Source organism: Aquiflexum sp., assembly GCF_041751335.1.
In the GTDB taxonomy this organism is placed as follows: Bacteria; Bacteroidota; Bacteroidia; order Cytophagales; family Cyclobacteriaceae; genus Aquiflexum.
The window spans coordinates 1-57,671 of record NZ_JBGSXS010000034.1 but is presented as its reverse complement, the minus strand read 5'-3'; the positions used below and the strand labels follow the sequence as shown (position 1 = coordinate 57,671).

Here is a 57,671-nt window from a genome sequence, read left to right as displayed (position 1 = left end):
TTTCTGTGGTAGAGGTAGACAGCTTCCCTTATTGGAGCAAAGACAGAAGATGTATAAATATCATTGATCAACCAATATCGGTTTCTTCTATCATTTGGGTTGGAGCCCCATCCCGGCCTTTGGGTTTGTTGGGCATTGTTGACTATGGTATTGGCGATTTCAAAGTATGAATCTCCCCCTCTCAAAGCAAAACTATCATAGTCAAATCCCAACGAAATATAGGCATAGTAGGCTAGTAAAGAACTTATATTATTGAGAAAAGAAAATCTGTTGAACTCCAAAGGTTGAGAAAGAATAAATTCAAAAGACCAGTTGCGGTCTATGAAGTTCATGACGAGTGATTCATAATTGGTTCCAAATACCGGTCGGACAGTTTGGACCTGAACCGTCGCATTATAAAATCCAACTTGAGGCATGTCGCTGATGGTGATCAGCATGTTTCCTTTGATCCTTTCTGTGGGTTGGAATTGGTCACCTGTCCAAGACCTGCCATTTAGGAATTGCTCAAAATTGACTTTCATGTCTTCAAAAATGGCAGTTTCTTGGGTCCTTGCCCTGTCACTGTTGATGATGACCGTGAAATTCAATTCTTGGCTGAATCCTTGAATGAGGGTGAAAAAGAAAAAAAGGGTAATTAAGAATATCCGCATATTGAATTTTATCTTTAAAGATAACGATAATTCAGTAGTCAGATTTTAACAGGAAGATTTTTTATCCCTTCCAAGATCATTTCTGCTATTTGTTTTTTGGGGAGTACTTCAGAAACCACTGATATACCGTCAGCAAAAAAGAGACTTACTTTGTTGGTATCCAACTGAAAGCCGGCGCCAGTATCTTTCATTGAGTTGAGGACAATCAGGTCAAAATTCTTTCTTTCAAGTTTAGATTTGGCATGGAATTCTTCATTTTCCGTTTCAAGTGCAAAGCCGATATGGATTTGATGGGGAAGTTTTTCTTTACCTAATGAAAGGGCGATATCCACATTTTTAACCAAATCCAAGGTCATTCCTTCACCTTCTTTTTTAATTTTTTCAGTGGCGGCATTTCGTGGGGCATAATCTGCCACAGCAGCAGCGAATACACTGATGTCCATTTTAGGATGAAGATTGGCTGCAGCTTGATGCATGTCCTTTGCACTGCGTACCGGATAAATTCTGATATTAGGATTGTTGGGCTTTTTTGCACCAACTCCCAGAACAAGATGAACTTCAGCGCCTTCGGAAGCAAATGCATCTGCCAAAGCTGCACCCATTTTACCGGAGGAATGATTACTGATAAATCGTACTGGATCTAAGGCTTCCTGAGTAGGTCCGGACGTCAACAATACTTTCTTTCCTTTGAAGGCCTGTTTTTTTGAAAAATGGGAAATGACATGTTCAAGAATATGTTCAGGTTCCATCATTCTTCCCAGTCCCGAAAGACCACTTGCAAGCTCTCCTTCCTCTGCGTCGAGAATAATATTGCCGAATGAAAGGATGGTTTCAAGATTTTTTCTGACCGAGGGATGTTGGTACATGTCCAAATCCATGGCGGGTGCAACCATCACCGGGCATCGCGCCGAGAGGTATATGGCAGCCATGAGATTGTCGCAAATTCCATTTGCCAATTTGGATAAGGTATTTGCTGAAATTGGGGCAATCAAAAATAAATCAGCCCAGAGACCTAAATCAACGTGATTGGTCCAGACTCCTGTTTTGGCATCATAAAATTGATGATGTACCGGATTTTTGGAAAGTGTGGCTAAAGTTAGGGGCGTAATAAAATCAAGAGCGGAAGTACTCATGATAACCTGTACTTCCGCTCCTTCTTTGACCAATAAACGTGTGAGGCTTGCAGTTTTATATGCTGCAATACTACCCGTAATACCAAGTAAAATCCGTTTGCCCCTAAGTTGCATTATTCTCCTTCAGGTGTTGTGTCAGGATGTCTGTAATATAATTTTCCTTCCATAAATTCCTCCATTGCCAAATTTGTAGGCTTTGGCATTCTTTCATAGAATTTGGAGATTTCAATCTGCTCTTTATTTTCAAAAACCTCTTCAAGGTTATCTACAGTAGAAGCAAATTCAGAAAGTTTGTTGTTCAACTCTTCCTTCATGGTTGAAGATATCTGCTTTGCTCTTTGGGAGACAATGTGGATAGATTCATAAAGGTTGCCAGTTGGGTCGGAAACTTTATCCAAATCCCTTGTGATAATTGATGGATTAACTGCCATAATATGATTAGTTATTTTTAATTTCTGTTGTTAATTCTGTAGTAGCTTCAGGTTGATTTATTTTGGCTGCATCAGCATCTAATTTGGCTTTTGCCAATTGTTCCTCATATTCCTTTTTTACTTTTAGGTGAGCTACAAGTTCAGTTTGGGATTTTTTGATCAATGTTTCTATGCTTCCTAAATATTTACTTTCAGGATATCTTCTTTTAAACTGATCCGCATATTTGGACACATCATTAAGCCTTTCTTCCTTTTTGTCAAAGACACTTCGCTCACCATAAGCCAAGGTTACTTCCACTAATTTGAATCCCAATTCTTCATTGTGTTTACTATCAGGGTAATTTTTTGCAAAATTCTGGAAATTGATAATGCAAGCCCGATAAAATTCTCCTGGATATAATCCTTCTGTTAATTTCAGATAAAGCAAGGATTCCTGATAGGCTTTTTCTTCAAATCTTATCTGAAGGTCATCGATCATCGCAGTAGCCCTTTCGAAGGAATCTGATTCTGGAAATCTACTGATAAACAGTTGAATGGCATTTACTGCATCATGACTGCTTTTTTGATCAAGATTATAATCCGGTGCATCAAGATACAGTGAATAAGCATTCATAAATAATGCTTCTTCTGCAAGCGGACTTCTATTGTAAGTTTGGTAGAATGTATTGAAGTAACCCGCGGCTTCAATATACCTTTTCATTCTAAAATGACTATAGGCATAATTGAAATCTGCAAGTTCTGCTTTCTCACTACCTCTAATAACGGGAAGGACCTTGTCGTATAAAATTATTGCTTTGCTATATTCTCCGGCATTGTAATACGTATTGGCGGATTCGTAGAGTTCTTCCCAATTAGTGCTTTTCTCTAATTTATAGAATTGCCCACAAGAAGAAGTTGCCAATGAGAACAAAAGGAGAATTAATGGAGTAAGGTTTTTCATTATTTTTCGAGGCGCAAATATAAGGGAATATTCATACTAATCCAATTTATCGATATCCGTAGGGTCTGCTTACTTCTTGACAACGAGTTTTTTGGTAACTATATTTTTGTTGTCAACAAATAAGGTATAAAAATAAACACCTGGATGGAGGTCTGCCACGTTAATGACAAGACTTTTTGTGGCTGGGTCTAATCGGTATTCAGCCACTGGATTACCTATGAAGCTATTGATTGTGATTTTTGCTAATGCTTTTGGATTTTTGAATTCATAATCTATTTGGGCAATCCTATTACTAGGATTGGGATAAACACTGCCTAGTGAAATGTCCTTATGGTTGGTTTCTTCAACACTGGGATTGAATACTTCATATACGGCTTCAATGACAAAAACATCCCTGATATTTTCTGTATTGGTAAAATGAAGGTCAAAATTCCCCTTGGTCTCTGTAATACCTAAATCAAACTCCAAATACATATCTGTAAATATTTCCCCTGGGGCTAGCATTAACTGGATTTTTGCCATCTCCCTTTTCGGATCGAGGCATTTGTCAGCAATGCAAAGTTTTATGTTTTGTGAAGACCCGATATTTCCACGTAGGAATTTGAGACTGTAGCCAACAGGTTGGGTACTTAGATTTTGAATAATAAGAGATTTGCGCTGAGCGGTACCTATCTTTCCATTGAATTCAATATTTTCGGATAACACACGCACCTGTGCTTCCGAATATATCGGAAGGAGCATAAGGGTGAGTGCAAAAAGTACGAAAATTTTTTTCATGTAAATTTTTTTTCAATAGGCCGATAACTGTTTTGATGCAATTCATTCTTTTGTACGTATAAAAATACCAAATAGGTTTGAACTATTAACACATTCGCGGTTAAAATTTGTTAACCTTTATGAAATTTTTTTTATGTGTCTCCGTTGTTAGAGATTTTAATTTTACCGTATAGTTAATTATCCAAAGGTTACTCCCCTGATTTAAGTTTTTCCTTTATTAATTTTTGTATTTCTTCCTCTTTGGGGTAGGGCACTATAGCCTCTGGCTCATTAAAAAAATTAAATTGATTTTCTTCTCTTTTTCTGGGTGTTCTCCATGAAAAAATCACTTCCATACTCGGTTTTTCACTTTCTCTCCATTTAAACCCTTCCAATTCCCGCTCGTCATCTTCCAACATATGGGGAGGTTTGAAGGATCCTTCCGGTTTTACAAGCCAATTGGTTTTAACCAAGTTTCCATTGTCAAAAAACATAATGATGTTGGCACAGAGCATTTTGTTCATCCCTCGAAGTGTTGAATCACCTATGAGATCAAAATAGATGGATTCACCATTCCCCTGTATGTGAAGCTTACTCATTTTCTGTTCTTTAAAATAACCAGTCATTTTCCGGCCTTTCATTTGATTGAAATTTCCAATAGTGTCCCGGGTGATCGTAAAGGCTTTCTGATTGAGATATACCCGGTCAATTTCTTCATTGGCTATCAAAAACCTGATGCTGTCTGCTGAAATTTGACTTTTGTTATCCCAAAGGATCGGATCCTGATAAAGATGGATTGTGGAATCAGCATAAATGTAAGCCAAGGAATCTGAGCGTCCATGTAGGCTAGATTTAATCAAACGGACATTGTTAAAAGCCAACAAATGCCTTCCTTCTGCCTTTTCGCTGTCTTGGGAAATAAGTGTGTCGGCTATCATATACATGGTGTCTGCCTCAAAATATTTCTGGACCAACGCATTTCCGTATACAAGGCTGTATTTCCGGTCTTCCCAATATTTCCCCTCTTCACCAAATATCTCTATTTCCCTTTCTTTATTTAAAACACTGACATTGATTTTTCCTTCGTAATACTTTTGGTTTTCATCATAAAAAAGGGTTTCTGCATATACTTTACTGGTTTCAGTCTCAACATCTCCATCGTAAAACCTGAAAATCTTATTCTCTGTATCATAAAAGCTTCCTTTTTGTGCGTTAAGCTTGTCGCCTTCTTTTGAAATGATATTGGTGACACCTACCGTTTCTGATGTTTTGGGAACTGTCCTGTAGATCAAAAAGTTTGTTCTTAGAGTGTAGTCTGGGTTTACAAGAATCACGTCCTCTGTAAAAGTGATTTTCTCAATAGATGTTTCGTAAACTCCGTTTTTACTGGTAAGAACATTGGTACTGTCCACGACTTTGCCGTCGTTGAAATAATTTGCTATACCGGTTGTCCGATCATAATCCAGAAATTCTGTGTATAGCGTCGTTGATTCATTTTTAAAAACTACCTTATTTCTGAGTTTGGCGATCTTGGTATTTCCGTCATACTCAGCATACCTACTATTGGTAGTAATCGGATCATTTTGATCAACAATCCTTACGTTTCCATAGAGTATGGCTTTGTTTTCATTTCGGTAGAAATGAGCAGAATCACAATAAATTAGAGAATTTTGGTGCTTCATTCTCACATTATGGAGGAGTCTCTCAAAACCTCCGGCACCCTGAAGGAGGTCAGCCTGTTGGATTTCCAACGTATTCTGAGCTTGGGAGGCTTGTACAAAAAGCAGAAAAATAAGGGTGACTAGAAAATAGATGTTTTTGATCATTTGGTTTGAAATCGATCCCAAAATTAATCAAAAATGGTATTTTTGATTTATGAAAGACCTTTTTAAAATTCATATACGTTCGAAAAATCTTTTGGATTTAAATAAAACGTACCTTTTGGCAATTAGCGGGGGAATTGACAGCGTTTGTTTGGGGCACTTACTGCATGAATTGGGTATCAATTTTTCCTTGGGACATGTTAATTTTCAACTGAGAGGAAAGGAAAGTGATGGAGATGAAGCCTTCGTGAGAAATATTGCGGCCCAATGGAAGGTTCCCCTATTTGTGACCAAAACCAATAAAGAATTTTTGAAATCAACTGGAAAATCCACTCAGATGGCAGCAAGGGATTTTAGGTATAATTGGTTTGAGGAGGTGACCAAAGAAAACGGATACGAAGGTGTTTTGGTGGCACACCAATTTGAGGATCAGATAGAGACCATTTTTCTCAACCTATTGAGGGGGACGGGGATAGAAGGATTATATGGAATGGCGGAAAAAAGAGGGATAATAATCAGGCCCTTACTGCCTTTTTCAAGGTCTCAGATCAGGACATTTATGGAGGAAAACGGGTTTGCTTGGAGAAATGACAGCAGTAATGATACGAATGATTATAAAAGAAATCTATTGCGAAACCGAGTTTTGCCTACATTAAGTGAGGATTTTCCCAACGGTCTTCAGGTACTTGAAATGAGTTTTAAAAGATTGAAGGATACTGGAAAAGCTTTTTTTGATCTATTTGGATTGTGGAGAGATCAACATGTTCGTTTGGAAGGAGGATATCAATATCTCGAAATTGTCAGCATAAAGAATTTGTCAGGTAGGCAATCGATGTTGTATTATTGGTTACGGGATTTTGGCTTTTCATATTTTGATGTGGAGGATGTAATAAAATCAGTCGAAATTGGAGAACCGGGAAAAACATTTTATGCAGGGGACTATATGTTGAATTTGGACAGGGACTTTTTCATTCTTGGAAAAAATGATTTCGAATGGGAACCTTTAAAAGTAAAAATCTATGATATAGAATTGAACCTCAGATCAAAGAAGTTTGATATCCTGAAATTGGGGACTGATTTTGAAATTGAGAAATCTACGGAAAATGCCATGCTGGATTTTGAGAAACTTAAATTCCCACTAACTGTCAGAAAATGGGAACAAGGAGACAGGATGGTGCCATTGGGAATGGATAAAGATAAAAAAATCAGTGATTTATTAGTAGATTTGAAGGTGCCGATGATCAAAAAAAAGCAGGTGTTGGTTCTACTCTCAGGTGATGAGATAGCATGGTTGATAGGTTTCCGGATCGGGGATCATTTCAAATGCACCCCATCCACCAAAAAGGTTTTGTATTTTAAAAAAGTAACATCATGATTAATCCTTTTTCAAAGACATTTAGTTCATCAGACTTGGAGACTTTCCAATTCCTTTCACAAATCAGATTTTTTGAAAAACTAAAAAACTCTGAAATGGCGCGCTTTCTATCAGCTATCCATTACAGGAAATATGTTAAAGATGAGGTGATATTTTTCAGGGGTGATCCTAGCCATGCTTTCTACGTGGTCAAATCAGGTCTTGTTAACTTGACGCTGGATATTAAAGATGATTTTGAGGTAATAAAAGAAGTGAGAAAAATGGAAGCTTTTGGAGAGAACTCTTTGCTGGAGAATACCAAAAGGATTTATACAGCGGTGGTCTATTCAGAACAGTCAGAGTTACTTGTAATCCCTCATTTTGCTATTCATGAAATTTTTGATAATAATCCCAAAATCACGGCAAAGATGATGACTTCACTTGCCGAATTTTATAATGAAAACAATATAAGATTGTTTAAGTCTTACAAAAGTTCATTCGGTTTCTTTAATTTGGGAGAGATGTTTGACACTTCAACAAGATGATTTTTAAATAAATTATTTCTTTATCTATTTATCTATACCGATTAGCAAATACTTGGGGGCACTCAATGAAGTAATCACTGGGATTGCTTTATAAAACAGGCTTTGTTTAATAACTTAGCGCCACTTTGAAATCAAAATATAAAACTTAAAATAATCATATAATTATGACAAAAGTAACAGTAGTAGGTGCCGGAAATGTAGGTGCTACATGCGCAGATGTATTGGCTTACAGAGAGATTGCGGAAGAAATTGTATTGATTGATATCAAAGAAGGTATAGCCGAAGGTAAAGCTTTGGATATTTGGCAAAAAGCTCCAATCAATCAATACGATAGCAGGACAATTGGGAGTACTAATGATTACAGTAAAACCGCAAATTCAGATGTAGTAGTCATCACCTCAGGCTTGCCAAGGAAGCCAGGTATGACCCGTGACGATCTTATTGAGACCAATGCAGGTATCGTGAAGTCAGTTACAGAAAATGTGGTGAAACATTCACCAAATGCCATTATCATAGTAGTTTCAAACCCCCTAGATGTGATGACATATCAGGCTCATATCACTTCTAAGTTTTCAAGAACAAAAGTACTTGGAATGGCCGGAATACTTGATACAGCTAGATACAGAGCATTTATTGCAGAAGAACTTAATATTTCCTCCAAGGAAATCCAGGCAATCCTCATGGGTGGCCATGGTGATACCATGGTTCCACTACCTAGATATACCACTGTTGCCGGTATTCCGGTAACTGAACTGATAGATGCGGACAAACTGGATGCTATAATCGAAAGAACGAAGTTTGGTGGTGGGGAATTGGTGAAACTAATGGGTACTTCTGCATGGTATGCACCTGGTGCAGCGGCCGCACAAATGGTTGAATCCATTTTGAAAAACCAAAGAAGGGTATTCCCTGTTTGTATTAAGTTGGATGGCGAGTATGGAATTGATGATTGTTATCTTGGGGTCCCTGTGATATTAGGTAGAAATGGGGTTGAAAAAGTGTTGGAGCTTGATCTCAATTCAGCGGAAAAGGCATTAATGGAAGTTTCCAGAGGACATGTCAAAGAGGTGATGAGTGTATTGGATAAAATCTCCAGCAAGTAAAATTCTAAACGATTATAATCAAAATCCCGGTTTTATATCGGGATTTTTTGTTTTTTTGTCTATTCAGTTTTGATCCCACCCCGCCACTATCCCATTTGAAAGTGAAAAAAATTATAATTGCTCTTCTCATTTTGCTTGTATTCGGAATTGGGGGATTTTTTGCCTATAAAATTTTTTTCCAGGAAAAAACAAGGAATGCTCTTGAGTTGGTATCTGCGGATGCTGTTTTGGTTTTTGAAACTTACCAGGCAGTCATGGCTTGGAATCAAATGGTCACCCAACCGATTTGGGGCAAATTGTCAGGTATTCCAGCGCTTCAGCAGGCAGAGAATAGTCTTTTGGTTTTGGATAGTCTTGTAGGAAAGTCCGGAAATCTTGAGAGATACCTCAAGGGAAATCAGTTTTCGATTTCATTACATCCTGTTGGAAAAGAGGAATTCGATTTTTTGTTTATTCTCGCTTTGCCACCCGATGCAGATTTTGGATTGGTCAGCCAACTTGAAAAAAATTTGAAAGCGTCAGTTTCCATTTCCTCCAGGAATTATAGTAGTGTCCTTGTCAAGGAATATAGAGATAAGGAAAATGATAAGGAACTGACCTATGCAAGTGTAGGGAATCTGCAGATTTTAAGTTTTACTTCATTCTTGGTCGAAGATGCGATCAGACATTCCCAGAATGATGCTTTGGGCGGATTCAAAGAAAAGCATAAAGATCTGATCAAAGCTCTGCCCACACCTCATGATCTGGGTGTACTCAGACTTGGGAGCGATGGTTTGAGCAATTTTGTCAAAGTAGTTACCAGGGGACCCAATCATTCAGGTTTGGATGATTTTTTCCATAATAAGATTTCAGCAAATCTTGAACTGAAGTTTACCAAAAGTCAGATTTTACTGGAGGGATTGGCGATACTTGGAGAAAAACCCAACATAGGATTCTCAGTTAATCCTCAAGCCGCCATTACATCCTTCAAAGACTTTATTTCCAATAGAACGGCAGCTTATTTTCAATACCAGTTAGAGGATATTCATCAGATTTCCAATTTGCTGGAAACAGAATTTACATTCAAAAGCACAGTTATGGGTGAAATTGATAACTTACTCATAAATGAAGGATTTTTAGATAACCTAACTGGACATCTAGGTATGGTGTATTTGGAGAAATTGAATCAAGAACCGCAGGATAAATTGCTTTTTCTCAGGTCCAAAGATTCGCTTCGGCAAATAGATTTGTTGAAAAAATTCGCTTTTGGTTCTGAAATCGATGGGGCTGTATCCAGATTTACAGATAGTTATAGAGGAAAAGATATTCTAATTATTACTACCAAAGAATTTCCGGCGCATTTATTTAATGGAAATTTTTTAGGTTTCGACAATACCTATTTGGCATCGTTTGGAGATGTTCTTGTTTTGGGGAATAGCATCAAAGCAATAAAAATAGTCATCGATGATATCGGCAATGACAATGTATGGAGTAAGTCCCTGAAACATAAAAAGACCTTGGAAGATCTTTCATCCGGTTCTGCTTATAATTTTGTCCTGGATATCCCCCGTTTTTGGCCAAATATCCTTGACGCAAGCTCCCCAAATTGGAAATCTTTTTTTCAAAAATATTCCCCACAATTTCAAGCAATAGATAAAACGTATTTAAAACTGGCCAAATCTGATAATCAACTTACCGTCAGATTGGAATTGTCTTACAATCTCTCACAACCAAAACTAGACCAGCAAGTGATCTTGATGGAAAACTCCTCCGTCACTTTTGAGGATAAACTGATATTTGGACCACAAAGTATTCAGAATTTTAATGACAAAAGTCTTGAATTTGTAGTTCAGGATGAGCAAAACAGGATTCACCTGATCACAAATGAAGGGGATTTCGTGTTTTCTTATGAACTCGACGGCCCTGTGATTTCTGAAATATTCCAGTTCGATTATTATAAAAACAACAAACTCCAACTGCTTTTTGCCACAAAGAATTTTATCTATGCAATAGATAGGTTTGGGAATCTGCTTCCTGATTTCCCGATCAGATTTTCTCATGGTAGAATTTCTCATCTTAACTTATTGGACTATGACAATAGCCGGGATTACAGGTTCTTCATCAGCACGATGGAGGGAGATTTGTATTTGTCAGATCAATCAGGAAAAGTATTGGAGGGATGGGATGGAAAAAAAATCAACGCCCCACTTTCCGTTAAACCCACTCACCATAGGATTGCAGGAATAGGTGACAGAATGTTGGCTTTGGCTAATTCCGGGGAATTGTATCTTTTCAATAGAAAGGGGGATGCCGAACTGGGAAGTCCGATAAGGTTAGGAGAAAATCTGGCAACTGATTATGTTTTGTTGGAAAGAGGAAGTGCCAAAGAAACACGTTTGGTGACGGTTACCCAGACCGGTGAAGTTGTGATGGCGAATTTTTTAGGGGAAATTACCTATAGAAATCAGCTTTTGAGACCTGATAGGGAAACTGAGTTTCATCTGATCAAGGATCAAAAAGATGACAGGTATGTCTATGCTGTCCATGAATACAACAAAATTTCAGTTTATGACTCGGATAATAATCTATTGTTTTCAAAGAATATCTTTTCAGATAATATCCAATTCCAGTTTTTTTCCTTCGGAGCAGACAAGAACATATTTGTTGTCCTTGATCTGAATCAGGAATTCATTTTCCTATATGATCTCAAAGGAAATCTGTTGACAGCCAGGCCAATAGATGGTAGTCAAAAACTGGAGATCAAATATTCTGCTGCACAAAATGAATATGTCATTTATGTGGTCAGTAACAATAAATTTTCTGAGTATCGACTTCCTATATAATTTACCGGTTTCCATTAAAAGGCTAAATGCATGGTCAGAATTTAAATCAATTTTCTTTTAGATTTTCCTGATGGAAATGATATTATTAACTTTGCCGCCAAATTGAACAAAAGAGATGTATATTAATAAATATTTGATTCCACTTATTTTTTTATTGTTGATTTATTCGGGACAGGTTTTTGGACAGATAGTTCTGGATGAAAATCAAATACCAATCGTTCCTGAAGATTTCCATAGCCTAAATACTCCCTATACTGCTACGCTCAGTTTTTTTTATAACCTAAGGGAAGATAATTATGATCCAAAAACCGCTGCGGAAGCTTTAAAGCTTTCTCCTGACAATCAAGCTGAAGCTGAAAAATTGGCAATAAAGTTGAAGCAGATTTTTGATGGAAATGGGGTATATGTGAGGATTTCAGAGGTCCCAAATTATCCGGATTATATTGATAGTCTTTATAGTAAGCAGGCAAAGTTTTTTTTTGATACCAAAAAACTTCCTTTGGTATATTTAGAAAAAAGAAATGGGGAGTGGAAATTCAGCGCTTTTACAGTTTCTCAGATTGAAGAGATGCATAAGGAAACCTATCCATTTGGAACAGATAGGCTCCTTAATTTTCTACCCAAATTAGGGAATCAGGTTTATCTAGGTTTGCATTTTTGGCAATTGGCAGGCTTGTTTATTCTCATTTTGTTGCTTTTCCTTTCCCATAAGATCATTACAGTGTTGCTTGATAAAGGTTTCCTGTATGCATTGGCCAAGCTTGGCTATGGATATGTCGGGGAAAAATATCTGCTGCCCGTGGCAAGGGTTACAAGTATTTACCTGATTGTAGTGATGTCTTCGCTATTCATAAGGCTTTTGCAGCTTCCTATTGAAGTAGTGGCTTTTGCCTTAAAAGTACTGAATGCAGCTAAACCATTGATCATTACCATAGTATTTTACAAAATCGTGGATATAGTGGCCATGTATTTTGGCAAGCTAGCTGAAAAGACTGAATCAACACTTGATGACCAATTGGTTCCATTGTTGAGAAAAACCCTCAAAGCTTTTGTGGTCATTGTGGGTACCTTGTTTGTACTCAAAGAAGGTTTGGAAGTAGATATAGTACCCTTCCTTACGGGGCTTTCTATCGGAGGGCTTGCTTTTGCTTTGGCAGCACAGGATACCATCAAGAATTTTTTTGGGTCAATTATGATTTTTATAGACAAACCTTTTCAGGTCGGCGATTGGATTACTTCTGGAGATGTAGACGGCACAGTGGAGGAGGTGGGATTTAGGTCTACAAGAGTGAGAACATTCCGAAATTCAGTAATGTATATTCCCAATGGGAAGATAGCAGACTCTACTATTGACAATCATGGGCTGAGGCATTTTCGGAGATTTTATACCACATTGACGATTACCTATGATACGCCTCCCCAATTGATTGAGGTATTTGTGGAAGGGTTGAGAAAAATTGTTGACAATCACCCAAATACCAGAAAAAACGCTTACAATATTTATTTCAATAACCTTTCAGCCTATTCTCAGGACATCATGTTTTATATCTTTTTCGAAGTTCCCAATTGGACCGAAGAATTGAGATGCAGACATGAAATTTTGATTTCAATTGTCAGTTTGGCCAATGGTTTAGGAGTTCGCTTTGCGTTCCCAACTCAGACACTGCACATGGAGAGTTTCCCCGAAAAAAATACCCTTGTCCCCAGTTACAACCATGATATGGCCCTTTACCAAGGGAAATTGCAGGAGTTTATGGCAAAAGAATTGTTCAAGAAAGATTCGAAGGATTAGATATTTTTTTGATTCAATCTTCCACTCTTAAAAGTTTATTAGAGTAATTCATTTCACCGCCATCTCCCATTACACTTAAAAGGATTACGTAATCCCATTTGATCTCAGAGGTATGGATTTTTAAATTTTCTTTAATCTTGGAATTGGTGAACCAAAATAAGGTAGTCCTGAAATCAGGGAAACTAGGATCCGTTATATCCATATTGAAATGTGGGGATTGAAGTTTTTTTGGCTTTTGGATTTCTGGGTAACTGAGGTACAATGCTTTTTCCGGCAACTCAAATCCACCAAAATCATTGTCAAAAGAAGTAAAGCTTATAACGCCTGAAAATTTATCATTATTAAAATAAAATTCTCTGGTAATCACGTCAAGTTTTTTGATTTTTAGCGGGTTGAATTCCGACAATGCATCAGTGTCAAAAACAGGCATAGCGTCTATCATGATTAAGGGATTCTCACGGAACACCCCATCTAGCGGTGTATTTGAAACTTTGAAAAGTGTTTTTTTAGCTTGCTTCCTGACCCAAACTTCAGGAACATATTCCCTTAAAGTAGTTTCGACATCATCAAATCTCGTGTAGTCATCCAACAGGTAAGTAATGTCGGGTAGGAATCCCGTCATAACCGGCAAATTTTCAACATTTTTTGAAGGGTAAAAGTAGGATGCAACTTGGGATGAAAGAATCAAGTCCATTAAAAAGTCCTTGTCAGAAGGCTTTAATAGTAGCGGTGGGAAAACAAAGTCATCTTTTAGTTTGAAAGGGAGAAAGGGTGAAACAGGACTGAAATTAAGTTGATTAACTTGGTCGGTAGATTGGGCAATCAAAAAATCATAATCCCTGAAAGCCCCCAACTCAAAATAAAGGTCTCCATACAAATTTGATTTTGAGGAAATGCCTACGGACTGAAGACCATGTGCTGAAACAAAGAAGGTTTCGGTTGTGTCAATTTTTTGATTCAGATTTTTAGCAGCAATAATGTGCCCAAATGGTTCAGGAACAAGTGGTTGGTCCAAAGGGAATTTCTGATAAATCCTGCCATCGATTTGACCGTGGAATGCTTTTGGCAAAAAAGGATTGAGTACAGAAACTGAAACAGTTACCGTTTTATTTTTGAATTCTTCAGGAACTTCAAATGTAAACTCCTTTCTGGTAAGAACTCGTAATTTATTATCAGCAAGAGCTCCTAAATCTTCAAAGACATAATTAGGGGGCTGCGTAATAGTGGGGGAATTTCTTGGGGAATTTTTTGGATTGATAATGGTGATGAATTGATTGAAAACTCCATTTTCACTCAATATTGGGCTGATTCTGGTATAAAACCTTAAAAGATAATGGTCTGATTCAAGTTGATCAGGGATTTCAATAAAACCTTCAGTTACACCTGATTCCAATGCATGTATGGATTGGGCCACAGGCTGACCTTCTCTATTTATCAGTTCAGCATAGGCTATTTTGGAATTTTGATACTGACTTTTGGGCATCTGTACATTCAGTGAAAACCAAATTGTTTCACCTGCTACGGCTATGTTTTTGGAAACATGTGCCTTCACAGTTTCAGTAAAATCATTTTGACCCTGAACCCAATTAGGGAGCAGTATCAAAAGAAATGACAACCATACAAATGGAAATATTTTTTTCATGGGTCTGTTCATCAATCCTCCCAAAAATCAGGTCTTACATTACTTCCTCTCAAAGTACAATCCGCACATCTTGTTTCAGTTCCCCTATAGCCTATAATTCCCCCCATTTGATTGACAACTTGAACTGTAGGTGTAAAATTGGGTCCCGAAAACTCCAAAACGTAGGAAGGAGGAGGAATGGTGTCCGGCTCTACCCTACAACCGAGGTAATCCGGAATAAATACATTCCATGGCCTGACGTCTTGAACATTGATATAGAATCGTTTGAAACTTGATTTCCCCATACTTACAAATCCTATGGCAACTGTGGCAGAGGAATTGACAGGATTGATGTTGCCACTTATCAGGGAAGGTAGGGGACTGAAAATGCCCCCAATATCTTCCGTATTTTTTCTCATGATTTCCCAAAAATCAAATGCGTCTTTGTCAACAGCCCTTTGTCTCACTGAAATACTGTACCGTGTCATCAATTTATCGGAAAGGTTGGGAATGAAGACAATTTCTTTTTGGTTGATCCGGTTGTTGGCAAACCTACCTGCATTGTCCAATACAATACGATTGACTTTGTTTTCCAGCCAGCACAATCCTACCTGTTGTTCAGGTCTTCTGAGGTCAATTCCTCCTGTCGCGGGGTTGAATAAAAATGCTGTCGGAAACGGCGGTCTGAATAGCCAAGTTTCCTCATAATCCCAAAGAAAATAAACTGCCTCGTCATTTCCCTGAGTGCTGACATGAATGTTTACACCATCATCACTCCTGGTAAAGTCGACGTTTTGAATCGGTGGACTCACCTTTGCAATTAATGGATCGGACTCGTATTCCTGATTATCAAGAAGAAGAATATTGATTTTGTAGGTAAGGTTTGGGTCAAAGGTGCCGATAAGTCCATAGGTTCCTAGTTCTTTTTCTGTAAACCCCCAAGATTCTCCATTTTCAGATATGAGCGTAATAACTGCTCCTGATTCTATCCTGCCCTCTTTTTCTCCCCTCAAAGGACTCGTTCTACTCAGTTTCAAAATGGACTCTTGTTCATCAATTTCAATAAAACCTTCCACTACAAGGTAATTTAAATCCATCGTAGTTACATCAGGCTCAAAGGGGTCTCTGCATCCAACCAATATTATGAAAGGAAGAAGGAAAATAACAAAAACATAAAGAAATCTTTTCACCATTAGATTCTGAAATTATAGGTGATAAATGGAATTGGCTGCGCAAATATGGAAAGCTGATATCCCTGCAATATCCCATTAACGGGAGTGAAATACACGGAATATGGATTTCTCCTGCCCAGAAGATTGTAGACACCGACCGACCAAGAAGAATGAGCCAATTTTCTGATTTTGTGATTGCCTTCTATGTTAACAGAAAAATCAAGTCTGAAGTAATCGGGTATTCTATATTCATTTCGGTCTGAAAAGAAGACTCTTTCAGAACCACCATAGTTGAATTTGGCAATCGGAAGGGTTATAGGTCTTCCTGTACTGTAATTGGCGTTGATAGAAGTGCTGAACCGCTTGCTCCATTCATAATTGCCTACAAGGACTGCATTGTGAGGCTGGTCAAAGTTATTAGGATACCAATTGCCGTCATTGATTTTTTCAGCTGTTTCTTCCTCAGCTGTCCTTAGAAGTGATCTCGAATAAGTATAGCTGACCCATCCGTTCAATTTTCCAATATTTTTCCTTAATAATATCTCCACACCATAAGCCCTTCCGTCAGTTCGAAGTATATCTTGTTCTATGGTATTGTTCAATAATAAGGTAGAACCTGATCTGAAATCAATCAGGTTTTTCATATTCCTATGATAGGTTTCAACCGAAAATTCATAAGCATCAATTTTAAGATTCCGGTAATATCCTATGGAAATCTGATCGCCCCATTGAGGTCTGATATTTGGGTCGCTGAGTTTCCAAACATCCGTTGGAGCTATTGCGGAGTTGTTGGTCAAGAGATGGATAAACTGTCTGTTGGTATTGTACCCGGCCTTGATGGAAGAAACATTGTTCAAAATATACCTACCAGAAACTCTGAACTCAGGTCCATGATAAACATTGATGGTCTCTCCCGGTCCAAAACTTCGTTCACCGATCAGTGTGGAAGATGATATGGGTTGACCTTGTTCGTATACCCTTTCTGTGTTAGGTCCTAAATATTGATAGATCACATATCTTCCGCCATAATTCACTGATAAGCGGTCATTTATTTCAAAATCATCCCCCAGATAAAAAGCCGTTTCCAATGCCCTTTCAGGGTTGACTTCCTCTGAGATGACGATTGATTCCTCACCTGATGGGGAAATATAACCCGGTTGCAATCTGTAATTGATTGTACTCGCTCCGAAGTTGAGCTTATGTCTTTCATCGAGGGCATAGGTGAAATTGGCCTTTAGAAAATGTTGTTTGATGTCAAAACCTAAATCAAATGAATTGGCTGGATTTTCTCTACCTTCAATTCCAAAATTATAATGGTCTCTTCCAATTACCGTTTCCAATTCCAATCTTTCATTGAAATAGTGTACCCAGGATAAATTGAAGCTTTGATTTTGGTATTGGAATAAGGTGTCTCTGTCAAACCTGAAGCTGTCACTACTGAGATAGGAGTTGAGCCTAATGGTGTTTTTTGGATTGATTTTGTGGGAAACATTGAAATTAAAATCATAAAAGGAAGCTCTTGCGTTGTTGAGGTCTGTATTTTCTTCAAGCACATTCAAAAGCCAATCAGAATAGGTAGACCTACCACCGACAATGAATGTTGTGTTTTCTCCGATTGGCCCTTCTACTGTCAAGCGGCCTGTGAGTAAGCCTATTCCGCCCTTTACCCTTATTTTTTCAGCATCACCGTATTTGGCATTGACATCAAGGACTGATGAAAGCCGTCCCCCGTATTTGGTTGGTATACCTGCTTTATACAGGTCCACTGATTCTACCATATCAGGATTGAAGGCAGAAAACAATCCGAAAAGATGGGATGGATTATATATGGTCGCGTGGTTGAAAAGAATGAGATTCTGATCTGCGGCGCCTCCGCGGACATTGAAGCCTACGCTAGCCTCCCCGACAGTTTGTACACCGGGCAAAGTCAGGATACTTCTTATTACATCCACTTCTCCCAAAATTGCCGGCATCTTTTTCATGGCTTGGATGTTCAGCTTTTGGACACCCATCTCCGGTCTTGAGATATTTGTCATTTTTTCTGAACTTACTACTACTTCCGATAGACTGATGACATTCTCTTCTATAGCAATATCCAAAATGCCATCTCCTTGTATGCTGATTTGCCTTTGTTCAACAAATCCGCCAAGATTTTGTATGAAAATAGTATGTCTTCCAAGAGGTAGTCTGATTTCAAATTCACCATTTTCATTGGCGATGGCTCTGGTGAAATTTATTTTTTCAAAAATGATGGCTCCGAAAATAGGATTTCCTGTTTCTATTCCTGTCACTCTGCCTTTCAGAACAGCTTCTTGACCTGTGGAAGAAGAGCCGATAACATATAACTTGTTTCTGGAGAAAGTCCTTTCAATATCTGAAAGTCTTGCTATGCTATCTTGTTCATTAATATCATTCTTTGGCAAGAAAAAATCATCAGGTAAGCTAAGATCCAATTTTTTGTCTTTGGTAATAAATACTCTATTTTTTTCGTCAATAGTGAAGACAAAATCCGTGTTTTCGAAAATCCCGGAGAGAACCTGATTGAGTGTATTGTCTATTGCGCTGATATTTACAGTTAGACTTTGGGTTTCTTCCTCAGAAAAATAAAATCTGAATTTTGTCGAAGATTCGATTTGCTGGGTAAAACGCTTGAAAGAAATTCCAGCAAACAGCCCATTGATTTTCTCATCACCTGTTGGGGTCCTCACTTGCCCCTCCGAGGTACCAATGCTAAGTATCAAGCCAAAAAAAAGTAATATGAGACCTTTTTTCATTGCAATTGTTTGTTATGAATTTCAGTCAAATATCCAAGAAAACCCCTTTGATTTCCCCTAAAGTAGATTTGATTTTTCTTCAGTTCTTTCAAGATTGCTTTTTTCTCCAATCCTAGAAACTCAAATGCCTGTTTTCTCTTTTTGACTACAATGACCTCTTTGTTTTTTTTCAAAAGATAATCTGAGCTCTCGGTAAAATAGCCACTGTATTTTCCCACCTCTTTTTTGGCACTTGTTGTTTTGTAATGCTTGCATAGTAATTGGGCATTTCCATCTTTCACCAATTCGTAAAAACCATTATGATGCTGAGAATAGGAATCATTGTTTTCAATATGGACAAAAACGGTTTTCTCTGGAGCAAATAAAGTAAAGGCATTTATTTTTTCACCATTAAGAAGTATTTTTCGGCTGTGGACAGGATGGAATGTAATAATTTGATCCTTTTGAATATTGTATAATAGAGGGACCGATTCATAGGTCAGTCCATTGATGGTTAAGGTTCCTTTTTCAAAGCTTTTAGATCGGAAATATGGGTTGCCTTCAATGTTGGCTGGAGGATCCACATAATAACCACCGCTGATTACTTCCTGATGGAATGGAATATTGCTTAAATAGGACCTTTCAAGGTCATACTGTTCCTGCGCAATGGCAATGCCATTAAGAAATATGCTTACCAAAATGGAAAAAAATATGGTTTTCATAGGTTATTGAGGGTACTGAAAATTAGTGGTTTGAATATATAAAAAATTTTTAGGTGAATTTTATTCCTTCTATTCGATTTACATGGATGGTAGAAAAAAAGCGCTCGGATTGATTAATATTAAATTTCAACAATCTCATTAATGTTCAAATGATCACAAGACGTCATGCTATCAAATCAATAAGTTTGGGTACCGGATTGTTATTGACAAGCAGTGCTGCAAATGCCCAAAAATCCAAAAAAGAGAGCCAATTTAGTTTTTGTCTCAATACCAGTACCATTATGGGACAAAATCCAGGCCTTCTTGGTTATTTGGAAATTGCCGCAAAGGCAGGCTATGAGGGTGTTGAATTGTGGATCAGGGATATTCAGGCATATTTGGAACTAGGTAATTCAATAACTTCTCTGCGAAAACATATCAGCGACTCCGGACTGAAATTTGAAAATGCCATTGGATTTGCGCCATGGATGGTCAATGATGATCAAAAAAGAAAATCTGGATTCGAACAGATGGAAAAGGAGATGGAAATGTTGGCAGAATTGGGATGTATGAGAGTTGCTGCCCCCGCAGCAGGTGTCACTGATCAATTAGACTTGTTCAAAGCAGGTGAAAGGTATAAGGCCTTATTGGATCTTGGAAGGAAAACCGGGGTGATGCCACAGTTGGAGTTTTGGGGGGCTTTCCCTTATTTCCATCATCTTGGGCAAGTTTTGATGGTAGCCGCAGTGGCCAATGATCCCGATGCAAGGATTTTGCCGGATGTTTACCATCTTTATAGAGGGGGTTCTGGGTATGAAGGTTTAAAGATGCTCAATGGGAATCTGGTTGAAATTTTTCATATGAATGATTTTGTTTATACCATTCCAAGAGAAAAACAAGAAGACAAAGACAGGGTATACCCAGGAGATGGAGCGGCCCCTATGAAACAAATCCTAACAGATCTCAAGAATATGGGAGGAAAAAAAGTCCTTTCATTGGAATTATTCAACCAAGATTATTGGAAATATGATGCCCTTCAAGTTGCCCGATTGGGTTTGACTAAAATGAAAAAACTGGTTGAAGGAATCTAATTATCGAAATAATTTTCTAGGATTATCTGCTTTCATACCACAAAAGAGGGTTACCTAAACTAAGAGCTGATTAAATACCGATTCATGCTTTATTCTCTTTTCTGTCAAGAAAACCAAATGAATCAAAGTAAATGGCATCATTGCGGATAATCATTTACTTTTATTTGATGCCTTAGTCGTTAAAAGTTATAGTGAATTTGGTTCCTACATTGACCTCACTTTCAACACTGATGTCTCCACCGAGACTTTTTATATGATTATATATAAGGTATAATCCTATGCCCTTACTATCTGAATGGTTATGGAATTTTTGGTTAATCCCGAAGATTTTATCCTTTACTTTATCCATATCAAAACCAAGACCATTGTCTTCAAAGATTAATTTCTTTTTACCATGTTGAATTGAGCTAGTGATCGAAATGACAGGAGTAACTTCAGGTTTTGCATATTTGATGGAGTTTGTGATCAGATTCAGAAAGATACTTCCCATATAAGCACTATTGAATTCTATCTCCTTTAATTCCTCAAAATCAAACTGAAGAGATGCTTGAGAATTCTTGATCAATGAGGGGATTGATTTCAATACTGAATCCAATGAATCTTTAAAGTTAATTTTTTCTATCTCCTGACTTTTTTTATCCTCATCATACAAAATATCCACATAATTATTGAGTGTTTCTTTGAGATTGTCACTTGATGATTTTAGGACCTCAATTAATTTCAATGTCCTAGGATCCTGAATTTTTGATGAATCCAAAAGTTGAAAAATAGAAATTAAATTATTGACAGGAGCCCTAAGGTCATGGGTAACGGTGTAGGAAAGGTTTTTTAGTTTTTGATTAATATCAGTCAAATTATGCAACAAAAGATTTCTCTCCAATTCTAAATTTTTCTTAAGCGAAATATCCTTAGCAATGGCAAAGATCAATTCTTCATTTTCCAAATACATGGATGTCCAAGAGAGCCAAACAGTTTCACCGTTTTTGGTAAGATACCTATTTTCAAAATTTAGCAGGGGATGGCTTTTGGTAAGTTTCGTCCTTGCTTCAGCAGTTATATCTTTGTCCTCAGGATAGACAAAATCATTGATAGGTCTAGAAAATAATTCCGCTTCAGAATAGCCCAATAAAGATGAAACAGCAGGGTTTATTCTTTTGAAATAGCCATCATAACCTGCAATGCAAAATAAATCCGGAGATATGTCAAAGAATATTTCAAGTTTTTGAAGTATTCCTTCTTCCGCGTAATGTTTACTCATCTGAAAATCTTATTTGAAAACCTGTAGAATTTTTTGGGTGTTTGCATTCTAATCATGTCAAGTTATGTAAAAAGTTTAGCATCTTTTAAAATTTTTAATTTTTAAATTACCTGATGTAAAAGAAGACCTTATAAAAATTAATCCAAAAAAATCAATAAAAAATAAGGGCATAAACCATAACTGAAATAAAGGCCAAAATAGGGCCGAGCAATATCATCATCAAGCCACCGGGTCTGAAGCTTTTTTGTTCGATCATTCCGGTAGAATAGGAAATGGCATTTGAGGGCGTGGATACTGGAAGCAATAGAGCACATGAACAGCTTAATGCAACTATCAAAGGAACGGCGAAACCCCAGATACCGGGAAGGGAGAGTCCTAAGGGAACAAGTATGGAAGCTGCTGCTGTATTACTCATGATATTGGATATTAATACAGCAATGATCGAAAACACAATGGCCACTCCAATCATAGGAATTGGCAAGAGTGTTATTTGTTCCATGATGATGTCAGTCAGCCCCACATCTACCATGGCAATACCCAATGCCAGACCTCCTGCTACCAACATCAGCGTATCCCAAGGCAGTCTTCTGACATCTTCAGCTTTTATTACCTGAAAAAGTGTAAGCAGAACTATTGGAATAGCCGAAGTTGCTGCAATCGGAATCCCGTGAAGAGGCTCTGTCAACCACATGGATATTGTTACAAACAAAGTGAAAATTACCGCATTTTTTTCAAAACCCTTTTTGAGGTTAGATTTCCCTATCAATTCGGTAAGGTCGAGGACTACATTGTCCAGATGAAGTTTTTTGGTCAAAAATTTCCAAAATAGATAAACAGATATAAATGCCATGGGTACTCCAAAAAGCATCCATTCTATGAAAGAAATGTTAATCCCTTTTTCCTGCAAAGCACCTACGGCAATGGCATTTGGAGTACTACCTATGATAGTTCCCATGCCACCAAGTGTTGCAGCAGCTGGAATACCTATTAATAAAGCTTTTGTGTATTCCGAATTTTTACCCATCATTCTCGCCAACGGTAAAATGGAAGAAATCATCATTGCGGTGGTCGCTGTGTTGGACATGACCATACTGCCCACAGCTGTTGTTAACATTAAGCCTAATAATAATCTGTTAGGGTCTGATCCAAATTTATTCAGGGTAAATTTAAACAGCGCCCTATCCAAGGATACAATACTCATCCCTTCCGCCAGAAAAAAACCACCAAGCAATAGCCAAATCACATTGCTCGTCCAAGTGCCAAGGTACATTTCAACGGGTGTTTTTTGTCCTTCTAGGACAAAATCTGTCCCAAAGCCAAATAACAGTCCCGCAATGATGAATATCCCCACTGCAAATGGAGGGATTGCCTCCGTCACCCAAAGCCCAACTGCCAAAACTCCTAAGAAAAACACATAATTTACATCATCCTCATATCCCAAATTTCTAAAGAATGAGGTGATGAAAAATGCCAGAATAAAATTTCCGGTAAATGTTGAGGTTGCCCAAATCCATCCGGATTTGAGCTTTCGGTAAAGTCGGATTGAAGCCCTTCTTGAGTCGTTGGAAGCCATGAAAAAAGTAGCTTGATTTATTTATCGGTAAAAATATATAATTAAATCTAGTTGATAGACTCATTTCTTTTTAATCCATATAGCAACCTAAAATTATTTAGATTTGACTTCCTTTTCCGGAATATTTTGGAGAAATAATAAAGCATATACTATGAATCAGACTCCTCTTGCGGAACGCATGCGTCCCACCCTTTTAGAAGAATTGATTGGGCAGGAACATCTTTCAGCACCTCATTCATTTTTACATAAAGCCATTAAAAGTGGAAATGTCCCCTCATTGATCTTATGGGGACCTCCCGGGGTGGGAAAGACCACCATTGCCAATATCATTGCCAATGAAATCAAAGCGCCTTTTTACACATTAAGTGCGATCAGTTCTGGGGTGAAGGATATTAGAGAAGTTATTGATAAGGCAAAATTCCAAATGGGAGTGGTGCTTTTTATTGATGAGATCCATAGGTTCAATAAATCCCAACAGGATGCCCTCTTAGGGGCTGTTGAAAAAGGAGTGATCAGATTGATAGGAGCCACCACCGAAAATCCATCGTTTGAAGTCAATGCTGCATTACTTTCCAGATGTCAGGTTTTTACCTTAAATTCATTGGGTAAAACAGAGCTTGAATCTATGATTCATCAGGCCCTGGAAAAGGATGTTTTTTTAAAAAAGAAAAAAGTAGAATTAAGGGAAACAGAGGCACTATTGAGGCTTTCGGGTGGAGATGGGAGAAAATTGCTCAATCTTTTGGAAATCGTGATTGATGGCATTAATGAAGAACCTTATATCATTGAAAACAAGATTGTTATAGAAATTGCCCAACAAAAAGTGGCTTTATATGATAAATCAGGAGAACAACATTACGATATCATTTCGGCCTTTATCAAGTCAATTAGAGGTTCCGATCCCAATGCTGCTGTTTATTGGCTGGCAAGAATGATTGAAGGTGGGGAAGATGTGAAGTTCATAGCAAGGCGGCTGGTGATTCTAGCTTCGGAGGATATTGGTAACGCCAATCCCAACGCACTGCTTTTGGCAACCAACTGTTTTGAAGCTGTCAAAATCATCGGCTATCCGGAATCTAGGATCATACTTTCCCAATGTGTGACCTACCTTGCAAGCTCGGCCAAGAGCAACTCTTCCTATATGGCAATCAATAAAGCCCAGGAATTGGTGAGGGAAAAAGGGGATTTATCCGTTCCCCTTCATCTACGGAATGCACCCACCAAATTGATGAAAGACCTGAACTATGGTAAAGGGTATAAATATGCCCATGACTATGAAAATAATTTTGTTGCGCAGGAATTTCTCCCAGATGAAATCAAAAACCTCAAACTCTATGAACCCGGAAACAATGCGAGGGAAAATGAATTAAGAAGATTTTTGAAAGAAAGATGGAAAGGGAAATATGGGTATTGACAAAGAAATTTATCCTATCAATCGCCTTTTGATTATCCTGGCGAGTTCTATCATACCATCCAATTTGTCATATACAATTGATTTCATATTCAGATTTCTAGTTACTCTTTCTCCAAGAAGATTATTCAGCATTTGGAGCATCGTCAAAGAAATATCCTTATAATATTTTCTTTGAAAATGGCCTAGATCGGAAATTAGATGGGATTCATGAGTGATGATTTTACGGATGTCCAAGAGGTGTGTGTTTTCACTTTCCAGGATGAATTTGTCTATTGCTTTATTCATCTCACAATGCCTGAGGTACTTTTCATCGCCAGATTTACGAGCACTGAGTCTTATTTCAGGGCAGTTGATCATGATGATGGGGATATGGGAGGGTATGTTCTCTCTGATTTCTTTGAGATTTTCAATAAATTTTTTTGTGGAAATTCTGCCAATGCCTTTAAATTGTTCTGAAAATTCTTGAAGAAAAGATTCATTGATATTAAAGGCTTTTCTTCCGGAAAAAAAATCGACAATATTCTCCCTGTCATTTATATCGGTAAAGTTATTTCCATATCCTCCATAAGAAACCAGAAATTTATCTTTTTTATGTTCATACACATGATGTTCATAATCCATTCTTGGATTATAAATAAAACAATCATATGTGGAATCAAAAATTCCTGAATCAAAATAATTTTTATCCAAAAAAGGAAGCAAAGAATGGTTGAGAAACTGTTCTTTTTGCTCGGCTGAAAATCTTAGTCCGCCAAGTATGGCTTCCGTATGGGAAGGTCTTACAGGAATGTTTTGATCGTTGTTATAATTGACATAAAGTTTGACTTCAATGTTGTTGCGTTCGAGGTAAAAATACATTTGGTCATATTCGCATCCACCTGCAAATAGGATCTTGGTTGCGTCCGTTCCATTGGTCTGCTCCTTGAGGTCAACATTAAAATTGGATTCGGTTATCCAATCAGGATGGGAATGATCAAGTTTTTCGGCAATCTCCGGTACAATATCCAATTCCGGAAAATTATACTTGGCATAGATATACTGAGGGATTCCAAGGTTAAGAATACGGCAAGAAAAGACAAAGTGGTTGAATTTGTTAGCAGTGTAATCATAACTGTAAAATCCTATGATGCCGTAATCACCATACCTATCTCTTGCCCATATAGCTGCATTTTTGAGAGTTCTGTCATTGAGTAGTTTCCCAACTTCCTGATCGTCCAGTCGGATTTTGGTAAAATTAAGCTGATTTGCCCGACCTATCAGTTCAGTAATCCGGTCTTTATATTTTTCAGGGTTTTGGATTATATTAATTTGTATGTTGGAATCTTTCAAAAATTTATAGTTACTGTCGTAACTACTTTTAGCCATAGCTTTTTTTTCCAATACCTTGTATTGCTTCAACCTACTTAATTCAGGATCTGCTTTACCTTTAAAAGCATGATGTTGGAGAATCTCCGGTATGAATTCTGGTGTTTTGGTATGTATGTTTTGATTGTGAAACTTGGCTTCATTAAGATTATGTGAGTTGTCATCAATGAACAGCACATTGGAATCCCTAAGTTGGCAATTCTCAATAATCTGCTTGATGAGTATTCCTTTTGGATTCCATTCAATCGCAGGAAATACAAAGTAATCCCAGATATCAAGATCTATCAGTTTGGATTTGGTCATCTCAAAATCATTTTTGGAAACAATGGCATTGATGATTCCCCTCTCAGTAAGCTTTTTGACGATTTCTAAATGTTCTTTGATGGGACTTATGCCTTCTTCCGAAAGTGTTCCTTTCCAAAAAGTCTCATCTAAGTCCCAAATCACAAGTTTAATGCTGTCCATATTCCAAATTACTGAAATAATAATTTCAAAAAAATTAAAATAATTTTATATACAATAAAAAGTATTTAAAATATTTTTATATTTTAGTTAGATGCCATTGTCTAATTTGAAATTTTGAACGTTTGGCCCTATATGCCCAAACGTAGGTCTTCTTCCAACAGAATATGGGTTTCCCATTTCAAGGTTTTAATACTTACTTTGAATACTTGGGGTTACATTTTAAACTCCTCAACTTTTTCAATTTTCTGCTTTAAATCAGAAATGTTGATACTGTTTTTAATGCCGTTATCTAGGGCAGATTTTTTATCCCTGAGGTTTCTATTGATACGGTCATATACCTGATTTGCTTTTGTCCGGCTTTTCCATTTGTCCCTTCTAGTGACCACGACCACCAACTCTCTGGCAGTTGAGGCTGCTTTTTGTTTCATGCACAATTGATCTAAAGGCTTTTTTAAGGCGGAGGATTCCGGGATCCTATAGAATTCCCACAATTGCAGGTTGCTGCTGTTCGGTGCCAAAGTGGCTGCCTCAAGACATTTTTGGACAATCTGATGATCAAATGGGCTTTCTTGGTCAAAAATCTCCACTGACCTCCGGGCCTCTATAACATCAAAAAATCCTAGTTCCTGTATATTTTCATTCATTTTGTCAATTTTATTTTTGTTGATTCCGCGACTTATTTAGTTTTGTATATCTTCATAGCCAAAATTACATTTTATATCCTGTTTCACTTTATTATTTGCTTATGGTTTTACAATTTATCAAACTGGAAATACTGAAAAGTATGCGATCCACAGCTTTTGCAAAAAGTGCTTTAGTAGCAATTTTTCTAGCATTTCTCGCTGTGGTGTTACTTGCTTATGTATTCCTGATGGGGCTGGTTCTAAAGCAGGTCATTGAAAAAGGATTTGAAAGTAATGATGCCTATGCAACGCTTAGTGGGGTTTTGATTTACTTTTTCCTGTTTGAATTTATGTACAGGTATTTTGTTCAGAAACTTCCTGTGATTGAGTTGGAGAGATTCCTACATCTTCCCATCAAGAAAAGCACGATTATTCATTTCCTGTTAGGGAGATCATTCGTTTCTCCAATGACGTTGATTGCGCCATTGTTGTTTTTGCCATTTGCCGTTCAGGAGGTTGCGCCAAGGTTTGGTAATCCGGCGGCGTGGTCATGGATCTTGTGTATCATGTTTACAAGTTGGTCCTTGCATTGGTTGATGCTATGGTTCAAACAGAAATTTGAAGATAGTATAACAGGCATTGGGGTAGTTTTTTTGGTTCTTTTGCTTGGTGCTGGATCCAATTACCTAGGCTGGTTCAACTTAGGGGATATCATGAAGCCAGTTTTTGATTGGTCTTTGACAAGTTTTATCCCTGTATTGGCAATGTTTTTGGTATTCCTTGGACTTCATAGACTGGCATATACATACTATTATAATAATGCATACATCGAAGATCTCACAGAAAATGAAGATGTCAGATTTGTCAATCAGGAATTTGGGATTTTCAACCGATTCGGATTGGCCGGAGAATTGGCGAATTTGGAATGGAAGCTGATCATCCGTCATAAGAAAAGTAGGACTTATTTAATGCTGGCAGGTTTTTTCTTGTTATACGGTTTGATATTTTATGCCAATCCACAATATTCCACAGAAGAAGGCTTTTCCCACATGTTTGTCTTTGTAGGCTCATTTATTACCGGGATTTTCATGTTGCAATATGGGCAACTGTTTTTAAGCTGGAACTCCGCAAACTTTGATTTTTTTCTCCAAAAAAGAGACGGGGTGGAAGGTTTGATCAAAGGAAAGTATCTGCTGTTCATTGCCACTTCCTGTCTTTGTTTCCTATTGTCAGTCCCTTACGTGTTTTTTGGATGGGATATTCTACTGATCCATATCGCTACTTTTTTATTCAATATGGGTGTGATTATGCACATGGTGATTTATTTGTCTTTATGGAAACCAAAACCTATGGACCTGAACAAAGGTGCCATGTTCAATTACGAAGGGGTAGGAATAGCACAGTTTCTCATGATAATACCAATGTTTCTGGCGCCATACATTGTTTACCTTCCTTTTGCATTATTGGTCAATCAGTACGTAGGGCTACTTGCATTGGGAATTATTGGTGTGGTAGGCATTTTAGCTTTCCCTTATCTTTCTAATTTGCCTGTGCAAAGAGTACTTAATAATAGATATGAAATTTCATCCTCATTTAGACAAGAATTATGATAAATGTACAAAATCTCAAAAAACAGTATAAAGAGGCTGTAGTACTTGACGTGGAATCGATTGAGATTCCCAAATCCGAATGCTTTGGACTAGTAGGTAACAATGGTGCCGGTAAAACCACGCTTTTTAGAATCATGTTGGATTTGGTGAAGGCTACTTCCGGTAAAGTTTTTATTGACGGTCTTGATGTCAGTAAAACCGAAGATTGGAAAGCCAGGGTTGGTGCTTACCTTGATGAACATATGCTGTTGTCGTATCTTACTCCCGATGAATATTTTGAAACATTGAGAAAGATTTACCGGCTTTCAGAAGAAGATCTCAGACTGCATCTCGAAAATTTCAAAGACCTTTTCAATGATGAGATTTTGGGGAAAAAGAAATACATCAGGGACCTATCTAAAGGAAACCTTAAAAAAGTGGGAATTGCAGCAGCTTTAATGGGCAATCCTGAAGTCATACTGCTGGACGAACCTTTTGAAAATCTCGACCCAAGTTCCCAAATAAGATTGAAGAAGTTAATACTCCATGAAAAGGACAGGTCTCAAATCACTTTTTTGATATCCTCCCATGACCTCAATCATGTCACCGAAATCTGTGATAGGATAGTCTTGTTGGAAAAAGGAAAAGTAATCAAAGACCTCAAAGAAAAGGAATTGATGATGTCTGAATTGGATTCCTATTTTACAGGATGATAATACCGCTCAATAGATTCCTAAATTGGTTCAAAAATTATGTAATCAGGAAATCACTTATTGAAATCTTAGTTTCTGAGTTCCTTCAGTCAATTGTCATTCTACTACATGCAGAAATAAAAGATTCTACTTTATAAATTACAGAAATTAATCATTTCCAAAATCCAAATGAAAACCTATCTCGTAAATAGGACTTCATTTGGATTTTTTTTGGCCAGAAATCTTCGGCAAATAGCCCAAAAAGCAATTTCAAGTGATATAAATATTGAGGCATTGTTTTTATTTAAAATAAATATTAAAAAGTATTTGTTTTTTAAATATATAAAAATGTAATTTGTATTGTTATAATTGTTGTATAAGACAATAATTAGTGATTTCGGTTCAGCATTTATGCTGATGATTTTATTAAAGTGGTTTTTTGAATGATATACTTAAACTTGTTTAAAAATGATGAAATATTTAATCAAATTGGAAATCAATGGAATTGAATTCCAAGTCAAAACCCTCGCAGGTAGTGAAAGAGAAGCAAAAGATAAAGCATGGGATGTAATTATAGAAAGGACATCGTTTATTTCTATCCGTCCCGAAGCATTAATGGAAGTAAACCGCAGTTTCAGCCAAAAAATGGTTACTGGGTTTAAAAGCGCATTGTTGTTGTAAGTAAGTAGTAATATTTTTTAAATTAAACTTCCGTGAAGTCTTAAGCTTCCCGGAAGTTTTTTAAGTTATAAAATCTCAAAAGATTCCGTTTGATTTAAGGGGTTGAAAAGCATAAATTGGGAAGTCGAATATCATATCTTTCATTCTCAGCTTATTTTTCCCCAATGCCTCCAAAAAATTATAAAAGAAGAAAATTCATTAAAGAATCTACCTTGGCGGTTTTTTCGGGAATTCTTGGGATGGATGTGGTTTTTGGTTCCAATATGCCGGAGGGATATATACCTGTTTTGTTGCAGGAACAGGAATCTTTGAAAACTTTTGGAAAAAACTCTGCACTGATTGTTCTCAACGACAAACCTTGGAATGTTGAGTCCCCTGCCCACTTGCTCGACGACAGGATAACCCCAGCGGATAAAATGTTTATTCGCAACAACGGACTTTTGCCTCCAAAAACCGATCCCTCAAACTGGAAACTCACCATTAAAGGTGAATCGGTTTTGAATGAAAAAACTTATATCCTTCAGGAACTGAAAAGTAAATTTGTTTCCCATACTTATCAATTGGTATTGGAGTGTGGAGGAAATGGAAGGGGTGAATTTTACCCTCCCACCGAGGGCAATCAATGGGGAGTCGGTGCAGTCCATTGTGCAGCCTGGACAGGATTTAGACTCAAAGATCTTTTGAATGATTTGGGTATAAAAGCCGACGCAGTGTATGTTGGATATCACGGTACAGATGGACACCTCAGCGGTGACGCCAACAGGGAAGCGATATCCAGAGGTATCCCAATTGCCAAAGCCATGCAGGATGAAACGTTGATTGCTTATGCAATGAACGGAAAGGACATTCCAATGGTCCATGGGTATCCTCTTCGATTAGTAGTTTCGGGATATCCCGCCTCTGTTTCCGGCAAGTGGATACATACCATTTCGATCAGAAACAAGGTCCATGATGGGTCAAAAATGGAAGCTCCCTCCTATATGGTACCCAAAGTTCCCATGGAGCCGGGGGCAAATATTTCAAGTGAAAATTTTCAGATTATAGAATCCATGCCGGTCAAGTCTTTGATCACCTATCCGAAATCAGGGGCTGAATTTGGACTGACCAGAAAACTTGAAATCAGGGGCCATGCCTGGGCAGGGGAGAAGAAGGTTAAATCTGTTTCTTATTCCATAGACTTTGGCAGCACCTGGCAAAGTTGCCATCTGGAATCCCCGGTAAACCGCTTTGCATGGCAACACTTCAATGCACAGATTCAATTCCACCAGAAAGGATATTATGAAGTTTGGGCAAAGGCCACTGACGATAGCGGCATCAGCCAACCCATGGTGGTACCCGGCTGGAATCCCAAAGGATATCTCAATAATGCCTGTCACAGGATTGCCGTAAAAGTTGTATAGAATGGAAAGTGATCAGTGGAAAAAATTGATGGTGGCAATGGCAAGGTTAGCGGTATTCCTACTGGTTATAGTGGGCAGTATGATTGCTTTTCTATTTGTTTTACATTCTAACCCCGATCTGTTTTATTCTCAAAAGGAACCTCCTCAATTGGTACAGGAGGCCTTTCAGGGGGATCAACTGATAGAAGATGGAGTCCATGTGGCCACAGGATTTGTAGAAGGAGAAGGCCTGATGATGGTGGTCAATAATTGTACAAACTGTCATTCCGCAAAACTTGTGACCCAAGACAGATTTACCAAAGAAGGTTGGATACAGGTAATCAGGTGGATGCAGGAAACACAGGGGTTGTGGGACTTAGGACCCAATGAAGCGGTCATTGTGGAGTATTTGTCTAACCATTATGCACCAGAAGACAGAGGCCGTAGGAAACAGCTTGAGGTGGAATGGTATTCTTTGGAAGAGTGAGAAGTTGGGGAGAAAAGAGATGCGAGAACCGAGAACCGAGATGCGGAATTATAATCAAGAAATGGGAGTCTGGAAGCAGGAAATAGACACAAGATTCAAGACACAAGACACAGGAGGATTTCTCATTTTATTTCATAGCATAGGCCCGGTAAACCAAGCACTTTGTGCTCTCAGTTCTTAAACTCTAATTACCAATTAAAGAATTAATCAAAAAAATATAATGATATGGACTTAGGATTAAAAGGAAAAAATGCATTGATATTGGCTTCATCCAAAGGACTTGGAAAAGGAGTGGCTTTTGAACTGGCCCGTGAAGGTGCCCACGTGGCCATCTGTGGGAGAAATCCATCGGCCTTGGCAAAGGCCAAGTCGGAAATTGAAAAATTAAAGTTGGGTAAAGTAATTACCATAGAGGCGGATTTATTGAAAGATGGAGACAGAAAGCGGCTTTTTGATGAAACGGTTTCCGCATTTGGGTCAATTGATATTTTAGTCACCAATACCGGTGGTCCTGATGCCGGTGATTTTGGAGATTTTGGTTTGGATGATTGGAGGATGTTTTATGAATCCATGTTTGTCAGTGCGGCGGATTTGATACGGATGGTCCTTCCGGGGATGAAAGGAAGGGGGTTTGGCAGGATCCTGACCATCACCTCTGTTTCGGTCAGACAGCCCGTTGACAATCTCATTGCTTCCAATGCAGTCCGTAGTAGTTTGCTCGGACTGGTTAAAAGCCTTTCAAATGAAGTGGCCCCAATAGGCATCACCATCAATAACATCATGCCGGGATTTACGCTTACAGAAAGATTGACCGGGTTGCTCGAAGGCAATCCAAACGTGGAAAAAATAAAGGGATCTGTACCGATGAAGCGGTTTGGAGAGGTGGAGGAATTCTCAGCAGCAGCGGTGTTTTTATTGAGTGAGCGCGCCAGCTATATCACAGGACAGTCTTTGGCAGTGGATGGGGGGCTGATAAGGGGATATTAGGAAAGGATGTAGGGAAAAGTGAAGCGAGAGATTAGAACCGAGATGCGGCTGAGGAACCACTGTGCCGATGTGAGTGTCACCACTCACATCATCAAGGGGTAACAGCCCCCTAATTCAACACGGGTAATTAACCTACTCCCTCCCCCAATACCGACTCGCCCAAGCAATCCAAGTACTCCAGTTTGGTCCGGTAGAATGACCACCTGCGTGTTGCCTATAGGCGATTTCTCCATCGACCAATGCTGTGCCCAATACCGGGAATTCATTTGTGCCTAAATCTTTTTTGCCCAACATCTCATATATGGGTCCAGCATGCACTCCTGCCAAGAACATTCCTTTGGCATCAATCCAATTGCCTTCCACAAAAGGTGATCCTGAGCTGATAAAAACAGGTCGGGGTGCGCACATAGCCAGAAGCTGATGGGCATCTACAGGCATGTCATCCACAGAAAGTTTGCCTGCATATTTGATGAAATTTCCGCAAAACCAATGGTATTCCGCCGAAGATGCCAGATTCTCCACCTGCTCACCAAAGTTCCTTCTGAGGATTTTGAGACCTCCTGCACCGGATGAACCGATAAATCCCAAAGAAATTCTAGGTTCAAAGGCCATAGCGACTATTGCGGCCTTTCCATATCTGGATAATCCCTCTATTGCTATTCTTTTTTCATCCACATCTTTGTCTGTCTCCAGGTAATCAATTGCCCTACTTGCACCCCAAGCCCATGCTTTCAATGATCCCCAATCATCCGGCTTGCGGGGTTCGCCTTTATTTACCAAACCTATAATTCCCTGTCTCAATCCGGCTCCATTGTCCGCTTGAACACTTGAAGGAACGAGAATGGCATAACCCCAACCATTGGAGATCAACTGCTCTTTCCAAGACGGTTCGTTTGCAGATCCAAGGCCAATTGGTTGTATCGGCCCTGAATTGAAAGGACTTCGGATAAACCCAAACTCGATGACTATCGGAACGGAACCTTCTGAATTGAGCGGAGTGGAGACAAGAAGATCAATCTCTACTTTGATAGATGGAAATTCAGCATTGTCAACAACGCCTTTAAGTATCTTTTTGTGAATAGGAAAATTACCAATTATGGTGTCATAAGCATCTAATACCTGCCAAGTTACGGAAGGTATGTTTTCAGGGAGTTTTCCATATATTTCCTGTTCAAAGGCTTTTTCAATTTCAGGACGTCTTTGTTGCCACCATTCTTGGGGAGTAGTAATGGTTTTTCCGTTTTCCAATTTCATCAGTTCAGGAAGGATGTAATCCCTTACTTTACTTTCCTCAATGTTGGCAGCATTGGGTGCAGCGGGATTCCCAGAAGGTCCAGGACGCAGGTCACCCTCCTTTAATCCCAATTGCCCAAGCATTTGCACATAATCCGCTTTGGTCAATCTCGCAATAGAATCCCTTGCAGCTTGGGAGAATTGGGCTTGTACAGTTAAAATGAGAAAATAGAGGAGAAGGAACAGGGATGATTTTTGCATGTTATTAGGGTTAAATAGGTTTTGGGAATGAAAAAGTAAGGTATTTATAGTGTAAACTAAAAATCTTCCAATGGATTTTGATGAATAATTAAATAATCAATCAGTTTTTCTTTTTAATCATTTTGAAATTTTATATTAGATATTTGTTATTTTTAACAAACTTTTAATATATATGAAATATTTGGAGTTAAGAGAAGCCCTGAAGTCTTTTCCTTTATTTTCTATTTTGGATATAAAAAAACGTTTCCCTGATTTTGATCAAAGGCGTTTGGTCGAATGGCAGGGAAAGGGATATATATCCAAAATCAGGCGGGGGTATTACAGATTTTCGGAACAAAAAATAAATGAAAACTATCTCTATCATGCGGCTAATACAATGTATGCACCTTCCTATGTTTCCCTGGAAAGTGCATTGTCGTATTATGGATTAATTCCGGAAGGGGTTTTTCTGATTACCTCTGTTACCACCAGAAATACATCTAATCATGAAACTTCCATTGGGACGTTTGCCTACAAACACATCAAGACCAACCTGTTTTTTGGTTACAAATTGATAAAAGAGCAAGATTGGTTTTTTAAGATAGCGGAACCGGAGAAGGCTATATTGGACTTTTTTTACTTCAGGGGCATACAATCTCTTGAGGAGATCGAGGGGCTTAGGATAAATTCCGATCAGATGAACAAATACTTGGATTTTGATAAATTGGGGAAATATCAAAAAATTTTTAACTCTCAAGTTGTCAATAGAAGAGTAGATTTACTAAAAATAGAGATCAATGCTTAGTTTAGAAGAAATCCGCAGATTTTATCCGAAAGAATTAAAAGGTTTTGAACGTTTTATGCTTCGGGAATACCTTCAATACAAGCTGCTTGAGATAATTTTTGAAAGTGATTTTGCAGGAAAATTATCTTTTTTGGGCGGGACTTGTCTTCGGATTGTCCATGGAAATTCAAGATTTTCAGAAGATTTGGATTTTGACAATTTCAATCTTTCTTCGGATGACTTCGATGCACTCAGTATTCATATAAAGACCAAACTTCTGTACTTAGGCTATGAGGTTGAAATAAAAAATGTGAAAAGAGGAGCTTACCATTGTTACATAAGGATACCTGAACTGTTGTACAATGAAGGTCTAAGTCAATTTAAGGAAGAGAAAATTCTTATTCAATTAGACACTGAGCCACAAAATTTCAACTATGAAAAAGACCAACCCATCATCAATAAGTTTGATGTGTTTACCCAAATAAATGCATGCCCTTTGGATTTACTACTGGCTCAGAAATTTTTTGCCGTACTCAATAGAAAAAGGAACAAAGGGAGAGATTTTTTTGACATTATTTATCTTCTTGGGAAAGACATTAGTCCTAACTATGCTTACCTAACCCAAAAATTAGGTATTCAAACCCCAGAAGATCTGAAACAATCTATTTTGGAAAAATGCAATGAATTAGATATGAATGAAATGGCATCTGATGTCCAACCATTTTTATTCAATCCCAATGATGTTAAAAAAATCAAACTTTTCACCAAGTATTTGGAGCAGGTGAAGTTGGGTTAGAATTAAATTTTATTGAAAATAAAATAAAAATTCCTCCCTCTCCCAAAACTCAAAGAGTTTTGGGAGAGGGAGGAATTTTTAAGTGGAGCTGGAGGGATTCGAACCCTCGTCCAGATAGGGAAACACCGTACCGTCTACATGCTTAGTCACCTGTTGGATTTTCGATCAAGTACTGCTGGATGACACACCTATACTTGACTTAGCCACTTATCTTAGCCCTGCTTAGTAGCCTCACAGGGAGCGGCTCTATCATTTCGACACCCCAGAATCAACCCGGAATGAGCGGCGGGTTGCGGGATGTGGCCGGGGAGAATCTATCGAATCTCAACCCTTTAAGCATTATCTGTGTCCCCTAAGGGATAGATTAGGCAGCCATGGCGTAAGAAGTTTCGCCAATTATAGTCGTATGAATTATTCAAGGCCGTACATACTCCGGCCTGCATGCGAGCCCAGTCCTTACACCTACTGTCAAAACCGGTCAGCCCCATTGTTTCTGATTGGGAGACAAATATAGGGGAAAATTGGTTCAATTTTGAGATTTGAGATTTGAGACGTGAGATTGGTGAGTTGATAAAAGAGAGGTTGGTTTTTAAGAAACAAGAATCAAAGCCTGCCCCGAGTATCGGGGAGACAAGAATCAAGAAAATGTCTAATTATAATTCACTAAGGACCAAGAAGGGAATCCTATGTACTTCAGAACCAATAAAAAGTTTAGAGGCTTTATTTTACTTTTCCTTGTCACCTCGAGTCCCCAACATTTTTTAAACGTTCAAAATTGGTAATGACATCAGGTTACCCGTCATTCCGAGATACGAGGAATCTCAAAAGGTTCTATTTATGTTCATTTTACATTTACTGTTCCTCATGAGATGCTTCTCCCGATAGCCATCGGGATCAGCATGACGGCTGCTCCGGTTTATGTCATTGGTACTACAGGAGAGGTCTAAAACCTTCAAGCTGAATAGATTTCTCGACCTTCGAAATGACCAAACCCTACAACCTACCAACATCCTTGCATTACTATTCAAAATTTAAAACCTTTGTGGCTTAAATAAAGATTTGTTTTGAGAAAAATAATTTTCATAGTACTGTTTTCCATCTCCTTTTCTTCCTACTCACAAATACTCAATATTGAAAGATACCGGCTGAAAGGTGATTCTTCGAAGGTTTTTGTAGCCAAAGCTACTGCAGGACTCAATGTGTATAACCGAAGTGCTGCTGCTGATGCTCCTGTCAATCTTTTTGGATATAAATGGGATCTAAATTCTATGTACCATCCAGGAAAACATGCCTATATTTTTGTCTCTAATTTTGATTATCTCCGGATCAATGATTCCGACTTTCTTAATTTTGGTCTGATACACGGACGTACAGTTTTTAATTTTGAAGAAAAAAATAACATTGAAACTTTCGTACAGTATTCTTTTGATAATTTCCGAGGATTGGCACCGAGATGGATTGCAGGGGGGACTTTCAGGGCCGGAGTCGTAGAAAGCAATCGACTTACTTTAATTTTGGGCTTAGGAGGGCTTTATGAAAATGAAACATGGCAGTACCCCTTCACTGAAGAATCCGTGAATGTAGATTTTCTCAAAAGTTCAAATTATATTTCTTTGAGTCTAACTGTCAATGATTACGTGGATTTTAATATGGTCAATTATTACCAAGTTGGCTATGACAGGTCTATTCAAGCCTTTAGAAATAGAATTAACGGTAACTTCAACCTCAACACCAAGATTTCGGATAGGTTCTCTTTTAACAATACCTTTGATTTTTCTTATGAAGACAAACCTATAGTCCCGATCACTAGATTCATATTTGCTTTTAAGACCGGAATTTCTTTTGATTTTTAATTCAGCTTATAATGAGTGACTTAACAAAAAAATTATTCCTTGTATTGGTTTCTTCTAAGTCAGGTTTCCAATAATTTTATATCTTGCGGTGATGGAAAATTTTGTTGTTTCAGCTAGAAAATATAGGCCTTCCAATTTTAAAAGTGTCGTAGGTCAGGGGCATATTACAACTACCCTGAAAAACGCCATCAAAAATGACCACCTGGCACAGGCTTTTCTTTTTTGTGGACCCAGAGGAGTTGGAAAAACCACTTGTGCCAGAATCTTGGCCAAAACCATCAACTGCCCAAATCTTACAGCTGATTTTGAAGCTTGCAATGAATGCGATTCCTGCAAAGCTTTTAATAATAATGCATCCTTTAATGTCCATGAACTCGATGCTGCATCCAACAACTCGGTAGATGATATCAGGAACCTTATCGAACAGGTCAGGTATGCACCTCAGCAGGGACAATATAAAATTTATATCATTGATGAAGTTCACATGCTTTCGAATCAGGCCTTCAATGCCTTTTTGAAAACATTGGAGGAGCCTCCCAAGTATGCCATTTTTATTTTAGCAACGACTGAAAAACATAAAATCATCCCTACCATTCTTTCCAGGTGTCAGATTTTTGATTTCAATAGAATTCAGATTGCGGATATTGCCCAACACCTCAAATACATCGCTGCCGAAGAAAAGATTGAGGCTGAGGAAGAAGCATTGAGATTGATTGCCACCAAAGCAGATGGCGCATTGAGAGATGCCCTGTCTATATTTGACTTGATTGTCACCTTTTCGGCTGGCAAAAAATTGACCTATCAGGAAACCATCAGCAATCTCCATATTCTGGACTACGATTATTATTTCAAGGTTTTGGATGCGCTTTTGGCAGAAAGTATTTCAGATGTATTGTTGACTTTTGATGAGATTTTAAAAAAAGGATTTGATGGCAATAATTTTATCACAGGATTGTCTGAGCATCTTAGGGACCTGATGGTTTGCAAAGATCCTGCAACCATTGATTTGTTACAGGTTTCAGAATCTGCTAAGGAAAGATACCTTTTACAATCCCAACAAGCGGGCGTCTCTTTTTTATTATCCGCATTGAATATCTGTAATCAATGCGATATCAATTATAAGGCGAGTAAAAACCAAAGGCTTCACGTAGAGTTGGCATTGATGAAAATGGCCAAATTGCCTCAGGCCATTTCATTGGCTGTGTTGGCCCAAGAGGAGTCAAAAAAAAAAGGCTGATTGAGCCAGAAGAGCCAACTAAAAGCGAAGGCGTTGCGGCATCACTTTTCAAAGATGCCAATCCCTTTGCCGCCAAAAAAACAGAAGCTCTACGGACGCTTTCCATACCCACAAGTATCAGTCAAGCAAGAAAGCAGGTAGAAGAAAGGCCCATTTCCATAACAACTAAAGATCAAGAGGAAGAAAAGCAAGAGCAGTCTAATGTAGATCAACTAGCTGAAATTTTTGATTTCAACAAATTGCAAAACGTTCTTTTCGAGATCATCGAAGACTATAAAACAAATCATAAAAATCTGGAAGTCACTGTACTGAAACAAGAAGTTGTTTTGAAAGGGGAAACCATTACTTTTCAACTCAATGGGGAATTACAACAGGATATTTTTCACAAAATCAAAGCAGATGTATTGGGTACTTTAAGGAGAAAATTGAATAATTACAGTATCCACCTTGAAAGTGAAATCAAAGAAGAGGAATCCGGGAAAAAGAAGCTATACACCAGTACAGATAAGCTACAATACTTAAAGGAAAAATCTCCGGCATTGGCAGAATTCCAACGAAGGTTTCAATTGGAAACCGATTTTTAAAAATCAAGTCCAATCCCAAAATTGATCATATTCTGTAATTGCACAGCCTGTCTTGGAGGACCCTCCGCTTGTTGTATCAGTACCCTTTCGTCATAGATCAATATGGTTTCAATTCGGGTGGTAATGTATTTATTGACTTTCATGGAGATTACTGAGTTGAAATTGACCACAAAATTCCCCAATCTTTCAAAATTGGTAAACAGGTTTAAATCTGCTTTCCACCTAATATTTTCAAGCATTTGTATATCAGTTGTAGATCCAAAAGACACCCCTGCTTCTGCACGGATATTTTCACCGGGTATGACCCCAAATGCTCCAGCATTACTGAGAGAATCATTGAGCACAACTGTAAAACGGCCTGTAAAAGGCGAGGCAATGATTGAAATCCTATCTTTATTGTCATATTCCTTACGGTAATTCAAACCCGTTGAGGATTGGATGTAAGCAGGAGCAAGGAAATCGGAGAGTTTTGACCTGGAATCAAACTCTGAGCCAGAAGGCCTGAAATAGCGATAACCTGAAAGTAATTGGGTTCTTGCCTCCAACTGTGTAGTCAAAAACCAAAGGTCCGTAAGCTCCCGTCCATATTTGCTAATAAAAATAAAGTTATCATTGGTTTTCCTTGTTCGGAACCTTCTGTCTGACTGACTATTAAATCCTGCACTGACATTTAATTTGGTATCCCAGATGATCTCATCTTTTTTATAATTGGCAAAAAGACTCAGGCCAGTATTCAGGGCAAAATTACTTGCCCCACCTGCATTCCAGTTAGAAAGGCTTACTTGTTGAAGGCTCAGGTTAAAATTCCCTCCATTTTCCCAATAGACCGGTTTTACCTGTTGTTTGATAATAATTGAATCTCCCAACATAATAATAGTGTCACCACTAATTAGCAGGGTGTCAGCAAGCATTAATCTATCCTGAGCTTTGAGCAAGGAGACAGAAACAAAGAAGAAAAGACAAAGGGAGAAAACTCTTTTTTGCATTTTGCAGGTTCAAAGTGCTAAAATAAAATTCATGGTTTATTAATCGTCAATTTTTGTCCAATCTTTATATCATTGTTTGATAATCTGTTCCATTTCTTGATATCATCGACAGTTACCCCATATTTTTGGCTGATTCGGAACAAATTTTCCCCTTGACCCACAGTATGGATGGCAACTTTTGGACTTGTGTTGGAAGTAGCTGGACTGGAAACAGGAGAAGTGGTATTTTGAGATTGATTAACTTTAGTTGGACTTGTGGGTGTTGGCTGTTGATTGTTGTAAGCGACGACCTTCCTAAATTCAGTAGCTGGAACCATGGGAATATCCTCACCCCTTTTGAGATGTTCTCTTAAATTCAACATCATTCCAGCTTTTAGGTCCCTGTCTTCGTTTATTCGATTCTTAGCCTTTAAAGCAGATAATTTGATGCCGTACATTTGGGAAATTGACCAAAGGGTTTCTCCGGGAAGAACAACATGTTGCTCTTCTTCAGCTCTGGTTTTCTTTGCTTTGGTGTAGTAATATTGACCGGCCTCTATCTTTTCATTTTTTTCGAGGTCGTTGATCCTTCTGAATTTATTTTCTTTGATCCCTATCTGATCTGTGAAATTTTCTTGGGTTGTTGTGTTGGCCGCTTTAACACCATCTATGTTATTAACCTTGATCTGATTAGGCTGGGTAGCATTTGATTGGTTTCCTGTGACTATTGGGTAAGCAGTATTGCTCACGGTACTGACAGTAGTAGCAGCAGGCTGGGTTGTAGGTTGGGTTTGGGCAATTGCGGGTCTAGCTTGTTGTGTGCCCTCCCTCATATATACTATGGAATAAGGCCTGTCATCGGGGATATTGCCTTTAGCGGTCCATTTGTTGTATTCTTTTAAATGGGCTTCAGTTACACCCAGTCTTGGTGCAATGGCTTTCAAAGTTGTTGGGCCTTGTATCCTGATTTCCTCCAAATACCCCGAATTGCTTGCTAATCTAACAGTCGGACTTTCAAAAGCAACCTTGTGGGCCAGAAATTTTTTAAAGTACCAATGCGAATTTCTGTCAATTTCGACTACTTTTTTTCCATTAAATTGTGTCCCAAAATAGCCTCTAGCTCCCCCCAATCCCATTTGGTAGGCCACCAACGCACAAATCCAATTATCAAATTGGGCATTGTTTTTTTTCAGATATCTTGCGGCCCCTTGTGTAGAGTTCACAATGTTTTTCCTGTCATCAACTTGATTATCTACCCTTAGAGACACTTCTTCTGCTGTCCCTTGTTTGAACTGCCAGAATCCTACTGCATTTGAAGTAGAAACAGCATCAGAGATCAGGCTGCTTTCTTGTATAACCAAATATTTAAAATCTGCAGGAACCCCTGCGTCTCGCAATTCCCTCTCTACCAAAGGCAAATAAAGATTTACCCTTTCGGCTTTTGCCCTGAAATAGGTTGGATTACGGTAAAGGGCATCTACATCACTTTGAATTTCTCTTCTCGCCTGTTCATTGATTTTAATTGTTATGTCTGCAAAACGGAGTTCATTGGGGACTTGTGGAACCTGGGCCCAAGCCATCGGCCCAATTAAAAAAGTAAAGCAGATCAGTAAATTTCTCTTGAAGGTCATTAAATTATTCATATTCATATTTTTCTTGCCAGCATTAATCCGTCTCTGATAGGAAGAAGTACATTTTCGACTCGTGGATCATTCTGAACCATTCTATTGTAATCCAGTATAGTTTGCGTGTCTTTATCAATCTTATTTCCCTCCTCAGTAATTACTTTTCCGGACCACAATACATTGTCCGCCAATATGATGCCACCTTGATTCATTTTTTCAACGACAAGGTTATAATAATTGATATAGTTTCCTTTGTCGGCATCAATAAAGACCATATCAAATTTTTCCTCAATGATAGGAATGATATCCATAGCATTTCCTATTCTATAATCTATTTTTGAATCCAATCCGGATTTTTTGAAAAATCCCCTCGTCATGTCTTCCAACTCCTCATTGATATCCAAAGTGATAATCCTGCCATTTTCCCCTAATCCTCTGGCTAAGCAGATTCCGGAGTAACCCGTGAATGTCCCGATTTCCAAGATGACTTGGGGATTCAACATTTTAACCAACAATTCCAGGGTCTTTCCCTGTAAGTGGCCGGAAAGCATTCTTGGCATCAATACCTTGGCGTGAGTTTCCCTTGAAATGTGCCGGAGCAATTCATCTTCTCCGCTGCTGTGATCTTGGCAATATGATAATATTTCGGGGGAGAGAAAATCCATTTTCAGGCAGGAATATAATTCAGGTAACTCAATTGGTCAGGGCTATAAACTTCATTGGCAATATCCATCAAATCCTCAGCGGTCGATTCCCTGATAATGCCAAAGATAGTATCCAAGGAGTCAATTCTCCCTTTGTCCAACAAGTTTTTAGCAAAAACCAACATCAAGGCAGCATAATTTTCTTCGGCCATCGCCATTTGTCCGATAGCCTGTTCTTTGGCCATGTGGAGTTGCATGGTTCCCAATTTTTTGAGCCTCAACTTTTCCATTTCTTTCAGCACGACTTTTTTGGCCCGGTTTGCAGTTTTCTGTTCCGTACCAAAATAAACCCCAACAAAACCTGTGTCAGAGTAGGCTTGATAATGTGATTCCACACTATAGACATAGCCATGTTTTTCCCTTAAGGAAAGATTCAAACGGGAATTCATACTAGGACCGCCAAGGATATTGTTGAGCAAGTATAATTGAAATCTCCTGGAATCATAAAATGAAAATGCAGGTTTTCCAATGGCACAATGGGCCTGCGTAATTTCCTTTTCGACGACTTTCACCTTGGGTTGATATTTGGTGAAACCGCTTCTGACATACAAACTTCTTTTCGCAGGGATTTCAGTCAGAAAAGATGCTACTTGTTGAAGCACTTTATTGAAAGATATATTTCCGATTACCGAGAAGACTATCTGTGTGGTATCGAGCCGGGAAGATATAAACTCAAAAAAGTCTTCCTGGGTAAAATTGGTAACAGTTTGCTCAGTTCCCAATATATTTCTGCCCAAAGCATGCCCCTCAAAAATCAGCTCATCAAAATCATCTTGAATGGAATCATCCGGTGAATCACGGTACATGGCCATTTCTTCCAATATGACCTGCCTTTCTTTGTCGATTTGCTTTTTTGGAAATGTACTGTTGAAAGTGATATCGCATAAAAGCTCTGCAGCTTTCGGGAAGTGTTCTTTTAAAATGCTTGAATAAAAACAGATTTTTTCCTTGGTAGTGTAGGCGTTCAATTCTCCTCCAAGAGATTCCAATCGGTTAATGATGTGATAGGCCTTTCTTTTTTTGGTCCCTTTGAATGCCATGTGTTCCCAGAAATGCGCCAAACCTTCCTGTTCCTTGGACTCATCTCTACTGCCAATGTTCAGTACAAAACCACAATGTACCATCCGGGTATGGGTGACTTCCTGATGTACTATTCGGATCCCATTGGGAAGTTCCTTTAAATTATATTGCATGCTTAATTTTTCCTTGCCTCAAAGTACAAAAATAAAAGACTTATTGATGTGTTTTTTTACCCAATTGATAAATGGTATTTTTGGTTCAATATCTAATACCTAATTTCATTCTTCTCTAATACCAATTATCAGGACACATTATGAAATACACACCTTTATCACAGGACTTTTACATCAAAAACCGTCAAAAACTCAAAGAAAAACTTCCCCCAAAATCTTTGGCAGTATTTCATTCAAATGATATTTTGCCAACAAATGCGGATGGATCAGTTCGTTTCCGACAGAATAATGACATTTTTTACCTCACAGGGATTGATCAAGAGGAATCGGTATTGGTGGTTTGTCCGGACTTTCCAGATCCTAATTTGCGAGAAGTGCTGTTTTTACGAGAAACCAGCGAGCATATTGCGATTTGGGAAGGTCATAAATATACCAAAGAAGAAGCGTTGGCAACTTCAGGGATTGAAAATATACAATGGGTTTCCAATTTTGATGGTGTTTTGAATACATTGATGGCCTTAAGTGAAAATGTCTTCCTAAACACCAATGAGCACCTTCGTGCAGCTGTGGTGGTCGAAACCAGAGATGCTAGGTTTATAAAAACCTGCAAGGAAAGATATCCATTGCACCATTATCATCGTGTGGCTCCGATAATGCATGCATTGAGAGCGGTAAAGGAAAAAGAAGAATCAGATCAAATGCAGATCGCTTGTGATATTACAGAAAAAGGCTTCAGAAGAATCCTTTCCTTTACAAAACCCGGAGTGACGGAATATGAAATAGAAGCGGAGTTGATCCACGAGTTTGTACGAAATCGCAGTAAAGGCTTTGCTTACGAACCCATCATTGCCAGTGGTGCCAATGCCTGTGTGCTGCATTATATTGAAAACAAAGAAATCTGCAAAGACGGGGATTTGATCCTTATGGATGTCGGGGCGGAATATGGAAACTATAATGCGGATATGACCAGGACCATCCCTGTCAATGGAATATTTACTAAAAGGCAAAAGAAGGTTTATAATGCCGTATTGCGGGTGCAAAGAGGTGCCATGGATATTCTCAGACCGGGGATCAATATACAGGATTACCATAAAGAGGTGGGTTTGATGATGCAGTCAGAATTACTTGAATTGGGCTTGATTGATCAAAATGACATCAAAAATCAGGATCCTAAGACCCCCGCCTACAAAAAATACTTTATGCACGGCACTTCGCATCATTTAGGTTTGGATGTGCACGATGTGGGGACCATGCACGAACCCATCACACCGGGGATGGTCTTTACCGTTGAACCGGGGATTTATATACAGGAAGAAGGTTTGGGAATAAGGTTGGAAAATAACATTGTCGTCCTGGATGAAGGTTATTTCGATTTGATGAGAAATATACCGATTGAGGCCGAGGAGATTGAGGAATTGATGAATAAGTGATGTAGTTGTCGGGTCGTTTGGTAGTTATATTGGTTTCTTAAAAATTGTATGATGACCGATGTCGGATGCAAGGGCAACCGTCATGGTGAGTCCCTAACAATATTAAAATGCTCAGAAAATGTAATGACATCAAAAATACCCACTCGGCAGCCGTCATCCCGAGGCACGAGGGATCTCCAGAGGTCCTATCTAATTATATTATATACTGTATCTCATGAGATGCTTCTCCCGATCGCTATCGGGATCAGCATGACGGCGCTCCGATATATGTCATTGGTAACTATCATTTGGAAAGATTTAAATGAAAAAAGAAAATAAAGTCAAAATTTCTCCTATGCCGGGGACTTCAGTTGGATTCCCGGCCATCAAATCTGTTGGATATTACCTTTGGGAAGAAACCTATATTGGAAGGGGTGTAAAGACTTTGTTCAAACTCAATCAGCCCAAAGGCTTTGATTGCCCAAGTTGCGCATGGCCTGACCCGGATGCAGATAAAGTAAGTAAAATAGCGGAATACTGTGAAAATGGAGTCAAAGCGGTTGCTTGGGAATCCACCAAACACAGAGTAACAGCAGATTTTTTTAAAGAAAATTCCATTGATTCACTCTTGGAAAAATCAGATTATTGGCTGGAAAAACAAGGGAGGTTAACCCAACCGATGATTTTAAGGGAAGGCTCTCGACATTATGAACCCATTTCTTGGGATGAGGCTTTTGAATTCATTGCTGAAAAGCTGAGTGGCCTTGATTCCCCGGATGAAGCCGTATTCTACACCTCAGGTAGGGCCAGCAATGAGGCTGCTTTTTTATATCAATCTTTTGTGAGGCAATTTGGTACAAACAACCTTCCTGACTGTTCTAATATGTGCCATGAGGCAAGTGGAAAAGCTTTGAAAGAAACATTGGGTATTGGTAAAGCTTCCGTGACCTTGGATGATATTTCTGAGGCTGATGTGCTGATTAATATTGGACAAAATGCCGGAACAAATTCACCGAGGATGCTTTTGTCCCTAGAGCAATTAAAGAAAAATGCCGGCAAAATTATCGTAGTCAACCCCATGCCCGAAGCTGGTTTTATGCATTTCAGGCATCCGCAAAGACCTTGGGAATGGGTAGGGAAACCTACAAAAATTCATGACCTGTATCTTTCTATCAGGATTAACGGGGACATTTTTTTCTTAAAAGCCCTGATGAAGATTTTATATGAGGAGGATTTGAGGAGTGGAGGAAATGTCTTTGACCATGCCTTTATTGATAAAAATACTTCAGGCTTTGAGGATTTGCTTAAGGAATTGAAAACTTCAAATCTGGAGGAATTGATCCAGCAGAGTGGCCTTGAACCAGAGTTGGTATTTAAGGCCGCAGAAATGCTCAAAGACAAACAAAAAATTATCATTGCTTGGGCCATGGGAGTCACCCAGCACCGAAATGCCGAAAACACCATCAGGGAGATCGTCAACTTATTATTACTGAAAGGCTCTATTGGAAAAAAAGGAGCAGGCACCCTTCCTGTGAGAGGGCATAGCAATGTGCAGGGAGACCGGACTATGGGGATTTGGGAAAAGATGCCGGATTCTTTTTTGGATCGAATGGAAAAGATATTTGAATTTAAGGCTCCAAGGAAACATGGATATTCAACTGTAGCGGCAATAAAGGCAATGGCGGATAAAAAGGTTAAGGTATTTTTTGGATTGGGAGGGAATTTTAGTTTGGCGGCACCTGACACCAACTTAGTTTTTGAAGGACTGAGAAACTGTGATTTGACAGTCCAAGTTTCCACTAAGCTCAACCGGAGTCATTTAATCCATGGAAAAGCTGCACTTATTCTCCCTTGTTTGGGGAGAACTGAAGCCGATATCAGTCCAATAGGTCCACAATTTGTAAGTACCGAGGATACCGCAGGAAGGGTCAGAATGTCTTTGGGTGATCTTCCTCCAATTTCCACCGATCTCAAAAGCGAGGTAGAAATCATCTGCGGCATTGCACAGACAACATTGAAAAGCAAAACCAAAACAGAATGGAAATCATTGTCCCAGAATTATGACCTTATCAGGGAAAAGATAGAAAGCGTGATTGACGGTTTTGAGGATTATAACCAAAGAATCAGAAAAGCGGGCGGGTTTTATCTACCCAATTGCAACCGGGAAGGGAAATTTCAAACCCAGGATGGGAAAGCCCATTTCACAGTCAATGCCTTACCCCAAAATGAAATCGGAAAAGGGAATTTTATTTTGATGACAGTTAGAAGTCATGACCAGTTCAATACGACTATTTATGGTTTTGATGACAGATATAGAGGAATCAAAAACAGCAGGGAAGTAGTCATGATGCATGAAGATGATATGAAAACCATTGGAGTTGCATCAGAAGATTTTGTGAATATCACCAGCCATTTCAATGGGCAAAAAAGGGAATTAAGGGATTTTCAAGTAGTGCCTTATATGATTTCCAAAGGTTGTGTTGGTGTTTACTTTCCAGAAGGAAATGTTTTGGTTGCCATAGACAATAAATCACCTGAATCTTTTTGTCCTGCATCCAAATTTGTGGAGGTATCGATCAAAAAATCTGATATCTGATGAAAACCAATTCCCCTGTAACCTGGGTCCATATCAATTCCTGGAAAGACAACCAATTGGAATCCAAGAACGATCTTTTGGCTGTTGAAGAACCTTTACAGATCAAATTGCAATTTGGTAGTGAGCTGGCATGGAAGGAAAAGGCCCTTACAGTGACAATGAGAACACCAGGTCATGATTTTGAACTGGCAATCGGATTTTTATTGGCAGAGAACATCATTCAAAAAAAAGATGATATTCAATTGATCAGGTATTGCAAAAAAGGTAAGCCTGAGGAAAAAGGAAATGTATTGATTGTCAAACTTGAGCCATCGGTTGAGTTTGATCAGGGAATCTTAGACCGGCAGTTTCTGACCAATTCCAGTTGTGGCATCTGTGGCAAAAGTGCCATTGATTCCATTAGCACATTGGGAAAGAAAATGGAACCCGGAATACCCAAAATCAAATCCGAACTCTTATCTCTTTTGAACGAAAGGCTCATGGAAGTTCAGGTAGGTTTCAAATATACAGGTGGGATGCATGCGGCTGCCCTTTTCAATTTAGAAGGGGATTTATTGATACTTCGTGAAGATGTGGGACGCCACAATGCATTTGATAAAGTGGTAGGAGCCGCTTTGGAAAAAGGGAGTATGCCACTAAATCAGCATTTGATGATGCTGAGTGGTAGAATAAGTTTTGAATTGGTACAAAAATCCATCAAAGCAGGAATTCCCATTCTAGTAGCAGTAGGCGCCCCATCAAGTTTGGCCGTCTCGATGGCAGAAGAAAAGGGAATTACGCTTATAGGTTTTTTAAAAAGCGGCAGTTTCAATATCTATTCAGGGAAAGAACGAATCTTTTTTCCGGATTAGTAAATAGTTATATTTCTGTATATGCATCCTTACTAAAATTCTATAATCGCTAAATTTTTCCCCATTCAAGAGTGAAAATATAAAATCACGAATCATCGGTCATCGGTCTTCTCTCAAAAAAAAAGCATCCATTGGCACAAAAGCAGGAAACCACATTTCCAATCATTTCAAAGAATGAATTCCTATCCTATTTCCCTCGCTATCCAGAAACAATCCCATATATCCTATATCCTCTGAGATTAATGTTTTTCTCTGTAATAATTTCCCGCCTGCAGGTTCAACTTTTTCAAGTTCGATTGCCACATCAGTACTCGAAAAATAAACCAAAACCCCTTCAGTACTTGAATTGTAGTATTTCTCATTTTTGACCAGACTTCCACCGGCACCACTTTTGGTGTGGTCCCATGGAAACCACGCCATATCGATTTCATCCATTTTGTGCCTATCCAATTTACAGTCAAAAACATTTTCATAAAATGCCATTGCTCTTTCCATATTTGAGGCAGGTATTTCAAACCAGCCTACGACGACGTGTTTCATATGTGTTTGGGTTTAAACAATAAATTTAAATAAATTGGAGCATAAACTATATAATAACACCAATTAAGTTATGGCCAATAGCGATTTATTTCCCAGACGAGATTTTATCAAAAACACATCTATCCTTGCAGTAGGATTGGGTTTATCAATGGTATCGGGTACTGTATTTTCCGAAATCAAATCAACTATGAATGGAAAAAGAGTTGGAATCATTGGTTTGGACACTTCCCATAGCATTGCTTTTACCAAAGTGCTGAACGGACATAAAGATTCCCCGGATTATTTGGGATACCATGTGGTAGCAGCCTACCCTCACGGAAGCAGGGATATCATATCCAGTAAGGACAGAATCCCCGGCTATACGGAGGACATCAAAAAAATGGGGGTTGAAATCGTGGGATCAATAGCTGAACTTATGGATAAGGTGGATGTGGTCTTATTGGAGACCAATGACGGGAAACTCCATTTGGAACAGGCAATGGAGGTTTTCAAAGCCGGTAAGCGTATGTTTATTGATAAGCCCATGACAGCATCCTTGAAAGATGCGATAGCGATTTTTGAGGCTGCTGAAAAATTCAAGATTCCGGTTTTTTCTTCTTCATCCTTACGGTATATCACCGGAATAGATAAAATTGATAAAAAATCAGTCGTGGGGGCAAGTGCATTTAGCCCTGCGGAATTGGAACCAACACATCCTGATTTGTTCTGGTATGGGATTCATGGGGTGGAGACATTGTTTACCGTGATGGGAACAGGCTGTGAATCTGTGGTAAGGGTCAGTACCAAGGATACTGATGTGGTGGTAGGCACCTGGAAAGATGGACGTATAGGGACATTGAGAGGTACGAGATCCGGCAAACATGATTATGGGGGGATGGCATTTACAGAGTCCGGTAATGTAGTCCTGGGACCTTATGCGGGATATGAACCCTTGTTGTTGGAGATTGTGAAATATTTTGAAACAGGAAATATTCCGGTTCAACCTGAGGAAACTTTGGAGATACTGGCTTTTATGGAGGCAGCTGATAAGAGTAAGAGATTGGGGGGAAGAAGTGTCAAGCTGGAAAAAATAGTTTAAAAGCCCATCAGCTCGGACATCACCAAATGAAAACATCCTAAGATGGGTGTAGAGCATTTCTTCTGTTTATAATTGTTTTTAAATGGTCAGACCTGCCTGTCAATGTCTTTTTAGCATGCAGGTAGGTGGAACACCCATGATAATCATACCCCTTTGTAAGAATGTAATTATAAATGGAGAAATTAATTCTGAAGAATTAGAATTAGCGTTTTTGTCCCTTTAGGGACTTAATATGGGTAGAAAAAAATGTTTAAAGTGGCATTCCGTGCCTTTAGGTACGGTATATATTCTATCCTTTCATTTCGGTCAAAATCTCATTTAAAAAAAAGGCCAAGGAAAGATTAAACCTTCCTTGACCAATTCTCCTTCCAAACCTTAAATTCAGAAAGAGAAACCCTGAACCTTGCAAAACTCCCTTCGTGGATGCCAAGTAATTCACCTTCCACAAATTCCGAAAACTTGTCACGATCTTCTTTCGGAAGTTTTGCTGCTTTCGATTTGATCAACTCAGAACCTGCTTTAGGACTCAGATTAGCAGAAATAATCTCAGTAATCAGACTTTTGATTTCATCCCTGTATTTGGTCCTAAATGGATCTGGCTCGCTGACATTCTGTCGAATCGCTGCATAGCGAACAGCAGATTTTTCATAAGCCCACATAAAGATGTCCTTCAACAGATCCATTTGATTCAACTCATAAACCCCAAGAATCCCTTGCGTGTAAAGTTCATTGGGAACTTCCACAAAGGAAATCGGTGAAAGGTTATGCCTGAACAGAGGTATGTTCGCCGCCAATCGGGAAGTCCTTTTATTGACATCATCAAAAGGCTGTAAATAGGGGAGGTGCACCATCATAAAGAAAGCCTGTTCAAAGGGATTCTCGATGGCTTTTGCTTTTTCCATTATCAGATCAAACTGTTCAGCTATCAATTGTGGGATGGACAGCGGAGTATAAGCCGATTGATAAATACCAACAGGAATAGACCTCAACCTACCGATAGAATCAGGGTCACGCATCAGGTTATCCGCCAGCAATGCATGTAGATTCAACAGGATATACTTGTTGAAATCAAGTTCATCGCCCAACTCAACCAAAAACTCTATAGCATCCTTGTGATTGATGATCATTTGAGCCTCCTCCAGGGATTTGCCCTCGGCAGACTCGCCCAACTCAATCAACCTTTGGGTATCCAACAAAGAATAGGTATTCCCTTCCAGCCTACTTGAGTTCCAGGACAGGTCAATCAACAACCTGTTCAGGATTTCTTTGGCATGAGTCCCGGCAGGCTGATTTTTATTATTGGTCTGACCCAGGACAGTCAATTTGTGAATTTCATCATAAGTCAGATAAGCATCGAAATTTGGTCTGTAAGATCTCAAAAGATTCAAATTGTAACCAACCTTTTTTCTTTCCGAAAGTGGTTTTGACAAATAAGCAATAATCCCTTTCCCTTCTTTGGAAATAGAAATCCCCTCCTTTTTGGGACGGATTAGTCTTTCCTGCTCCTTTTCCATGACAAGACTTAGCTCATGAGAAATATGGTATTTGGTGGACTTGGATCCCCCCGAGGTATAAATTTCCCCCTCTTCCTTCAATGTCTTGAGGCGGCGCTGTAAAGTCCTTAGCTCCAAATCCACCCCATCACTATGCAGGATATCCTCAATAGAAGCACCATACGGGAATCTCTCAATAATCCCTTTGATAACCAGAAGATCTCTTTTTGTGGTTACATTTACCATTGTCGCAAATTTAATTATTCACGACAAATTTACGACAATATTTTATAGAATGTAAATTAAACGACAATTTTTTTAAATTCACGACAAATATTAATAAAGCAATTATTAAACCCACATTGATATATTTCCAATTGAAAATCAATCCATTATATGTTTTTGAAGTATTTTCTTAGTCAGATATTTTTAAAGTTAGGTTTATTAATTGATTTTTAAGTTTGCAATTATCAATTGGTGGAATTTTCAAGACTTTTACTTTTCATTATGAAACAATATAAAATTTTTGTTTTCTCAATTTTATTTCTGATTTCTGGATTTTCATTTTCACAGACCGAAGATGTACTAAAAATAAATGTTTTAAATCCTGCAATATCCTTTGAAAAAGCCACAGGGTCAAATACCACTCTGGATCCTAGTTTAGGTTTTGGATATAATTATTCCTATCCGAATGGAAACCGGGGTTTCTTTCCCCTCAATCCTGAAATCAACATAGGGTTCAATTTGAATTAAGTCCATTCGGGTGTCAGGATCTAGGTTTCAAATAATGCGTAAATACCTTATATTTCTTCTTATCTTTTCACTTTTCTCCTGCAAGAATACCAAGTTCCAGAAGAAGCAGTATTGCAAGGTCTGTTGGCAGCAGGAAGACCTGGTCTTGTTGGAAATTCAGATCCCTGATTTGTTGGTTAGAGAAGAAGAGAAATTGTATTCGATTATCAAGAAACAGTTTGATAAATACCCGGACATCCGTTTGGAATTACTGGAAGATTGGGATTATGAAATGATTGCCGGAAATATCAAAAAGCATGAAACCGAAAAGATGCATCAGGTATTAGGTGTAAAATACCTGTTGAAGTTGGAACTGAAAGACTTTAGGGCATCCGATGGATTTGACATGTTGGAGCCTGATAAAGCCAATGCTATTTATCCCACTCCAAGAGTACCTTTAAATAGTACTTCGGTAGTGGCAATGACATTTATGGAGACCAAAACAGGGCAAGATGTTTTTGTTATGGATCTGTTGACCCGAAGTCAGGAACTCTCCCAATCCGGTTCGGATGGCAGTGAATATTTTTTGGATGGAGGTTCAGTATATGGCACGATGAAAACCGGAGCCAGAAGAGGATCGAAGTATTTATTGGCAGATTGCAGCTGTCCTAAAGGGAAATATATCAAATGGAGCAAAATATTACAGGGATTGTAATTTTTGTGACAGATTAAACTTGGCGTAAAACAATTGAATTATTATCTACTATCCCTCTTTTGAAAACCCAATGATTCCGTCTTTTATTACATGATGGATTTGAATTTGACCTCCACTTTCCATTGAAAAAACAACCGCATCTTTTTTATGGCCCAAATCCATAAAGGTATTGGGGATGGTGGAGGCCATTTTCCAGGCATTCGAAAGGGATTTCAAATGCTTATCGATCAAGTATTGTACCCCTTCCATTAAATTTTTGCTTGCCCCGGCCAACAGCCCATCGCCGTTTTTTAAAGAAAGCCTGCCATTGGGTTCCAGGACAACATTTTCCCCGATATGTGTTTGATACTCTCCGGCTTCCATGCCACAAAACATCGTACTGTCACTTACCAAAAAAGCTTTATCACCTTTGGTTTTCAAAACCACTTTCAGAAAAGATTCCCCCAAATGGAACCCATCCGCAATCAGACTGGCATACAACCCATCATGGGCCAATTGATCCCAAAGCATATTGGGATGACGGGGAAGGACCATAGGAACAGCATTGCCCAAATGGGTGGAAAGATTTGCGCCGGCTTCTGCAGCCTTAGTGATTTCCCCAGACGATGCTAGGCTATGCCCAATGGCAACCTTAATTCCTGATTCATGACATTTTTTGATCAAGTCCATTGCCCCTTCTAATTCCGGCGCCAGTGTAATCAATTTTATCAATCCACCTGAAGCTTCCTGAAATTCTTCGATCAATTTCCAGGTTGGGGTTTGAATGTATTTAGCATCATGTGCACCTCTTGCCCCATCAAGTGGGGATATAAATGGACCTTCCAGGTGAATGCCTCCCACACAGGAAGCAATCAAAGGGTGTTGGGAAACGGCCTGACAAAAAGTTTTGAGTATCTGTAGGATATTGTTCCTTTTATTTGTGATCAGGGTCGGAAAAAATACGGTTACTCCCTTGCTAAGGAGATATTGAGTAGCCTTTAATATTTCCTCCACATAAAGATTTTCATTGTTGAAATCCACCCCATTGACCCCATTTACCTGCAGGTCTACCAAACCTGGAGCGAAAAAAAGAAGCGAATCTGATTCATTTGGATAAGATTGGATTAGGGTTTCAATGAGTTTGTTTTCGGAGTTGAAAAAGGTATAGTTCCCGGTCAATAAGTCTATTCCAAAGGTTTCTTTTCCTAACGGGAATTGTTCTGTGTAAGCATCTTTGTCCGTAAACAAATGGCAATCTCCATGAATCCTTAAAATGGAAGCAGGGCACAGGGTCTCAATGGAACCGTAAAGAGTTTTTTGTAATGCTTCCTTTTTGTTTTTACCAGGAACCACACAGGAGATAAAACCGGCATTCAAAAGAGCGGGAACGGTCAAGGTAAGCGCATGTTTAGGAACATTTTCGAGATTGGGAAAACAACCATCATTTACCTGCTGTTGTCGGCATGCTGCATCGAGTTCTACCTTTTTTACTGCTGCAGGATCATTGAATAAGGCTACAGGAGGGTCGTTAAAAGCAATATGTCCGTTTTCCCCAATCCCCATACACACAATGTCAATAGTTGATTCCTCAATAAGTGCCGTGTACCGAAGGCACTCTGCTTCAGGATGATTATTGCCGTCAATCAGGTGGATTTCCCTGAAGGGAACTTGATCAAATATTTTCCTTCTGAGAAAGTTGGCAAAAAGGGCAGGATGCTCTTTTGGAAGTCCAAGGTACTCATCCATATGAAAAACTGTTATCCTGTTCCAGGGGATATCCTTGATGTTGACCAAAGATTCCAGAAACTCATTTTGGGAAGGTGCCGCTGCAAATACCATCCTTATAGATTCTTTTTTGGCCAGAAATTCAAGGACTTTTGATGCCACAGCTTTTGCAGCAGCCTTACCCATTTCTTTCCTCGAATCGAAAACATTTACATTCATATTTTTTTGTGATTTTCCACAATCTTGATTAAAGAATTCAAAATCAAACCTCAACAATTGGACTGAATCTATACGTCACGGCCCACAAATATCTCTAAAATCTAATATCAATGAATATCTGATTTTATTTTACGATTGATCTGGCAAGTTGTAAAGTTAGCTACCTCCATATTATTCTTGACTTATGGATTTAAGAAGCGATTTGACATTGTCAGGAACCCTTTTGATTTGGATCAAACCTATGCCTACATAGACTATGGCCGACACGACCAAAGGTAAACTGACCTGTAAAGCCAAACTACTGATTTCAATGTTTTTGGTCAAAATAAATGTCACCAATCCTGAAAATATAGATCCAATAGCCGCAATTGGCCCGCAAGACCTGAATGCTGGAATCAACCCAAAAAGCATCGGGATGGCAATCGGTCCTACCAATGCCCCAAACCAGGAAATGATCAAACCCAGTATTCCACCAAAGTATTCATATTGAAGAGCGATAAAGATGGTCATACTGGTGAAGATGAAAGTGGTAATTCTCGCTACTACCAGAGAGGATTTCCCATGGCTAAACTTTTCCGAAAGAGTGGGCAAGATATCCCTAGTAATCACCGCAGAGATGGTGTTGATATCAGAAGAAGTCATGGACATGGTATTGGCGAATAAGGAAGCGATGACCAATCCCACCAAGCCCGAAGGTAAAAGCAAAAGGGTCAATTCCCCATAAGATTGACTTGGGTCAAGCAAATCAGGTAATAAAATCGGTGCTGCCCACATTGGGAAAAATAAAATCAAAGGCCAGATCAGGTACAAAATCCCGGAAAGCCTGGCTGCTTTGATGGCTTGATTTTCGGATGGTGATGAAATATACCTCGTCGCCAGATTCCATTGGCCTCCATTGTAAGAGAGGAAATTGATAAATAAAAATGCCAAGGCAAAACCTACACCGTATGGTTCGTTGAAAGGCTGACTGTTTTCAGGAGGGAGTTGCTCCCAGAGACTGAATATGCTTTGCAGGCCGTCCAATCTTTGGAGCACTGCTACGAACATGACAATTCCGGCCAGAAGCTGTACGATAAATTGGGCAAAGTCTGTCATGACCACAGCCCAAAGCCCTCCAAAAGTGATATATAGCAAGGAAATTCCTCCTGCAATCAAAATGCCTGCTGTCAAACTGATTCCTGTAAATACATTCAATAAGATGGCAATGGCAGCCCATTTGGCTCCGATATCAAACAGCTTCAACAATACGCCGCTCCAGGCCATAATCTGTTGGGTGAGGAGATTGTATCGTTTTTCGAGGAATTCCAAAGGGGATTGAATCTGGAATTGTTTTCTCAACCTTACCCATAAAACAGGAAAAACACGTGCGCTTACAAGGATAGTTGTTCCAATGGTCAAGGCCCACCAAAAATAGACAGACACCCCATGGGTATATGCCAAAGCTGCATAGGCGACAAATACTGCCCCACTATAACCCGATACATGATGCGAAATCCCCGAAAGCCACCAAGGCAGATTGCCTCCGGCCACGAAATAATCCTCAGCACTTCTATTTTTGAAATAGGCGTAAATCCCTATGGCAAGCATCAATAGAAAGAACAGACCTATAATGAGCAGGTCAAAAGTAGTCAGCTTCATAAGGGGGAGTCAATTTGACAATTACAGAAGATTATTTAGAGGACAATAGCTTACTTGGACATAATGATCAGGTGGAATAAGAGGAGTCCCAAAATTGAAAATTTCCTTCTTCCATAGCATTATTGCCCATATGTACTGCTATTGCGGTATTTTTTCCTGCTTTTACATCAGCAAAAGGCTGCTTGTTTTCCCGGATGCATTTTGCAAAATCCATTATGGCATAATAAGTCGGTTCCCGGTTTTTGCCATCCGGACTGTCAAAGGGAATAGGTATGGCTTCTC

At 38.7% G+C, this 57,671-nt stretch carries 46 protein-coding genes, 1 other RNA gene and 1 pseudogene (1 of these 48 running past the window's edge); 23 read left to right on the top strand and 25 right to left on the bottom strand.

The window, feature by feature from the left end; translation table 11 throughout:
* From ACEW8U_RS01950 to ACEW8U_RS01925, 6 genes are all read right to left on the bottom strand, one after another.
* Positions 1 to 650, bottom strand: partial view of a DUF4835 family protein gene (locus tag ACEW8U_RS01950; RefSeq protein WP_373520352.1) — the 5' portion only. It extends 253 nt beyond the left edge of the window; 650 of the gene's 903 nt are visible here — the first part of the coding sequence; the start codon lies at positions 648 to 650; its stop codon lies beyond the left edge, outside the window.
* 38 nt (positions 651 to 688) lie between these two features.
* Entirely contained in the window at positions 689 to 1,897 is a 1,209-nt protein-coding gene (coaBC, locus tag ACEW8U_RS01945; RefSeq protein WP_373520351.1) for a bifunctional phosphopantothenoylcysteine decarboxylase/phosphopantothenate--cysteine ligase CoaBC, read from the bottom strand.
* Complete coding sequence (locus ACEW8U_RS01940) at positions 1,897 to 2,214, bottom strand: DNA-directed RNA polymerase subunit omega (RefSeq protein ID WP_373520350.1); 318 nt, start codon at positions 2,212 to 2,214, stop codon at positions 1,897 to 1,899. Before ACEW8U_RS01940 ends, coaBC begins: the two co-directional genes overlap by 1 nt.
* A 7-nt stretch (positions 2,215 to 2,221) precedes the next feature.
* Positions 2,222 to 3,154 carry an outer membrane protein assembly factor BamD gene (locus tag ACEW8U_RS01935; RefSeq protein WP_373520349.1) on the bottom strand — a complete coding sequence of 311 codons (933 nt, stop codon included), beginning with the start codon at positions 3,152 to 3,154 and terminating at the stop codon, positions 2,222 to 2,224.
* A gap of 69 nt (positions 3,155 to 3,223) precedes the next feature.
* Positions 3,224 to 3,931, bottom strand: coding sequence for a T9SS type A sorting domain-containing protein (locus ACEW8U_RS01930; RefSeq protein ID WP_373520348.1), 708 nt, complete (start codon positions 3,929 to 3,931; stop codon positions 3,224 to 3,226).
* Positions 3,932 to 4,119: 188 nt separating this feature from the next.
* A complete protein-coding gene (locus ACEW8U_RS01925; protein ID WP_373520347.1) occupies positions 4,120 to 5,736 on the bottom strand; it encodes an OstA-like protein in 1,617 nt (538 codons plus the stop codon).
* Positions 5,737 to 5,851: 115 nt separating this feature from the next.
* On the opposite strand from ACEW8U_RS01925, the gene tilS reads away from it, so the two are divergent.
* The 5 genes from tilS (at position 5,852) to ACEW8U_RS01900 (ending at position 13,349) form a co-directional block, all read left to right on the top strand.
* Positions 5,852 to 7,108: a tRNA lysidine(34) synthetase TilS gene (gene tilS, locus ACEW8U_RS01920; protein ID WP_373520346.1), complete on the top strand. Its 1,257-nt coding sequence runs from the start codon at positions 5,852 to 5,854 to the stop codon at positions 7,106 to 7,108.
* The gene (locus ACEW8U_RS01915) at positions 7,105 to 7,632 is read left to right on the top strand and encodes a Crp/Fnr family transcriptional regulator (protein ID WP_373520345.1); all 528 of its coding nucleotides are present in this window, start codon (positions 7,105 to 7,107) and stop codon (positions 7,630 to 7,632) included. Before tilS ends, ACEW8U_RS01915 begins: the two co-directional genes overlap by 4 nt.
* A 164-nt stretch (positions 7,633 to 7,796) precedes the next feature.
* Complete coding sequence (gene mdh, locus ACEW8U_RS01910; protein ID WP_373520344.1) at positions 7,797 to 8,735, top strand: malate dehydrogenase; 939 nt, start codon at positions 7,797 to 7,799, stop codon at positions 8,733 to 8,735.
* 101 nt (positions 8,736 to 8,836) lie between these two features.
* Positions 8,837 to 11,557 carry a hypothetical protein gene (locus tag ACEW8U_RS01905; protein ID WP_373520343.1) on the top strand — a complete coding sequence of 907 codons (2,721 nt, stop codon included), beginning with the start codon at positions 8,837 to 8,839 and terminating at the stop codon, positions 11,555 to 11,557.
* Positions 11,558 to 11,672: 115 nt separating this feature from the next.
* Complete coding sequence (locus ACEW8U_RS01900; RefSeq protein ID WP_373520342.1) at positions 11,673 to 13,349, top strand: mechanosensitive ion channel family protein; 1,677 nt, start codon at positions 11,673 to 11,675, stop codon at positions 13,347 to 13,349.
* A 13-nt stretch (positions 13,350 to 13,362) separates the two neighbouring features.
* Here ACEW8U_RS01900 and ACEW8U_RS01895 read toward each other — a convergent pair whose 3' ends face one another.
* Genes ACEW8U_RS01895 through ACEW8U_RS01880 form a run of 4 tightly spaced genes read right to left on the bottom strand, consistent with a single transcriptional unit; the run spans position 13,363 to position 19,617 of the window.
* On the bottom strand, positions 13,363 to 14,991 hold the full coding sequence (locus ACEW8U_RS01895; protein WP_373520341.1) for a hypothetical protein: 1,629 nt from the start codon (positions 14,989 to 14,991) through the stop codon (positions 13,363 to 13,365).
* An 11-nt stretch (positions 14,992 to 15,002) separates the two neighbouring features.
* Positions 15,003 to 16,163 (bottom strand): DUF4249 domain-containing protein, encoded by a 1,161-nt coding sequence (locus tag ACEW8U_RS01890; protein WP_373520340.1) that lies wholly within the window; start codon positions 16,161 to 16,163, stop codon positions 15,003 to 15,005.
* Positions 16,163 to 18,916 carry a carboxypeptidase-like regulatory domain-containing protein gene (locus tag ACEW8U_RS01885; protein WP_373520339.1) on the bottom strand — a complete coding sequence of 918 codons (2,754 nt, stop codon included), beginning with the start codon at positions 18,914 to 18,916 and terminating at the stop codon, positions 16,163 to 16,165. Before ACEW8U_RS01885 ends, ACEW8U_RS01890 begins: the two co-directional genes overlap by 1 nt.
* Positions 18,913 to 19,617, bottom strand: a complete 705-nt coding sequence (locus ACEW8U_RS01880) for a hypothetical protein (RefSeq protein WP_373520338.1) — start codon at positions 19,615 to 19,617, stop codon at positions 18,913 to 18,915. Before ACEW8U_RS01880 ends, ACEW8U_RS01885 begins: the two co-directional genes overlap by 4 nt.
* Before the next feature lie 149 nt (positions 19,618 to 19,766).
* Here ACEW8U_RS01880 and ACEW8U_RS01875 point away from each other — a divergent pair, with 149 nt between their 5' ends.
* The gene (locus ACEW8U_RS01875) at positions 19,767 to 20,687 is read left to right on the top strand and encodes a sugar phosphate isomerase/epimerase family protein (RefSeq protein WP_373520337.1); all 921 of its coding nucleotides are present in this window, start codon (positions 19,767 to 19,769) and stop codon (positions 20,685 to 20,687) included.
* A 172-nt stretch (positions 20,688 to 20,859) separates the two neighbouring features.
* Here the strand turns inward: ACEW8U_RS01875 and ACEW8U_RS01870 are convergent, their stop codons facing one another.
* Together ACEW8U_RS01870 and ACEW8U_RS01865 are read right to left on the bottom strand one after the other, a co-directional pair.
* Positions 20,860 to 21,945, bottom strand: a complete 1,086-nt coding sequence (locus tag ACEW8U_RS01870) for a PAS domain S-box protein (RefSeq protein WP_373520336.1) — start codon at positions 21,943 to 21,945, stop codon at positions 20,860 to 20,862.
* 151 nt (positions 21,946 to 22,096) lie between these two features.
* The gene (locus ACEW8U_RS01865) at positions 22,097 to 23,518 is read right to left on the bottom strand and encodes a DASS family sodium-coupled anion symporter (RefSeq protein ID WP_373520335.1); all 1,422 of its coding nucleotides are present in this window, start codon (positions 23,516 to 23,518) and stop codon (positions 22,097 to 22,099) included.
* 151 nt (positions 23,519 to 23,669) lie between these two features.
* Here ACEW8U_RS01865 and ACEW8U_RS01860 point away from each other — a divergent pair, with 151 nt between their 5' ends.
* A complete protein-coding gene (locus ACEW8U_RS01860) occupies positions 23,670 to 24,932 on the top strand; it encodes a replication-associated recombination protein A (protein WP_373520334.1) in 1,263 nt (420 codons plus the stop codon).
* 9 nt (positions 24,933 to 24,941) lie between these two features.
* Here ACEW8U_RS01860 and ACEW8U_RS01855 read toward each other — a convergent pair whose 3' ends face one another.
* Both ACEW8U_RS01855 and ACEW8U_RS01850 read right to left on the bottom strand, forming a co-directional pair.
* Positions 24,942 to 26,762 carry an HAD hydrolase-like protein gene (locus tag ACEW8U_RS01855; protein WP_373520333.1) on the bottom strand — a complete coding sequence of 607 codons (1,821 nt, stop codon included), beginning with the start codon at positions 26,760 to 26,762 and terminating at the stop codon, positions 24,942 to 24,944.
* A gap of 212 nt (positions 26,763 to 26,974) precedes the next feature.
* Positions 26,975 to 27,406, bottom strand: coding sequence for a nitroreductase family protein (locus tag ACEW8U_RS01850; protein ID WP_373520332.1), 432 nt, complete (start codon positions 27,404 to 27,406; stop codon positions 26,975 to 26,977).
* 101 nt (positions 27,407 to 27,507) lie between these two features.
* Here ACEW8U_RS01850 and ACEW8U_RS01845 point away from each other — a divergent pair, with 101 nt between their 5' ends.
* From ACEW8U_RS01845 to ACEW8U_RS01820, 6 genes are all read left to right on the top strand, one after another.
* On the top strand, positions 27,508 to 28,995 hold the full coding sequence (locus ACEW8U_RS01845) for a DUF5687 family protein (RefSeq protein ID WP_373520331.1): 1,488 nt from the start codon (positions 27,508 to 27,510) through the stop codon (positions 28,993 to 28,995).
* Complete coding sequence (locus tag ACEW8U_RS01840) at positions 28,992 to 29,687, top strand: ABC transporter ATP-binding protein (RefSeq protein WP_373520330.1); 696 nt, start codon at positions 28,992 to 28,994, stop codon at positions 29,685 to 29,687. Before ACEW8U_RS01845 ends, ACEW8U_RS01840 begins: the two co-directional genes overlap by 4 nt.
* Before the next feature lie 447 nt (positions 29,688 to 30,134).
* Entirely contained in the window at positions 30,135 to 30,347 is a 213-nt protein-coding gene (locus tag ACEW8U_RS01835; RefSeq protein WP_373520329.1) for a hypothetical protein, read from the top strand.
* A gap of 164 nt (positions 30,348 to 30,511) precedes the next feature.
* Entirely contained in the window at positions 30,512 to 31,747 is a 1,236-nt protein-coding gene (locus ACEW8U_RS01830) for a sulfite oxidase (RefSeq protein WP_373520328.1), read from the top strand.
* A 1-nt stretch (position 31,748) separates the two neighbouring features.
* Positions 31,749 to 32,213: a cytochrome C gene (locus tag ACEW8U_RS01825; protein ID WP_373520327.1), complete on the top strand. Its 465-nt coding sequence runs from the start codon at positions 31,749 to 31,751 to the stop codon at positions 32,211 to 32,213.
* Between the two features lie 225 nt (positions 32,214 to 32,438).
* A complete protein-coding gene (locus ACEW8U_RS01820) occupies positions 32,439 to 33,200 on the top strand; it encodes an SDR family oxidoreductase (protein WP_373520326.1) in 762 nt (253 codons plus the stop codon).
* A 132-nt stretch (positions 33,201 to 33,332) separates the two neighbouring features.
* Here the strand turns inward: ACEW8U_RS01820 and ACEW8U_RS01815 are convergent, their stop codons facing one another.
* The gene (locus ACEW8U_RS01815; RefSeq protein WP_373520325.1) at positions 33,333 to 34,694 is read right to left on the bottom strand and encodes an alpha/beta hydrolase family protein; all 1,362 of its coding nucleotides are present in this window, start codon (positions 34,692 to 34,694) and stop codon (positions 33,333 to 33,335) included.
* 172 nt (positions 34,695 to 34,866) lie between these two features.
* Here ACEW8U_RS01815 and ACEW8U_RS01810 point away from each other — a divergent pair, with 172 nt between their 5' ends.
* Together ACEW8U_RS01810 and ACEW8U_RS01805 are read left to right on the top strand one after the other, a co-directional pair.
* Positions 34,867 to 35,478: a hypothetical protein gene (locus ACEW8U_RS01810; RefSeq protein ID WP_373520324.1), complete on the top strand. Its 612-nt coding sequence runs from the start codon at positions 34,867 to 34,869 to the stop codon at positions 35,476 to 35,478.
* Positions 35,471 to 36,253, top strand: coding sequence for a nucleotidyl transferase AbiEii/AbiGii toxin family protein (locus tag ACEW8U_RS01805; RefSeq protein ID WP_373520323.1), 783 nt, complete (start codon positions 35,471 to 35,473; stop codon positions 36,251 to 36,253). Before ACEW8U_RS01810 ends, ACEW8U_RS01805 begins: the two co-directional genes overlap by 8 nt.
* A gap of 80 nt (positions 36,254 to 36,333) precedes the next feature.
* Here ACEW8U_RS01805 and ssrA read toward each other — a convergent pair.
* Positions 36,334 to 36,739, bottom strand: a transfer-messenger RNA (tmRNA) gene (gene ssrA, locus ACEW8U_RS01800).
* 578 nt (positions 36,740 to 37,317) lie between these two features.
* Here ssrA and ACEW8U_RS01795 point away from each other — a divergent pair.
* The 3 genes from ACEW8U_RS01795 to ACEW8U_RS01785 all read left to right on the top strand — a co-directional run bounded on the left by ACEW8U_RS01795 (position 37,318) and on the right by ACEW8U_RS01785 (position 39,927).
* A complete protein-coding gene (locus ACEW8U_RS01795; protein ID WP_373520322.1) occupies positions 37,318 to 38,106 on the top strand; it encodes a DUF481 domain-containing protein in 789 nt (262 codons plus the stop codon).
* Between the two features lie 91 nt (positions 38,107 to 38,197).
* A complete protein-coding gene (locus ACEW8U_RS01790; RefSeq protein WP_373520321.1) occupies positions 38,198 to 39,343 on the top strand; it encodes a DNA polymerase III subunit gamma/tau in 1,146 nt (381 codons plus the stop codon).
* A gap of 239 nt (positions 39,344 to 39,582) precedes the next feature.
* Positions 39,583 to 39,927 carry a hypothetical protein gene (locus tag ACEW8U_RS01785; RefSeq protein WP_373520320.1) on the top strand — a complete coding sequence of 115 codons (345 nt, stop codon included), beginning with the start codon at positions 39,583 to 39,585 and terminating at the stop codon, positions 39,925 to 39,927.
* On the opposite strand, the gene ACEW8U_RS01780 is transcribed toward ACEW8U_RS01785, so the two are convergent.
* Genes ACEW8U_RS01780 through ACEW8U_RS01765 form a run of 4 tightly spaced genes read right to left on the bottom strand, consistent with a single transcriptional unit; the run spans position 39,924 to position 44,414 of the window.
* Positions 39,924 to 40,913 (bottom strand): DUF3078 domain-containing protein, encoded by a 990-nt coding sequence (locus tag ACEW8U_RS01780; RefSeq protein ID WP_373520319.1) that lies wholly within the window; start codon positions 40,911 to 40,913, stop codon positions 39,924 to 39,926. The two genes, ACEW8U_RS01785 and ACEW8U_RS01780, sit on opposite strands and share 4 nt — an antisense overlap.
* A 29-nt stretch (positions 40,914 to 40,942) precedes the next feature.
* Positions 40,943 to 42,535, bottom strand: a complete 1,593-nt coding sequence (locus ACEW8U_RS01775) for a LysM peptidoglycan-binding domain-containing protein (RefSeq protein ID WP_373520318.1) — start codon at positions 42,533 to 42,535, stop codon at positions 40,943 to 40,945.
* A gap of 2 nt (positions 42,536 to 42,537) precedes the next feature.
* On the bottom strand, positions 42,538 to 43,182 hold the full coding sequence (locus ACEW8U_RS01770; protein WP_373520317.1) for an O-methyltransferase: 645 nt from the start codon (positions 43,180 to 43,182) through the stop codon (positions 42,538 to 42,540).
* Positions 43,183 to 43,184: 2 nt separating this feature from the next.
* Complete coding sequence (locus ACEW8U_RS01765) at positions 43,185 to 44,414, bottom strand: M16 family metallopeptidase (protein ID WP_373520316.1); 1,230 nt, start codon at positions 44,412 to 44,414, stop codon at positions 43,185 to 43,187.
* A 140-nt stretch (positions 44,415 to 44,554) separates the two neighbouring features.
* On the opposite strand from ACEW8U_RS01765, the gene ACEW8U_RS01760 reads away from it, so the two are divergent.
* The 3 genes from ACEW8U_RS01760 to fdhD all read left to right on the top strand — a co-directional run bounded on the left by ACEW8U_RS01760 (position 44,555) and on the right by fdhD (position 49,270).
* Positions 44,555 to 45,844, top strand: coding sequence for an aminopeptidase P family protein (locus ACEW8U_RS01760; RefSeq protein WP_373520315.1), 1,290 nt, complete (start codon positions 44,555 to 44,557; stop codon positions 45,842 to 45,844).
* 301 nt (positions 45,845 to 46,145) lie between these two features.
* Positions 46,146 to 48,419: an FdhF/YdeP family oxidoreductase gene (locus tag ACEW8U_RS01755; protein WP_373520314.1), complete on the top strand. Its 2,274-nt coding sequence runs from the start codon at positions 46,146 to 46,148 to the stop codon at positions 48,417 to 48,419.
* Positions 48,419 to 49,270, top strand: coding sequence for a formate dehydrogenase accessory sulfurtransferase FdhD (gene fdhD / locus ACEW8U_RS01750; RefSeq protein ID WP_373520313.1), 852 nt, complete (start codon positions 48,419 to 48,421; stop codon positions 49,268 to 49,270). The genes ACEW8U_RS01755 and fdhD overlap by 1 nt, the downstream gene beginning before the upstream one ends.
* Before the next feature lie 162 nt (positions 49,271 to 49,432).
* Here fdhD and ACEW8U_RS01745 read toward each other — a convergent pair whose 3' ends face one another.
* Positions 49,433 to 49,810, bottom strand: coding sequence for a VOC family protein (locus ACEW8U_RS01745; protein WP_373520312.1), 378 nt, complete (start codon positions 49,808 to 49,810; stop codon positions 49,433 to 49,435).
* A gap of 148 nt (positions 49,811 to 49,958) precedes the next feature.
* Between ACEW8U_RS01745 and ACEW8U_RS01740 the strand changes: the two genes are divergently transcribed.
* Positions 49,959 to 50,888, top strand: coding sequence for a Gfo/Idh/MocA family protein (locus tag ACEW8U_RS01740; RefSeq protein WP_373520355.1), 930 nt, complete (start codon positions 49,959 to 49,961; stop codon positions 50,886 to 50,888).
* Positions 50,889 to 51,229: 341 nt separating this feature from the next.
* Here ACEW8U_RS01740 and ACEW8U_RS01735 read toward each other — a convergent pair whose 3' ends face one another.
* On the bottom strand, positions 51,230 to 52,627 hold the full coding sequence (locus ACEW8U_RS01735; protein WP_373520311.1) for a Fic family protein: 1,398 nt from the start codon (positions 52,625 to 52,627) through the stop codon (positions 51,230 to 51,232).
* Positions 52,628 to 53,168: 541 nt separating this feature from the next.
* Between ACEW8U_RS01735 and ACEW8U_RS01730 the strand changes: the two genes are divergently transcribed.
* Positions 53,169 to 53,828, top strand: a complete 660-nt coding sequence (locus tag ACEW8U_RS01730; protein WP_373520310.1) for a hypothetical protein — start codon at positions 53,169 to 53,171, stop codon at positions 53,826 to 53,828.
* 48 nt (positions 53,829 to 53,876) lie between these two features.
* Here ACEW8U_RS01730 and ACEW8U_RS01725 read toward each other — a convergent pair whose 3' ends face one another.
* The 3 genes and pseudogenes from ACEW8U_RS01725 to ACEW8U_RS01715 all read right to left on the bottom strand — a co-directional run.
* Positions 53,877 to 55,751 (bottom strand): 6-phosphogluconolactonase, encoded by a 1,875-nt coding sequence (locus tag ACEW8U_RS01725; protein WP_373520309.1) that lies wholly within the window; start codon positions 55,749 to 55,751, stop codon positions 53,877 to 53,879.
* A 171-nt stretch (positions 55,752 to 55,922) separates the two neighbouring features.
* The gene (locus ACEW8U_RS01720; RefSeq protein WP_373520308.1) at positions 55,923 to 57,389 is read right to left on the bottom strand and encodes a sodium:solute symporter family protein; all 1,467 of its coding nucleotides are present in this window, start codon (positions 57,387 to 57,389) and stop codon (positions 55,923 to 55,925) included.
* A gap of 67 nt (positions 57,390 to 57,456) precedes the next feature.
* A pseudogene (locus ACEW8U_RS01715) lies at positions 57,457 to 57,671 on the bottom strand (gfo/Idh/MocA family oxidoreductase); the annotation flags it as partial.

Bases quoted from the DNA above. Each gene is read 5' to 3' on its own strand.
- coaBC (WP_373520351.1), bottom strand. From the start codon at position 1,897: ATGCAACTTAGGGGCAAACGGATTTTACTTGGTATTACGGGTAGTATT.
- ACEW8U_RS01940 (WP_373520350.1), bottom strand. From the start codon at position 2,214: ATGGCAGTTAATCCATCAATTATCACAAGGGATTTGGATAAAGTTTCC.
- ACEW8U_RS01935 (WP_373520349.1), bottom strand. From the start codon at position 3,154: ATGAAAAACCTTACTCCATTAATTCTCCTTTTGTTCTCATTGGCAACT.
- ACEW8U_RS01930 (WP_373520348.1), bottom strand. From the start codon at position 3,931: ATGAAAAAAATTTTCGTACTTTTTGCACTCACCCTTATGCTCCTTCCG.
- ACEW8U_RS01925 (WP_373520347.1), bottom strand. From the start codon at position 5,736: ATGATCAAAAACATCTATTTTCTAGTCACCCTTATTTTTCTGCTTTTT.
- ACEW8U_RS01915 (WP_373520345.1), top strand. From the start codon at position 7,105: ATGATTAATCCTTTTTCAAAGACATTTAGTTCATCAGACTTGGAGACT.
- mdh (WP_373520344.1), top strand. From the start codon at position 7,797: ATGACAAAAGTAACAGTAGTAGGTGCCGGAAATGTAGGTGCTACATGC.
- ACEW8U_RS01900 (WP_373520342.1), top strand. From the start codon at position 11,673: ATGTATATTAATAAATATTTGATTCCACTTATTTTTTTATTGTTGATT.
- ACEW8U_RS01895 (WP_373520341.1), bottom strand. From the start codon at position 14,991: ATGAAAAAAATATTTCCATTTGTATGGTTGTCATTTCTTTTGATACTG.
- ACEW8U_RS01890 (WP_373520340.1), bottom strand. From the start codon at position 16,163: ATGGTGAAAAGATTTCTTTATGTTTTTGTTATTTTCCTTCTTCCTTTC.
- ACEW8U_RS01885 (WP_373520339.1), bottom strand. From the start codon at position 18,916: ATGAAAAAAGGTCTCATATTACTTTTTTTTGGCTTGATACTTAGCATT.
- ACEW8U_RS01880 (WP_373520338.1), bottom strand. From the start codon at position 19,617: ATGAAAACCATATTTTTTTCCATTTTGGTAAGCATATTTCTTAATGGC.
- ACEW8U_RS01875 (WP_373520337.1), top strand. From the start codon at position 19,767: ATGATCACAAGACGTCATGCTATCAAATCAATAAGTTTGGGTACCGGA.
- ACEW8U_RS01870 (WP_373520336.1), bottom strand. From the start codon at position 21,945: ATGAGTAAACATTACGCGGAAGAAGGAATACTTCAAAAACTTGAAATA.
- ACEW8U_RS01865 (WP_373520335.1), bottom strand. From the start codon at position 23,518: ATGGCTTCCAACGACTCAAGAAGGGCTTCAATCCGACTTTACCGAAAG.
- ACEW8U_RS01860 (WP_373520334.1), top strand. From the start codon at position 23,670: ATGAATCAGACTCCTCTTGCGGAACGCATGCGTCCCACCCTTTTAGAA.
- ACEW8U_RS01855 (WP_373520333.1), bottom strand. From the start codon at position 26,762: ATGGACAGCATTAAACTTGTGATTTGGGACTTAGATGAGACTTTTTGG.
- ACEW8U_RS01850 (WP_373520332.1), bottom strand. From the start codon at position 27,406: ATGAATGAAAATATACAGGAACTAGGATTTTTTGATGTTATAGAGGCC.
- ACEW8U_RS01845 (WP_373520331.1), top strand. From the start codon at position 27,508: ATGGTTTTACAATTTATCAAACTGGAAATACTGAAAAGTATGCGATCC.
- ACEW8U_RS01840 (WP_373520330.1), top strand. From the start codon at position 28,992: ATGATAAATGTACAAAATCTCAAAAAACAGTATAAAGAGGCTGTAGTA.
- ACEW8U_RS01835 (WP_373520329.1), top strand. From the start codon at position 30,135: ATGATGAAATATTTAATCAAATTGGAAATCAATGGAATTGAATTCCAA.
- ACEW8U_RS01830 (WP_373520328.1), top strand. From the start codon at position 30,512: ATGCCTCCAAAAAATTATAAAAGAAGAAAATTCATTAAAGAATCTACC.
- ACEW8U_RS01825 (WP_373520327.1), top strand. From the start codon at position 31,749: ATGGAAAGTGATCAGTGGAAAAAATTGATGGTGGCAATGGCAAGGTTA.
- ACEW8U_RS01820 (WP_373520326.1), top strand. From the start codon at position 32,439: ATGGACTTAGGATTAAAAGGAAAAAATGCATTGATATTGGCTTCATCC.
- ACEW8U_RS01815 (WP_373520325.1), bottom strand. From the start codon at position 34,694: ATGCAAAAATCATCCCTGTTCCTTCTCCTCTATTTTCTCATTTTAACT.
- ACEW8U_RS01810 (WP_373520324.1), top strand. From the start codon at position 34,867: ATGAAATATTTGGAGTTAAGAGAAGCCCTGAAGTCTTTTCCTTTATTT.
- ACEW8U_RS01805 (WP_373520323.1), top strand. From the start codon at position 35,471: ATGCTTAGTTTAGAAGAAATCCGCAGATTTTATCCGAAAGAATTAAAA.
- ACEW8U_RS01790 (WP_373520321.1), top strand. From the start codon at position 38,198: ATGGAAAATTTTGTTGTTTCAGCTAGAAAATATAGGCCTTCCAATTTT.
- ACEW8U_RS01780 (WP_373520319.1), bottom strand. From the start codon at position 40,913: ATGCAAAAAAGAGTTTTCTCCCTTTGTCTTTTCTTCTTTGTTTCTGTC.
- ACEW8U_RS01775 (WP_373520318.1), bottom strand. From the start codon at position 42,535: ATGAATAATTTAATGACCTTCAAGAGAAATTTACTGATCTGCTTTACT.
- ACEW8U_RS01770 (WP_373520317.1), bottom strand. From the start codon at position 43,182: ATGGATTTTCTCTCCCCCGAAATATTATCATATTGCCAAGATCACAGC.
- ACEW8U_RS01765 (WP_373520316.1), bottom strand. From the start codon at position 44,414: ATGCAATATAATTTAAAGGAACTTCCCAATGGGATCCGAATAGTACAT.
- ACEW8U_RS01760 (WP_373520315.1), top strand. From the start codon at position 44,555: ATGAAATACACACCTTTATCACAGGACTTTTACATCAAAAACCGTCAA.
- ACEW8U_RS01755 (WP_373520314.1), top strand. From the start codon at position 46,146: ATGAAAAAAGAAAATAAAGTCAAAATTTCTCCTATGCCGGGGACTTCA.
- fdhD (WP_373520313.1), top strand. From the start codon at position 48,419: ATGAAAACCAATTCCCCTGTAACCTGGGTCCATATCAATTCCTGGAAA.
- ACEW8U_RS01745 (WP_373520312.1), bottom strand. From the start codon at position 49,810: ATGAAACACGTCGTCGTAGGCTGGTTTGAAATACCTGCCTCAAATATG.
- ACEW8U_RS01740 (WP_373520355.1), top strand. From the start codon at position 49,959: ATGGTATCGGGTACTGTATTTTCCGAAATCAAATCAACTATGAATGGA.
- ACEW8U_RS01735 (WP_373520311.1), bottom strand. From the start codon at position 52,627: ATGGTAAATGTAACCACAAAAAGAGATCTTCTGGTTATCAAAGGGATT.
- ACEW8U_RS01730 (WP_373520310.1), top strand. From the start codon at position 53,169: ATGCGTAAATACCTTATATTTCTTCTTATCTTTTCACTTTTCTCCTGC.
- ACEW8U_RS01725 (WP_373520309.1), bottom strand. From the start codon at position 55,751: ATGAATGTAAATGTTTTCGATTCGAGGAAAGAAATGGGTAAGGCTGCT.
- ACEW8U_RS01720 (WP_373520308.1), bottom strand. From the start codon at position 57,389: ATGAAGCTGACTACTTTTGACCTGCTCATTATAGGTCTGTTCTTTCTA.